The sequence below is a fragment of the Streptomyces malaysiense genome (genome assembly GCF_000980885.2).
In the GTDB taxonomy this organism is placed as follows: domain Bacteria; phylum Actinomycetota; class Actinomycetes; order Streptomycetales; family Streptomycetaceae; genus Streptomyces; species Streptomyces malaysiense.
In genome coordinates this window covers 111,886-168,624 of record NZ_LBDA02000001.1, presented here as the reverse complement: position 1 = coordinate 168,624, position 56,739 = coordinate 111,886, and the positions used below count along the sequence as shown (strand labels likewise).

The following is a 56,739-nucleotide window of genomic DNA, read 5'->3' as shown; positions in this document are numbered from 1 at the left end:
CGGCTCCGAGGAACAGCCCGACTGAGCCCCGCCACCACGACTCCCCCACACACACCTCCGTATCCCTGCGCCCCCTCCTGCGCCCCCTCCTACGACCCCGACATCGCGCCCCGCGTCGGCCGGTCCGCGCGCGCGTGGGCGAGCAGCGCCTCGGCGGCGGTGCGCAGCCGGACCGCCGCCGCGGCGCAGGCGGCCGCCTGCCGGTCCAGGGCCGGGCGGCTCCACTCGGGCGCCATCGGACAGCCGCCGAGCGCGGCCGCGGTGGCGCGCAGGCGCCGGGCGTAGCCGTCCATCAGATCGGCGTCGGCCCGCAACCGGCCGATGTGGGCGAGGAGTTCATCGGCCTGCGCCGCTTGCGGCCGGGCGGACTCGGTCACCATGGGGACTCCCAACTAGGCTGCGTGCGTGCGGGACTTCAGCGCGCCAGCTCCGCGCCGCCGCCGCGGTGTGCCATGAACTGCGGGCAGGCCAGCACGAACAGGGGCCGGGCCGCGTCGATGCCGAGTCGGCGCAGCTGCCCGGCGAGGGGCTCGGCGGCCGCGTTGTCGAGCCGTACCCGGACGCCCGCGCCCGGGTGCAGCCGCAGCCTGCCCTGGGCCCGGACCAGGGTGCGGACCGTGCCGGTGCCCCGGCGGCCGTACAGGGCCCGGTCGGCGTCGGGGCAGCGCAGGCCCGGCCCGAGCCGGCCCTCGACCACGAGCCCGAGGTCCTCGGAGCGGGCCCGGATCTCCCGGCCCGTCAGGTCGGCCTCGGCACGCATCCTGAGCACCGGCTGCCCCCAGACCTCCCGCGCGACCACGCGGGCCGCCTCGGTGGTGACGGCGAGCGACAGGACGTAGCGGCCGGTACGGCGCAGGTCGACACGGCGCAGCAGATCGATGACGGCGTCGTACGGACGCGGCCGCCACAGGTCGTCGACCAGGACGGACAGAGCGATCTCGGTGTACGGGCCGATGGTGGTGCACCGGTGCTCGTGCACGGAGAGCACGGCCAGGGCCCGGGGGCCCAGCCGGCTCGGTGCCAGCCAGTCCGCGTCGGGCAGCAGGCTCCGGGCCGCCGCCGGGTCGACGGGGAAGCAGAGGTGCGCGGCGGCGGAGTCGTAGTACCGCACCGGGACCTCGACCGGGCCCACGGTGGTGCGCACGGGGGCGGTGGCCAGGGTGAGGAAGGGGTGGCCGGCGGGCGGGTGGGCGTGGTTCTTGAGCCGGTAGGCCTGGGTGCGTACGACGGGCCCGCGGTAGGGGGCCAGTGCCTCGTCCAGATCCGCTCGGGCCACGGGGAGCAGGGTCCGCAGGTGCTCGATGTATTCGCGCAGGCGGTGGCAGAGCGGGAACTCGCGGGTGGGACCGGCGTATTCGACGTGGTAGCGGGTGGTGTCGTCCGGGTCCGCGCGGGGCGCCGGTTCGGTGCGGTGCCCGTCCGGGGCGGCCACCAGGTCGTACTGGTTGGTGACGGTGGCGATCCAGGTACGGGGGTCGGCGGGCTTGCGGTCGCCGGACGGGGCGCCCACGGCGATGGCGTGGGTGACGCGGTAGGTGCGGCAGAAGTCCTCGTCCTGGGCGAGGTTGAGGACCGCGTTGCCGCCCTCGCTGTGGCCGATCAGGGCGAGTTCGGCGCCGCGCGGGATGCCGTGCACGGCCAGGGCGTGCACCAGGGAGCGGGTGTACGGGGAGTCCGTGGCGCACAGGTCGCGCCAGGCGCCCACCAGGTCCTGCGGGGCGTCGTCGCGGGGACGGCCGGGGGCCGCGCCGGGGGCCTGGACGACGTAGCGGACGACGCCGTCGGGGCCGCGCACGTTCTGGACGAGGATCCGTCCGTCGGTGGACAGCGCCTCGATGTTCCGCAGGAAGCCGAGGAGGGAGCCCTCGGTGGCGATGATCCGGCGGCGCTGGTCGCCGAGGTCGACGGCCTCGGCGCCGCCCTCGGGGACGCCGCCGCGCTCGGACGGCCCGTCCAGCAGGGCGCGGACGGAGAGGAGTTCGGATATCAGCGGCGCGAGCCCGGACAGGGCGCGCTGGGCCGTGCGGTCCCGGAGCAGGGTGCGCAGGGCCCGTACGGCGTCCTCGTCGCGCTCGGCGGTGACGGCCCGGGTCAGCAGGCGCATGCCCGGGGTGCGGGCCAGTTCGGGGTGGTCGGCGAGTACGGCGGTGACGCGCAGGCGCAGGGAGGTGAGGGCCACCAGCGCGGCCAGGTTCTCCGCGCCGCGTGCCCGGCCCGCGCGGGCGAGGGCGCGGGCCATGCCGTCGCGGGGCCCGGGGTCCGCGGGACCGCCGAGGCCCGGTCGTGCGGTGAGGGCCCGCAGCAGGGCCCAGCAGCCGGCGAGGCCGGTGCGGGGGTGGCGGCGGGTCGCGGCGGTCAGGTCCGGGGCGGACAGGGTGGTGGCGGTGCGTCCGGACACCGCGCGGATGCCCTCGGCGATCTCCAGCACGTCCCGCGCGCAGCCGCGCAGCACGTCTGCTGGGTCCGGGCCGCCCGGCGCGGGCCGCCCGGGTGCGGTGCCGTCCGCTCGCATCCGGCGCTCCCTCGGTTAGACGACGTACGACGGCTGCGGCCGCGTCGGCGGGACGCGACCCGCGTCCATCGTGTGCCAGCCCCACCGGCCCCGCACCTTCGTCCGGGGGCGTGACGGGGCGGTGGGGTGCCGGGCGCGGGGGTCCGGTGGGAAGGACAGGCGGGTGGGGGCCGTTGGGACCGGTCGCACTTTCCCGGCGGGCGCGCGTCACCCGGGTGGCCCAGCGAGGCCCGGGGGTGAAGCTGCGGGGGCCCGGGGGACGGCGGCCGGGCGCGGAGAGACAGGGCGGTCGGCCGGGGCCCCGGCGTTCACCGGCTTCGCATCGCCGTCCTCGGCGCCTGCGACGCGACGGCCGGCGCTCCCTCCCGCACGCGGCGTCCGGCGCTCGGGCTCCCGGCCCCGGCCGTCACCGCGCACTCGGCCGCGCCAGCCCGAGGTCGTAGGCGAAGATCACCGCCTGGACCCGGTCGCGGGCGCCCGTCTTGGCCAGGACGCGGCCGACATGGGTCTTGACCGTGGACTCGGACAGGACGAGGCGGGCGGCGATCTCGCCGTTGGTCCAGCCCTTGCCGATGGCGACGAGGATCTCGCGTTCCCGCTCGGTGAGACGGTCGACACGGGGGTCGTCGGCGGGGGCGCGGCCGTAGCGGGCGAACTCGTCCAGGAGGCGGCGGGTGAGGGCGGGGGCGATCACCGCGTCGCCGCCGGCCACCGCGCGGATGCCCGCCAGCAGTTCGTCGGGGCGGGCGTCCTTCAGCAGGAAGCCGCTGGCCCCGGCGCGCAGGGCCGCGTGCACGTACTCGTCCAGGTCGAAGGTGGTCAGCACGAGGACGCGTGAGCGTGCGCCGGTGGCGACGATGCGCCGGGTGGCCTCGATGCCGTCCATACCCGGCATGCGGATGTCCATCAGGACGACGTCGGGGCGCAGTAGGGCGGCCCGGCGGACGGCCTCCGCGCCATGGGCGGCCTCGCCGACCACCTCGGTCCCGGGCACGGAGTCCAGCAGCATCCGGAAGCCGTACCGTTGCAGCGGCTGGTCGTCCACGATGAGCACGGTGGTCACGCCGCGCCCTCCCGCGGGCCGAGGTCGAGGGTGGCCGCGACGATCCAGCCGCCGCCCGGGGCGGGGCCCGCGCTGAGCCGTCCGCCGTACAGCGCGACGCGCTCCCGCATGCCCGGCAGGCCCTGGCCGTCGCCTCGTCGCCCCGCCCGGACGTACCTGCCCGTGTCGCGGACCTGGATGCCGAGCCGGCCCTCCCCGACATCGATCGCGAGGTCCACCCGGGTACCGGCTCCCGCGTGCTTCAGGGTGTTCGTCATGGCTTCCTGCACGATCCGGTAGACGGTCAACTGCACTCCTTCGTCCAGGGCTTCGACCTTCCCGGCGGTCCGGTACACGACGTCGAGCCCGGCGGCGCGCACGCCGTGGCACAGGGCGTCGAGGTCGGCGAGTCCGGGCTGCGGGCTGAGTTCGGGGCAGGCGGGCGAGGCGTCGGTGTCGCGCAGCACGCCGAGGACCCGCCGGAGTTCGCCGAGGGCCTGACGGCCGGTGTCGCCGATGAGCGCGAGGGCCTCGGCGCCGCGTCCGGCATCGGCGGCGGTGGCGCACACGCCCGCGTCGGCGAGGGTGATCACGACGGACAGGTGGTGGCCGACGATGTCGTGCATCTCCCGTGCCACCCGGGCGCGTTCGGAGGCCGCGGCCAGTCTGCTGCGCTGGTCGCGCTCCGTCTCCAGGCGGGCCGCCCGGTCCCGCAGCGCGGCGAGCTGGGCGCGGCGGATCCGGATCGCCAGGCCCAGCGCGAGGGCCGCGGTCGCCGTGCTGAGCAGGAAGAACAGCGCGTCCGCGACCGACACGACGGCCGACACCCGTACCGCGACCAGCGCGAGGGCGGCCGCCATCACCGCGCAGGCCCAGGGAATCCGGCGCGGCCGCCCGTGCAGGGCGAGGCTGTACAGGGCGAGGAAGAGGGCGACGTCCGCGTGCAGGGCGGCGCCGATGGCCCACTGGAGGACGAACACCGCGGCGACAACGACGAAGGCCGTCGCGGGACGACGTCTGCGCCACAGCAGCGGCAGTACCAGGCCCGCCTGCGCGGCGAGCACGGCCGCGAGCGGCAGCCGGGTGAACGCGAGCCGGAAGCGGCGCGGTCCGTCCGCGTCGACGACGCCGCCGTGCAGCAGATCCGGCAGGCAGAACATCAGGAAGACGGCGGCCACCACGGCGGTGTCCAGCGCCCAGGGCCGGTCCCGGTCGGCACCCCGCAGCCGCCGGCCGGCCCGGCCGAGCCGGGCGACCAGCGGCCCCATGGCGCCGAGTTCCTCCGTGACCGCGGGGGCCGCGGGGGCGGAAGGCAGGGTGGTCATGGCGGGGACCTCGGTCAGACGTCCCCCCGCCGCAGGCGGTAGGCCGCTCCCGCCAGCGCCAGCACGGTCCAGCCGAGGAAGACCAGCAGCCCGGCGCCCGGGGACAGCGTGGTGGCGTCGTGGGTGAGGGCGTACATCGCCTGGCCCGCGTTGCTCGGCAGGTAGGGGCCGATGTCGTCCTGCCAGGAGCTGGGCAGCAGGGAGGCGAGGCCGGGTACGAGCATGAAGGTGGCGACCAGGACGGAGATGCCGCCGGCCACCGAGCGCAGCAGCGCGCCCAGGGCCGCACCGATGACGCCGACGAGGCCGAGGTAGAGCCCGGCGCCGAACAGGCCGCGGACGACACCCGGGTGACCGATCGTCAGGGCGGCGGACGTGTCGGAGACGATCCGGCTGCCGGCGAGGAAGGCGGCGAACGCGCCGGCCGTGCCGACGACGAGGGCGACCAGTCCGTACACCGCGGCCTTGGACCACAGGACGGGCAGCCGGCGCGGCACCGCCGCCATGGTGGAGCGGATCATGCCGGTGGAGTACTCCCCCGCCGTGACCAGCACGCCCAGGACCCCGAGGGCGAGTTGGGCGAAGTTGACGCCGAAGAGGGAGAGGCTGAGGGCCGTGGAGCGGGCGAAGTCCTTGTCCATGCGGGGCGAGCCGATCATGGACTGGTAGCGGTAGGCGGCGATGACGCCGAAGACGACGAGGAACAGCAGTCCCAGGCCGAGGGTGATCCAGGTGGAGCGCAGGGACCAGAGTTTGGCCCATTCGGAGGCCAGGACGCGGCGCCCGGTCACCCGGTAGGCGGGGCGGCCGGGCGCGGCCTCGGTGTTCCCCGCGGCTGAGGTGGTCTCGGTCACGGTGCTCATGCGGCGCTCCCGGTGCGGTCGGTGCCGGCGCCGGTGCCGTCGGCTCGGGTCCGGTCGGTGCCGGTGGTGGTGCCGTGGTACTCGACGGCGTCCCTGGTCAGGTCCATGAAGGCCGCCTCCAGCGACACGGCCCTGGTGCTCAGTTCGAACAGCGGGATGCCGTGCTCGGCGGCCTTGAGCCCGACCTCCCGGGCACTCACCCCGCTGACCTGGAGTTCCTCCGCACCGACCCGGCCGGTGATCTCCACGCCCGGTCCGGCGAGCACCTCGCGCAGTCGTCCCGGGTCCCCGGTGGCGACCCGGACGGTGTCTCCGCCCGCGTCGCGCACCAGGTCCCGTACGGTCGTGTCGGCGAGCAGCCGCCCCCGGCCCACCACGATCAGATGGTCCGCGACCTGCGCGACCTCGCTCATCAGGTGGGAGGACACGAAGACCGTGCGGCCCTCCGCCGCCAGCGAGGTGAGCAGGTTGCGGATCCACAGGACGCCCTCGGGGTCGAGGCCGTTGACCGGCTCGTCCAGCATCACCGTGCGGGGGTCGCCGAGCAGGGCCGCGGCGATGCCGAGCCGCTGGCCCATGCCGAGCGAGAAGGAGCCGGCCCGCTTGCCGGCGACGCCGCCGAGCCCGGCGAGCCCGATGACCTCGTCGACGCGGCGGCGCGGGATGCCGTGGGTCAGCGCGAGCGCCCGCAGGTGCTGGTGGGCCGAGCGGCCGGGATGCACGGACCTGGCCTCCAGCAGGGCGCCGACCTCCTGGAGCGGGGCCCGGTGGCCGGCGTAGCGGCGGCCGTTGACGGTGACGGAGCCGCTCGTCGGGGCGTCGAGGCCGACGATCATGCGCATGGTGGTGGACTTCCCGGCGCCGTTCGGGCCCAGGAATCCGGTGACGGTGCCGGGTCTGACGACGAAGTCCAGTGCGTCGACCGCCGTCTTCTCGCCGTATCTCTTGGTCAGTCCTCGTGCCTCGATCATGCGGGCTCCCTCTGTCGCGGACCGCGGCGTCCGTCGTGCCCTCCCGGGCGGCGGCGTCCGTCACGTCTGACGTCTCATCCGCAACGCTAGGCGCCATAACCCACCGAACCCGTGGTACTGGGGGCTGAACGGGGCAGAAGCGCTGGTACCGGGGTACTACGCCCGGCCGGGTGTGCGATCACGACCCTGTGGTCACGCGCCCGCACCGGTGCCGAACGCGGTCCGGGGCGGGGCGCCGCGGGAGCGGGGCCGGGCGGGCGAGCGGGGGTGCGCGGGCGGGTCAGGCGGACAGGCCCGCGGCGAGGGTGGCGCCGAGTTCCCAGCAGGCCTCCGTGTCGGCCCGCCCGGGTTCACCCGTGACGGTGACCGGTTCGGCCGCACGGCGCCAGCCGAGGCCGGTGGTGATGGTGTCGAGGGCGCGCACCGCGCCGGTGACGTCGTTGCCCCCGTGGACGTAGTAACCGAAGGGGCGGCCCCGGGTCTCGTCCAGGCAGGGGTAGTAGATCTGGTCGAAGAAGTGCTTGAGGGCGCCGGAGACGTAGCCGAGGTTCGCGGGGGTGCCGAGGAGATACCCGTCGGCTTCGAGGACGTCGGCGGCGGTGGCCGCGAGGGCCGCGCGGCGCACCACCCGGACGCCCTCGATCCCGGGTGCCGTGGCACCGGAGACGACGGCCTCGAACAGGGCCTGGCAGTTGGGTGACGGGGTGTGGTGGACGATCAGCAAGGTGGGCACAAGCGCACCCTGCCGCCTGCGGCGCGCGGTACGCAAACGCGCCGTCGTGCCACGCCGTTGTGGACGCGGCGCGCGGGGTGCGAGGATGCCCGGCGCCGGTGCCGCACGGGCGCCGGGCGGGCGGTGTGCGGGCCGGTGCCGCGGGGGCCGGTGCCGCGCGACGGGAGGAGCCGTGGTGACCGAGGACGAGCGCCGGGTACCGGCGGCCGTGGTGTTCGACGCGCTGGGTCTCGACTACGAGCGGGCGTTCGCCTCCTCCGAGGCGCACCGGGCGTCCCTGCGCTGGCTGCTGGAGCGGCTCGCGCCGGGCAGCCGGGTGCTGGACGCGGGCTGCGGCACGGGGCGGCCGACCGCGCGGACCCTGACGGACGCGGGGCACCGGGTGCTCGGCGTCGACGTGTCCCCGGTGATGGTGGAGTTGGCGTCGCGGCAGGTCCCGGGGGCCGAGTTCCGCCGGGCGGACATCCGTGACCTCCCGCTGGAGGAGGGGGAGTTCGACGCGGCCTGCGCCTACTTCTCACTGCTCCAGATGGACCGGACCGAGCAGGAGGCCGTGGTGGCGCGGCTCGCGCGGGCGGTACGGCCCGGAGGGTTCGTGGTGCTGGCGACCGTGCCCGTCGACGTCGAGTGCGCCGAGGGACTCTTCATGGGGCAGCCGGTGCGGGTGACGAGCTTCGGCGCGGACGCGTTCGAGGACGTGGCGGCGCGGGCCGGACTCGCCGTACTGGCGCAGCAGCACGCGGAGTTCGCGCCGGCGCACCCCGAGGCCGTACCGGAACCGCACCTGTTCCTGCACTGCGCACGGCCCGCGCGGTAGCCTCCGGGCTCCCCCCGGCCTCCCCCAGCCTCTGGTCTTCCTCAAGCCGCTTGTCGTTCCGCGCCCTTGACGGCGAGGATGATCAACATGATGGAACTCGCGGGTCTGCACAGGAAGCACAACCACCTGGTGGTCATCCGGGACGCGGATGTGGTGGCCCCGGCGCTGCGCGAGGCGCTGGCGCAGGCGTCACCCGAGGAGCGCCCAGGGCTGGAACGCGCCGTCGCGCTGGTCGAGTCGACCGCACAGGCCACCGAGGCCAAGCTGCGCGCCGACTGGACCCGCGCCCGGCTGGCCGCCGTCGGCTTCACGGGTGACCTCTCCTCGGTCGCGGCGACGAAGGCCCTGCGCCAGGCGGAGCCGAAGCTGAGCCTGCTGGCGGCGGTTCAGCTCCAGAGGGAGGCACTGACCCAACCGGAGTGAGGCCGGGGAAGACCGGGGCCCGGGGGACCGGCGCCGGCGGTCCGTCCCGCCGGCTGCCCGTGTCCGGACTCGTCGGGGCGTCCCTCGGGAAGCCCGGAGCGGCGCCATAAGACACCCCTAGAGAAGTCATAAGATGTACTTATGAGGTCATAGACGGGACCCGCGTACCTACTTAGGTCTGCCTTAGCTTAGGCTTCCCGATCGAGTCGACTTTTTCACTCGAAGGGAACCTGATCATGCCGCGCCCCCTGCGGGTAGCCATCGTCGGAGCCGGCCCCGCCGGGATCTACGCCGCCGACGCCCTGCTCAAGTCCGAGGTGGCCGCCGACCCCGGCGTGTCCATCGACCTCTTCGAGCGCATGCCCGCCCCCTTCGGTCTGATCCGCTACGGCGTCGCGCCGGACCACCCGCGGATCAAGGGCATCGTCACCGCTCTGCACCAGGTGCTGGACAAGCCGCAGATCCGGCTGTTCGGCAACGTCGACTACCCGACGGACATCAGCCTGGACGACCTGCGCGCCTTCTACGACGCGGTGATCTTCTCCACCGGCGCCATGGCCGACCGCGCGCTGTCCATACCCGGCATCGACCTGGACGGCTCCTACGGCGCCGCCGACTTCGTCTCCTGGTACGACGGCCACCCGGACGTGCCGCGCACCTGGCCGCTCACGGCCGAGAAGGTCGCGGTGCTCGGTGTCGGCAACGTGGCCCTGGACGTGGCCCGCGTCCTCGCCAAGACCGCGGACGAACTGCTGCCGACCGAGATCCCGCAGAACGTGTACGACGGTCTGAAGGCCAACAAGGCCCTGGAGATCCACGTCTTCGGCCGCCGGGGCCCGGCCCAGGCGAAGTTCAGCCCGATGGAGCTGCGCGAGCTGGACCACTCCCCCAACATCGAGGTCATCGTCGACCCCGAGGACATCGACTACGACGCCGGCTCGATCGAGACCCGGCGCGGCAACAAGCAGGCCGACATGGTCGCCAAGACCCTGGAGAACTGGGCGATCCGGGATGTCGGCGACCGCCCGCACAAGTTGTTCCTGCACTTCTTCGAGTCCCCCGCGGAGATCCTCGGCGAGGACGGCAGGGTCGTCGGCCTGCGCACCGAGCGCACCGCCCTCGACGGCACCGGCAACGTCAAGGGCACCGGCGAGTTCAAGGACTGGGACGTCACCGCCGTCTACCGCGCGGTCGGCTACCTCTCCGAGAAGCTGCCCAAGCTGCCCTGGGACCTCGGCTCGGGCACCGTCCCGGACGAGGGCGGCCGGGTCGTCGAGGAGGGCGGCACGCACCTGCGGTCCACCTATGTCACCGGCTGGATCCGGCGCGGCCCCGTCGGCCTCATCGGCCACACCAAGGGGGACGCCAACGAGACGGTGGCCAACCTGCTCGCCGACCACGCGGAGGGCCGCCTGCACACCCCCTCCTCGCCCGAGCCGGAGGCCGTGGACGCCTTCCTCGCCGAGCGCGAGGTCCGCCACACCACGTGGGAGGGCTGGCACCGGCTGGACGCCGCCGAACGCGCCCTGGGCGAACCACAGGGCCGCGAGCGCGTGAAGATCGTCGAGCGCGAGGACATGCTGCGCGAGAGCGGCGCGTGAGCGCTCCCGCGCACCACCTCGGCCAGGACTGAGCCTCCTGTGCCGCGACCGGACCGCGCCCCGCACACCCCGAGTGTGCGGGGCGCGGGCGCACTCCGGCGCGCGGGACCCTGCGAGAGCGACCCGCGGAGCCCGGTCGGCGGCGATCCGCGCTTCTCCCGCGCGGGACACGCGCCGCACGCGGGCACGGGGCCGTCTACGTTTCCCCGGGGCGAACGGTGATACTTGGAGACGCACCCGCCCTCATCAGCAGATTGGCCTATGTCGAACTCCGCCACCGACCGCGCCCCCGTCCCGCAGTCCGTCTGGGCGGCGCGCGGCCGTCACACCGGTCCCGCACCCGAGGACGTCGTCCGCCGCACCCTGCGCCGGCACAGGGAGAGCGGGGACATCGACGACTTCGCCGAGCCTCCCGCGCCCGAGGACGCCGTGAGCGACACGCCCCCCACGGTGTTCGAGGCGCGCTGGCGGGTCGGCGGCACCGTGACCGTGCGGGCCCGGCTGACCCTCGTACCCCGGCGGAGCAGGCCGCAGGGACACGAGTGGCGGCTCGTCGCGGAGGCCGAGCGGCCGTGGGACGAGGGCTGGCCCTCGCCCGCGACGTTGTTCTGGCCCGAGGGCGGCTCCGGCGACGACGGCTCCTGGGACCACCACCCCACGGTCGCGGGCGTGCGCTTCCGGCAGGTCAACGCGCTGCCCTCGGACGACAAGGAGATGCGCCGCCGGCTGCGGGACGCCGCTCGTGAGGCCTGGTGCGTCAACCTGGTCGTGCACGAGGCCATGACCCCCGACGAGCAGGGCAAGCTGCCGCTCGCCCGGCTGCTGCCACCCGCCCTGCGGCACCGGGTCGTGGAGCACCGCGCCGCGCCGCACCAACTGCGCGGCGTCAACTGGGCGCTGAAGGACCTCGGCGTCGAGGTGCCGCGCGGCGGCGCCGTGATCCTGCCGCCGGACCCGGCCCCGCAGGACTACGACGGCGGCCCGCACCGGGTGCGCAGCGTCTTCCTGGACGGCTCCGAGCCCCCGGAACTGCTCGCCGCGCTGCGGCACTTCGTCGCCCTGTCCCGGCCGGCGCCGCAGGACGCGACCGAGGCGCTGGCGGACCTCAGGGACAACTGGACCCTGATGACCCACCAGGAGGAACTGGACCGGGAGCGGCGCCTGGTCACCATGTACGCCGAGGCGCTGGAGGCCATGACGAAGTCCCGGGACCTGTACAAGGAGGCCGCCGAGCAGGCCCTGGAGGCGCTGGCCGCCTACCGTGACGTACCGGCGCCCGCCCTGCCGCAGCAGCGGCCCGCCGCCAAGGCGCCCGCACCGCTCCAGCAGCTCACCCGGACGTTCGAACGGCTGCGCATCCCCGGTCTTCCCGGCCGGGCGAAGGCGGCCCCTGAGGACACCGCCGACGGCGCGGTTCCGCCGTCCCCCGACCTGCCGTCGTAAGGCCCACGTGCCGTACAAGGAGCTCCGGTGGACACCACCACCCTGCTGCTGATCATCGCCGCCGCCGTCGCCGCGGGCCTGGCCGCCTGCGCCGTCGCCCTGCTCATACGCCTGGTGCGCGCCCGGCGTACGCTGCTGCGGGCCGGACTTCCCGCTGGGCCGCGCTGGGTGTTCTGGGGCGCGGTGGCGTATCTGCTGCTCCCCACCGACCTGCTGCCCGATCCCATCTACCTGGACGACATCGGCGTCCTGCTCCTCGCGCTGCGCAGCCTGCGCGCCGCGCGGCCGGAGACGGCGCAGACGCCGAAGACGCCCCGGCTGCCCTGAACGCCCGCGCGTGCCCGATCATGGTGCGATGCGGACCGTGTTCACCGGGATCCCCGACGCCCCTGCCGCGCCGGAGGTCGCCGTCGTCGTCGATGTGATGCGCGCGTTCACCGTGGCCGCCTCGGCGCTGCGGCGCGGTGCCGAGCGGATCGTGTTCGCCGGGACACGGCGGGAGGCGCTGGCGCTCAAGGCCCGCAACCCCGGCTGGCTGGCCTTCCAGGACGGGGCGCCGGTGCCGGGCTTCGACCTCGCCAACTCGCCCGCGCGGCTGCGCTCGCTCGATGTGCGCGGCCGCACGATCGTGCAGAAGACCACCGCCGGTACCGCCGGGGCGCTGGCCGTGGCGGACGCGGGGCTCCTGCTGTGCGCGAGTTTTCCGGTGGCCGGGGCGACCGCCGAGGTGCTGCGCCGGGCCGGGGCGCGGACGGTGACCTTCGTCGTCACCGGGGACGACGGGCGGGCCGAGGAGGATCTGGCCTGCGCCGAGTACATCGCCGCCCTGGTGCGCGCCGCCGACACCGCTCCCGGGCCCTACCTGGAACGGGCCCGCCGCTCCGCAGCCGCGGCAGAGCTGGCCGAGGCGGTGCGGCGGGGGTGGACAGGGGTGCATCCGCAGGACGTGGAACTGTGTCTGGAGGCGGACGGCGTGCCGTTCGCGATGGTGGCCGGCCGGGCGGACGGCCACCTGGAGCTGCGTGCGTTCGATCAGCCGGTTCCCCGGCTCAACTCTCCTTACGACCGGTGGTGCTGACCCCGAGCAGGACGGCCAGCACCACCGCGAGCGCGGCGAGCGCGGCCATCGCCGCGGCCGTACCGGCGAGCCAGGGCGGGGCGAGTGTGGCCGCCCACAGCCGTGCCGGGTCCGGCAGCCCGAACCGCCCGCCGAGCACCTGTCCCGCGCCGAGCCCCGCCGTGACCGCGAGGGCGGCCGCCGCCGCGCCGAGCCGGGCGTGCGCCGCCCGCGCGGGCAGGGCGAGGCCCAGGAGCATGCACAGCGCGGAGGCGACGAGCGTGGCGCCCAGCAGCCCGTGGGACAGCCCCGCCCAGTAGCGGGGCGCGTGCGCGGCTCCGCAGAGGAACACCAGCAGGGCGGCGACGCGGACGCCGGTCCCGGCCGGACGGTCGTGCCGGGCGGCCTCCTTCAGCGGGGGCGCGAGGGGCTCGTGGCCGGCGGGTTCGAGCCGGAGGAGCCTGAGCCGTGCCCGTGGCGCCCGGCCCGGCGCGGTCCCGGGCGGCAGCGGGCGTTCGGGCGAGGGGCGGCCGGGCAGGGCCCCCGGCCGGCCGGCGACCGGTGCGTCCTCGTCCGCGGCGGCGGACGGGAGTTCACGCACCGGCTGCCGCTCCGTGTCCGCGGCCAGCCTGCCGATCAGCGCGGTCAGTTCCCCGACGGTCCGCCCGGTGGCCGCGGCCTGTACGGCGGTCCGCCGGCAGCGCGGCTCCAGGGGGGTGCGGTGCAGCAGGCGCAGCAGCAGGCTCACCTCGTCCACGGGGCGCTGCCCGGCGGCGGCGCAAAGTACGGCGTCGGCGCCGGCGGGGCCTCTCGGGGGCCGGGTGAGCAGGGCCGCCAGTCGGGTGACGTCCGCGACCGAGCGATCGAGTCCGGCCGAGCGCACCGCCTCGGCCAGGGTCCGCGTGTGCGCGGGGGAGCGCTCCAGCAGGGCGATGAGGCGGACGACGTCCTCCAGGGGGCGGGTGGTGACGGCCGTACGGACCAGGCCGAACAGCGGATCGTCGTACCGGCCGTCCTCTCCGGACGCGGACCCTGCCCCGGACCCTGGCACCGGCCCGGGCACAGCCTCGGGCGCACCCTCGGACGTGGCCCCGGCAGGCCGCCCCGTCCGGGGCTCGGACGGCGGCGCGGACCGCGCCAGGATCCGGACCGGCCGCACCCGGACACCGGCCGTGACCGGAGCGGGGCATATGAGGGAGTCGTCGGAACAGGTGGACGAAGAGCGGGTGGTCATCTCGGCTCCAGTGCAGGAGTGCGGCCGCACCTGACGCCCCCGACCGCGGCACGCGCAGTACGCAGTCCATTACTAGGAGCCGCTCCCGCGTGCCGCCACCCGGGTGGGGCACCGGTGTGATCCCCCGCCGTCCCGCCCGCACGCCGCCCGGGGTGCGCCCTCCGCTCCTCCTGGCCCATTCTTGCTGTGTGATCCATCCGGAGACGCACAGGACGAGGTAGGGCCGATGGCGGACGATCATGATGGCCGCGGGGCGCGCTGTCCGGTGACCGAGCCGGTCCTCGCACCGGACGCCGTCCGCACGCTGTCCGGGGTCACCGGCCGCCTCACCGCCGCCGCCCGGCACGCAGCGTCCCGCCCCGACGACGTGGCCCCGCCCCTCGCCCCGAGGCTCAGAGGGCTCAGAGGGCTCCGCCATGGGTAGCCGGCCGGTCCCTTCCCGGTGGCCGACCGCGGCCGGGCGAAAGTGGCGCGCCGCCTGCCGGCGGGCCGGCCGCGGCCGGCCGCGCCGTTCCCCGCACGCCCTCGGTGTGCTCCCTGCCCCGGCGCGCCTCGTCCGACGCCTCCGGGACCCGCACCCCGGGGTGACGCCCTCGCCTGATGGGGCCGGGCAGTGTAGACATGGGCACATGGTGCGACTGCCCGGCCGGCCAGTGTCCCGGCCGCCCCGACCTTTCGGGCACCCGCGCGCACCACTGGCCCCGCCGCCGGACGGCCCCGGCGCGAACGGCGACCGGCCGGGAATGCTGTGGGCGGCGGTGACCGGACGCAGCGTCGCCGGCCAGGTCTTCGTGCTCCAGGTCGTGATCGTGCTGCTGCTGGTGGTCTCGGCCGTGGTGGCCCAGGTGCTCCAGGTGCGCCACGACAGCGACACCGAGGCCCGCAACCGCTCCCTCGCGGTGGCACAGACGTTCGCCAACGCGCCCGGCACGGCCGCCGCGCTGCGCTCACCGGACCCGACGGCGATCCTCCAGCCGAAGGCCGAGGCCGCCCGCAAGGCGACCGGCGTGGACTTCATCGTCGTGATGAACACGCAGGGCATCCGCTACACGCACCCCCGTCCCGACCGCATAGGCAAGAAGTTCGTCGGCACCATCGGCCCGGCCGTGGCCGGCGGCACGGTCGTGGAGAAGATCAACGGCACGATCGGCCCACTGGTGCAGAGCGTGGTCCCGGTCAAGGACGCGAAGGGCACCGTGGTGGGGCTGGTGTCGGCCGGCATCACCACCGCGCACGTGGGCGGGGCCGCCGACCAGCAGCTGCCCCTGCTGCTCGCCGCGGCCGCCGCGGCGCTCACGCTGGCCACCGCGGGCACCGCGCTGGTCAGCAGACGACTGCTGCGCCAGACGCACGGCCTCGGGCCGTACGAGATGACCCGGATGTACGAGCACCACGACGCGGTGCTGCACGCGGTCCGGGAGGGAGTGCTGATCGTCGGCCACGACGGCCGGCTGCTGCTCGCCAACGACGAGGCGCAGCGGCTGCTCGACCTGCCCAGGAACGCCGAGCGCCGGCATGTCCTGGAGCTGGGTCTGGACGACGACACGGCACGGCTGCTGGCGTCGGGGCGGATGGCCACGGACGAGGTGCACCTGGTCAAGGACCGCCTGCTGGCGATCAACCAGCGGCCCACCGAGCTGCGCGGCGGCCCGGCCGGCAGCGTCACCACGCTGCGCGACTCCACCGAGCTGCGGGCGGTGTCCGGACGGGCCGAGGTGGCCCGGGAGCGGCTGAACATGCTGTACGACGCCGGGGTGGGCATCGGCACCAGCCTGGACGTGACCCGCACCGCCGGGGAACTCGCGGAGCTCGCGGTGCCCCGGTTCGCGGACTTCGCCACGGTGGACCTGTTCGAGCCGGTGCTGCACGGCGAGGAGCCGCGGCCGGGGAGCGACATGCGCCGGGTGGCCAGCGTGGGCATCCGCAAGGACTCCCCGCTGTATCCGGTGGACCACCGGATACGGTTCGTGTCCACCTCCCCGCAGGCCCACAGCCTGACGACCGGGCAGTCGGTGGTGGAGCCGCGGCTGCGGGACGCGCCGGGCTGGCGGGCGCAGGAGCCGGAGCGCACGGACAAGGTGGTGGAGTACGGCATCCACTCGCTGATCACCGTGCCGTTGCGGGCGGGCAGCCTGGTGCTGGGGGTGGCGAACTTCTGGCGTTCGGAGAAACCGCAGCCGTTCGACAACGAGGAGCTGGCGCTCGCCGAGGAGCTGGTGGCGCGGGCGGCGGTGTCCATCGACAACGCCCGCCGGTACACGCGCGAGCACAGCATGGCGGTGACGCTCCAGCGCAGCCTGCTGCCGCGGACGCTGCCCGAGCAGGGCGCGCTGGAGATCGCGTACCGGTATCTGCCGGCGCAGTCCGGGGTGGGCGGCGACTGGTTCGACGTGCTGCCGCTGTCCGGGGCCCGGGTGGCGCTGGTGGTGGGCGACGTGGTGGGGCACGGGCTGCACGCGGCGGCGACCATGGGGCGGCTGCGCACGGCCGTGCACAACTTCTCCGCGCTGGACCTGCCCCCCGATGAACTGCTCGGCCTGCTGGACGAACTGGTGGGCCGGATCGACCAGGACGAGAACCCGGACGAGGGTGCCGCGGTGACCGGCGCGACCTGCCTGTACACGGTGTACGACCCGGTGTCGCGGCGGTGCACCATGGCCCGTGCGGGGCATCCGCCGCCCGCGCTGGTGCATCCCGACGGGCGGGTGGAGTTCGCGGAGATGCCGGCCGGGCCGCCGCTGGGCCTGGGCGGGCTGCCGTTCGAGACGGTCGAGCTGGAGCTGGCCGAGGGCAGCAGGCTGGTGCTGTACACGGACGGGCTGGTCGAGGACCGGGAGCGGGACATCGACGTCGGCCTCGAACTGCTGGGCGACGCCCTGCGCCGGGCGCCGGACAGCTCCCCGGAGACGACCTGCCGTACCGTGCTGGAGCGGATGCCGGCCCGGCCGAGCGACGACGTGGCGCTGATCGTGGCCCGGACCCGGGTGCTGGGTCCGGCCCAGGTGGCCGAGTGGGAGGTGCCCGCCGATCCGGCGGCCGTCTCCGAGATGCGCACCGCGGTCACCGGGGCGCTGGACGGATGGGGCCTCCAGGACCTGGTGTTCACGACCGAGCTGATCCTCAGCGAGCTGGTCACCAACGCCATCCGCTACGGGCGGCCGCCGATCGGGGTACGGCTGCTGCGCGACCGCACCCTGATCTGCGAGGTCTCCGACCGCAGCACGACCTCCCCGCATCTGCGGTACGCGGCGAGCACCGACGAGGGCGGCCGGGGCCTGTTCCTGGTGGCCCAGCTCGCCGACCGCTGGGGCACCCGCTACACGCCGAACGGCAAGATCATCTGGGCGGAGCAGCCGCTGCCGTAGGGGCCGTGCCGCATCGGCGGCCAGGATCTCGCCGTGCGCCGGACGAAGTCCATGGTGTCCTCGCGGGAGGTGGGGGCGGGTCAGAAGGGCTTGGTCGGCAGGTACTTGCCGTCCAGGGTGATGACGGCACGCTCGCCGCCCTCGGGGTCGGCCACCTTCTTGACGTCGAGCCTGAAGTTGATCGCGGAGATGATGCCGTCGCCGAACTCCTCGTGGACCAGGGCCTTGAGAGTGGTGCCGTAGACCTGGAGCATCTCGTGGAAGCGGTAGATCGTCGGGTCGGTGGGGACGGCACCGGGGATCGAGCCGCGGGTGGGTACGGTGGTCAGCAGCAGCGCGGCGTCGTCGTCGAGGCCGAGCAGCTCGACGACGGCCTCGGCGGCGTCCTCGGGCAGGGCGTGCTGGCCGAGGACGGCGGCCGTGGTGAAGGCGACCGACAGGCCGCTGGCGTCGGCGATCTGCCGCCAGGAGAGGTCCCGACGCGTCTTGGCCTCGACGGCGGCGGCGGCCAGGAGCCGGCGGGCGGTGGGGTCGAACTGGGCGTGGATCACGGGGGTCGTTCCTCACTGTGTGGTCGGTGCGGGTGGCGGACCGCCCCGGCGGGGCCGGTCCGGGGGGCGGTGGTCAGGCGGCGAGCGGGGCGGGGACCGTGAGTTCCTCGACGCGGCCGGTGGCGATGTCGAAGACCCAGCCGCGCACCGTGATCCGGCGCCGCGCCAGGGCGCGGGCGACACAGGGGTGGGTGGCCAGGTTCGCCAGCTGGGCCAGCACGTTCTGCCGTACCAGGGCGGGCACGTCCGCGGCGTCATGGGTGCGGGCCACGGAGGTGTCGGCGAGCCGCAGCCAGTCGGCGACCGCGGGGGCGCCGCCGAGGTCGTGGCCGTGGGCGAGGGCGGTCATCGCGCCGCACGCGGAGTGCCCGCAGACGACGATGTCCCGCACGCCGAGCGTGCCGACGGCGTACTCGATGCTCGCCGCGACCCCGTCGGCGCCCGGGGTGCGGGCGGGGACCAGGTTGCCCGCGGTGCGGATGACGAACAGCTCGCCCGGCTCGCAGTCGGTGATCAGCTCGGGCACGACGCGCGCGTCGGAGCAGCCGATGAACAGCGTGTGCGGCGTGTGGCGCGCGGCCAGCCGGCCGAACAGCTCCCGTCTGGCGGGGTAGACGTCCTGCTGGAAGCGCGCGACGCCCTGGGCGAGGTGATGCATGGGGTCACTCCCTTTCGTGGTGGCCGGATCCGTGGGGCCCGGCGAGATCCACCATGCATGAGCTGGAGCTATAGCGTCCAAGACGCGCTGGACATCAAAGCCATTGATGCCATCTATAGTCACATCTATAGTCATGGTCATGGCCCTGGAACTGCGTCACCTGCGCTATCTGCTCGCCGTGGCCGAGCACGGCAACTTCACGCGCGCCGCGGAGGATCTGCATATCTCCCAGCCCACGCTCTCCCAGCAGATCAAGCAGCTCGAACGGACCCTGGGCACCCAGTTGCTCGACCGCACCGGACGCACCGTGCGCCTCACCGACGCGGGCGAGGCGTACGCCCATCACGCCCGGGGCGCGCTGCATCAGCTGGCCGCCGCCGAGCGCGCCGTCCACGATGTGCGGGACCTGACGCGCGGGCGGCTGCGGCTGGCGGTCACCCCCACGTTCACGGCCTATCTCGTCGGCCCGCTCACCGCCGAGCTGCACGGCCGGCATCCCGGCATCAGCCTGACCGTGCGGGAGACCACCCAGGACCGGATCGAAACGGGACTGCTGGCCGACGAGTTCGACCTCGGCATCGCCTTCCGCGGCACCCATCTGCCGGGCCTCACCGGGACCGCCCTGTTCACCGAGACACTCACCCTGGTCACCGGCAACCACCGCGCTACCGGGGGCCGTTCGGCCGCGCTGCCGGTACGGGATCTCGCCGACCGCCAACTCGCTCTGCTCAGCCCCGACTTCGCCACCCGCGGCCATATCGACGGGTACCTGGAGCGGCACGGCGTCAGCCCGCGCATCGCCGTCGAGGCCAACTCCATCCAGGCCCTGACCGAGGTCGTGCAGCGCACCTCCCTCGCCACCGTCCTGCCGGACGCGATCACCCACGACCACCCCCGGCTGACCCCCGTGCCGCTGGACCCCGCACTGCCGACCCGCACGGTGGCGCTCCTCGGCCGCGCCGACGCCTACCGCAGCGCGGCGGCCCTCGCCTTCACCCGGATCGTCCACGAACTGGTCCGCGCCCGGGGGTACGCCGACGCGCCCTGAGGCCCGCGCGGGAGCCGGCTGCCACGGACACGCGGTCAGCCGAGGGCGCGGTCGAGGTTGAAGGCGGCGCTGATCAGCGAGAGATGAGTGAACGCCTGCGGGAAGTTGCCCTGTTGCTCCCCGGTGCGGCCGATCTCCTCGGCGTAGAGGCCGAGATGGTTGGCGTAGGTGAGCATCTTCTCGAAGGCCAGCCGGGCCTCGTCCACCCGGCCGGCCCGCACCAGCGCCTCGACGTACCAGAACGAGCAGATGGAGAAGGTGCCTTCGTCGCCGCGCAGGCCGTCGGGGCTGACCAACGGGTCGTAGCGGTAGACCAGCGAGTCGGAGACGAGTTCCTCGGTGAGGGCGTCGAGGGTGGACAGCCACTTGGGGTCCGTGGGAGCGATGAACTTGGCGAGCGGCATCATCAGCACGGAGGCGTCCAGCACGTCACCGCCCTCGTGCTGCACGAAGGCCTGCCGCCGCTCCGACCAGCCGCGGTCCATGATCCGCCGGTAGATGGCGTCCCGGGTCCGCCGCCAGCGCAGCAGTTCGGCGGGCAGCCCGCGCCGGTTGGCGAGCCGGATGGCGCGTTCCACCGCGACCCAGCACATCAGCCGCGAGTACAGGAAGTTCTTGCGCCCGCCCCGGGTCTCCCACACGCCCTCGTCGGGCTGGTCCCAGTGCTCGCAGACCCACTCGACCAGGTGGGTCACGTCGTCCCACTGCCCGCTGGAGATGGGCTGGGCCCATTTGTCGAAGAGGTAGACGGAGTCGATCAGGGCACCGTAGATGTCGAGCTGGAGCTGGCCGGCGGCCGCGTTGCCGACGCGGACCGGTGCCGAGCCCTGATGGCCCTCCAGATGGGGCAGCTCGCGTTCGGACAGGTCGGTGCGGCCGTCGATGCCGTACATGATCTGGAGCGGGCCGGAGGCGGCGCCGTCGCCGGGGCTGATGTGCGTGGTCAGGAAGCGCATGAACGCCTCGGCCTCGCTGCTGAAGCCGAGCCGCAGCAGCGCGTACACGGCGAAGGCCGCGTCGCGCACCCACACGTACCGGTAGTCCCAGTTGCGCTCACCGCCGAGCTGCTCGGGCAGGCTGGTGGTGGGGGCGGCGACGATGGCGCCGCTGGGGGCGTAGGTGAGCAGTTTCAGGGTGAGCGCGGAGCGGTGCACCATCTCGCGCCAGCGGCCCCGGTAGCGGGACTGGTGGAGCCAGCGCCGCCAGTAGGCCACGGTCGCGTTGAACTCGTGCTCCGCCTCGGCGTGGGCGCAGCCGCGTGGGGCGATGGCGGTGTTGGCCTGGTCGAGGGCGAACACCGCCGTCTCGCCCTCGGCGAGCTTGAACTCGGCGCACGCGTCGCGGCCGTCGCACTCCACGGCCACGGTCGCGGTGAGCGCGAGCGACAGGTCGGGCGACTCGAACAGCAGCGTGCCGTCCATGTCGCGGACGGTGTGCGGGGCGGATCCGTAGTCGAAGCGAGGGGCGACCAGGGCGCGGAAGGGCACATGGCCGCGCACGCACACCACCCGCCGGATCAGCCGGTGCCGCACCGTCTCGCAGGGCTGTCCGGAATCGGCGGTGACCGGCATGAAGTCCTGCACCTCGCCGACGCCCTCCTCGGTGAAGAAGCGGGTGATCAGCACGTTGGTGTCGGGGAAGTAGAACTGCTTGGTGCGGGCCGGTACGGCGGCGGCCAGCTCGAAGCAGCCACCGCGCTCGGCGTCCAGGACGGCCGCGAAGACGCTGGGCGAGTCGAAGGACGGCGAGCAGTACCAGTCGATGGTGCCGTTGCTGCCGACCAGGGCGACACTGCGCAGGTCGCCGATCAGGCCGTGCTCGGCGATGGGCAGGTAGCGGGGGCTCGCGGAGGTGTCCGCGGCGAACGGCGTCTGGCTCATCAGCGGCCTCCCGGTGCGGGTGCGCGAACTCGTCCCGCGATGTCTCCAGCTTAGGAGCGAGTGCGGCGCGGTGGAGTGGGCAGGCGCTTCTCACCCGTTACCGGCGTACCCTCCGGATGCAGGGTGCGTCGCGGCGGGCAATGGTGAGAGTGTGCCCCGTTCGGCGGCACCGGCACGGATGCGGTCATCCGGACCGAGGAGGAGGCAACACATGTCGACATCCGCAACTGGAGGGTCCCGGTCGCCCGACGACCACTGCACCCCGGACTCCCTGCTCCACTCGGCTCCCCAGCAGGACGTCACCCCGGAGGACCTGGTGATGGCGGCCGGCAGGGACGTGACCCCGAAGACGCTCGACTGGGCGCGCCGCAAGCTGGAGACGGAGGGTCCGTCGGCGATCGAGAAGCTTCTGCCCTGACGGGGGCGACGGGGAGCCGGGGCGGGCGGCGCGGATGGGCGCCACCCGCCCCGGCTCGGTCCGCGGCCGGATCGGCCGGGTGCCGGCCGGGTCGTCCGCGTCACTCCGGCGGGGCCGGCTCGTCCGGTACGACGTGCACCGCGGCTTCCTCCGCGCCCGCCGCGCCCCCGTCGATGCCCACGTCCTCGGCGAGGATGCCCGCTCCCGGGTCCCGGGCCGACAGGCGGCCCGCCCGCGAGTCGCCCGCCTCGGGGTCGAGGGGTTCGCCCTCGCCGCCGGGCAGGTCGCCGATGCCGTCGCCGGCCGGCCCGTCGTCCGGGTCCGGGACCTCCTGGCGGAGCCGCTGCTGCAGGGACTCCCCCGCGCGCTGCTCGGCGGCGGTGGTGCCGTACCTGGTGACGCCGAGGGGCCGCTCGGGCGGCGAGTAGCCCTCGTCCAGCATCTCGTCGTAGGAGCGTTCACCGACCGCGTCCTCGGGATCCACGGGCGCGGCGTCCGCCTGCTCCTCGTTCGTCCCGGTGGGCTGGTGGGCGTCGTCCCCGAGGGGAGTCTGCGCGTCGCTCATCGTCGCCTCCTTCGGTGCTCGCGCGGCGGTCCCGGCCCGCGTTTCCCGAAGCCGGGACGTCAATCCCGCGAATTCCGGATCCGGCCGCCGAGGCGCCCGGCCGGTCACCGGCGCCGGAGCCGGCCCGCCCCGGCCCGTGGGCCGCCCGGCCTCATTCGGCGGACTGCTCCGCCAGGCCCGAGGTCCACTTCTCCTCGATGCGGCCGGCCTTCCACACCAGCAGCGCGAGCGCCCAGGTGGCGAAGAACAGGCCGACGATGACGAAGCCGACCGTGTTGAGGTCGAGCCCGGCGACCCAGTCCCAGAAGAAGCCGTGCAGGTCCAGCCTGTCGGCGAGGAGGCCGAGGAGTTCGACGGAGCCGATGATCAGGGCGACGGCGACGGACAGGCCGGTGATGGTGAGGTTGTAGTAGACCTTGCGGACCGGCTTGGAGAACGCCCAGCCGTAGGCGAAGTTCATGAACGAGCCGTCGATGGTGTCCAGCAGCGACATGCCGGCCGCGAACAGGACCGGCAGGGTCAGGATCGCGTACCAGGGCAGTCCGGAGGCGGCGCCGGAGCCGGCCAGGACCAGCAGGGCGATCTCGGTCGCCGTGTCGAAGCCGAGGCCGAAGAGGATGCCCAGGGGGTACATCTGCCAGGGCTTGGTGATCGAGTTGGTGACCCGGCCGAGCAGGCGGTTCATGAAGCCCCGGTTGTCGAGCTGCGCCTCCAGGGCGGCCTCGTCGTAGTGGCCGGTGCGCATCTTGCGGAAGACCTTCCAGATGCCGGCCAGGATGACGAGGTTGATCGCGGCGATCAGGTAGAGGAAGGCGCCGGAGACGGTCGTACCGATGAGGCCGGTGACCTCGTGCAGGTGCGAGTTGTCGTTCTCGACCGGTCCGGCCAGGCTCTTCATGCCCAGGGACAGCAGCAGGGCGAGGCCGAAGACGATGGTGGAGTGGCCGAGGGAGAACCAGAAGCCGACGGACAGCGGGCGCTGCCCCGAGCCCATGAGCTTGCGGGTGGTGTTGTCGATGGCCGCGATGTGGTCGGCGTCGAAGGCGTGCCGCATGCCCAGGGTGTAGGCGGTCACGCCGATGCCGATGCCGAAGGACTCGGTGCCGACGCTGAAGTGCTGCGGCGCGATGACGCCGACCAGGGTTCCCCAGCCGATGATGTGCAGGGCCAGCACGAAGGCGGCCATCGAGCCGACCCTGATCCACTCCTGGCGCGTCATGGAGCGGCGGACGCGTTGCCAGGCCGACGGCTTGGCGCCGGTCTGTGCGGGGAGGGACGGAGCGGAATCAGGGGCGGCCGTCATCGGGAGGGTCATTCCTAACGTCGTACGGGTAGGGCTGCGGGCAGCAGCCTGCGCCATCATCCCGTACTTGCAACTCATGTGCAGTAAAGGCGGCGGCAGGCCTTTCCCATGGTCAGGAAAAGACCATGAACAGGAAAAGACCGCTCCCCCGGCGGGGGGAGCGGTAAAGAAGCCGGGTCCGGTCGGGCGCTCAGGCCCTGGGGATCAGGCGGAGAACATGCCCCGGCCCAGCCAGTCCTTGGTGTCCCGGACGCCCGGCAGGGCGAAGAAGTAGCCGCCGCCGGTCGGGGAGATGTAGTCCACCAGGGGCTCGTCGATCAGCCGGGTCTGCACGGCCTCGAACTGGCGCTTGACGTCCTGCTGGTAGCAGCAGAAGACGAGGCCCATGTCGAGGTTTCCGACGTTGTCCGCGCCCCGGTCGTAGTTGTAGCCGCGGCGCAGGATGCGGGAGCTGTCCGACGCGGCGGTGCGAGGGTTGGCGAGGCGGATGTGGGCGTCCATCGGGATCGCGTTGCCGTGCGGGTCCTTGGCGTAGTTGGGGGCGTCGGTCTCCCTGGCGCCGTCCAGCGGTGCGCCGGTGTCCTTGCGGCGGCCGAACATCTTCTCCTGCTCGGTGAGCGAGACCCGGTCCCAGAACTCGACCAGCATCCGGATGATCCGGATGACCTGGTAGCTGCCGCCGGTGGCCCAGGCGGGCTCGCCCTGGCCGTCGCCGACCCAGATCAGCTTGTCGGTCTCACGGGCGGAGTGGACGTCCGGATTGGCGATGCCGTCCTTGAAGCCCAGCAGATTGCGCGCGGCGCCGGTGGGCCGGGGCGCGTTCTGGAAGCCGTCGATGCGCCACTTGACCTGCATCGCGCCGCGGGTGTGCCGGGCGATGTCGCGCAGGGCGTGCAGCACGGTGTCCCTGCTCTGCGCGCAGATCTGGAGCGAGAGGTCGCCGTGGCACTCGGCCGGGTCCAGGTTGTCGTTCGGGAAGGTCCGCATCGGGACGAGCCGGGCGGGCCTGGCCTTGGCGAGGCCGTAGCGGTCGTCGAAGAGGGAGGTGCCGACGCCGACCGTGAGGGTGAGGCCGTCCGAGGGGACCTCGGGGCCGAGGATGCCGTTGTCGGCGGGCGGCGCGCCGACGCCGAGGTCGGCGGGTGCGCCGCCGGAGGTGAGGAAGCGGGCCCGCTCGGTGATGGTCCTCAGCAGGTCGGCGAGGCCCCCGCGGTCGTCGGCTATCACGTCGAAGGAGACGAACGCGGCGGCGGCCGGCGGCGAGGTGACGATCCCGGCCTGGTGGGCGCCGTGGAAGGGCACCTTCGCGCGTCCGTCCGGACCGCTCGGCGCGGCCTGGGCCGTGCCACCGCTCTCGGCGAGCGCGAAGCCGCCGCCGGCCAGCACCGCTCCGGCGGCACCGGCGCCCAGCGCGCCGCGCACGAAGGAGCGGCGGGCGGGACCGACGGGGCAGGACGGCGTGTCGGCGGTGGACATGGGCGGGTTCCCTTCGGGGTGCGGGTGCGCGGTGGTCATCAGGCGGACTTCCGGATCTCCAGCAGATCCGGGATCGGGGCGAGGTCCTCCAGGAGCTGCCCGGTGGCCCCGTCGAGGCGCCGGCGGTCGGTGGCGGAGAGCTTCTCCACGGGGGTCCAGTGGCCGCCGTCGTGGTCCCCGTCCAGCAGCTTCTGCACCCGGTCGAGGTCGCTGTCGACGGCCGGCAGCAGCTTGGGGGCGCGGCCGGTGAGCAGCGGCTTGAGGACCGTGAGCAGTTCGCGGGTGCCGGCGAGGTTGGCGTCGGCGGTGGCGAGGTTGGTGCCGCTGCCCTCGTCGGTGTCGCCGGTCAGCTCGAACTGGAGGGTGTTCTCCAGGATCTCGTGGGCGCGCAGCGGCAGGTCACCGGGGTCGAAGTCCTGGTGCGGGAAGGCCTTGCGCAGCCCGGCGGCGTCCGCGCTGAGCTGCCGGGCGGGCCCGGTCAGCTCCTTGGCCGACTGGTCGTGCCACAGGCCGTACTCCAGGCGCAGGAAGCCGCTGAAGTCCTTGTCCCGCTCGCCGCCCGGCAGACCGTCGGCGCGGCCGTCGATCTTCTTGTCGAAGTCCTCGAAGGTGCCGTAGGCGGCGCCGAGGGAGGCGTAGGTGCGGTGGGCGGTGAGCCAGTCGGTGCGGGCCTTGCCGAGGTGGCCGCCCTCGATGTCGTGCTGGAGGGTGCGGGTCTGCCCGACGAGGGTGTCCAGGCCCTTGCCGACGTACGCCTTGTACGACTTCAGGGGCGCGGCGAGGTCCTGCTCGGAGACGGGGGCGACCGGCTCGGCCGCGCCACCGCCGCCGCGGACGGTGACCGCCGCGGAGGTGACGGCCTTGCCGCTCGCGGGGACGCAGCGCCAGGCGTAGGTGCCGCCTGCGACGGTGGCGACGAGGTCGCGGGTGGTGCCCGGGGCGAGCCCCTCGATCTCGCCGTAGACCGCGTTGGTGGACGGGTCGATCAGGTAGACCTCGGAGGCCTGGCGGCCGGTGTTGTGCATCCGGAAGGTCTGCCGGCCGGGCTTGGGCGCGGTGAACCCCTTGCCGCAGTCGGTCTCGGAGACGGCGACGGTCTCGTCCCCGGCGGGCTTGGGGCGGCCGAGGGCGACGAGGAGTCCGGCGACGACCGCGGGTACGGCCACCACCGCGGCCGGGAGCACCCAGACGGGGCGGCGCCGGGCCGCGGGCTTCGGCGCGGCGGCCGTCGCACCGGGAGCCGCGGCGGCCGACCCGGGCTCGGGCCGCGGCGCGGCCTTGGGCGCGGTGACGCGCACGCCGCGCACGAACAGGGTCATCACCACGACGAGGTAGCCGGCGTAGGCGACCACCTGGAGCCACGTCATGGTGGGCATCAGGTTGAAGACGCCCTGGACCAGGGTGCTGTACCAGGAGCCGGCGTCGATGCTGCCGGCGAGGTCGAAGGCGTAGGCCGTCCCGCCGGGCAGCACGCCGCCCTCCTGGAGGTCGCGCAGGCCGTAGCCGAGGACCCCGGCGGCGATGACGATCAGGACGACGCCGGTGGCGGTGAAGAACTTCGTCAGATTGATCTTCAGGACCTTGCGGTACAGGCCCCAGCACAGGCCGGCCGCGAGGACCAGGCCGATCGCGGCGCCGGTCAGCGGGCCCGCGGACTCACCGGCCGCCTGGGCGGTGGTCCACAGGAACAGGGCGGTCTCCAGCCCCTCGCGGCCGACGGCCAGGAAGGAGGTGAGGATCAGCATGCCGGAGCCCAGGGCGAGGGCCCCGGTGACCTTCTGCTTCAGCTCGCCCGCGAGGTTGCGGGCCGAGCGGCGCATCCAGAACACCATGGCGGTGACGAACGCGACGGCGATCACGCTGAGGAAGCCGCCGAAGGCCTCCTGGGCCGTCTCCGGCATGGACGCGGCGGTGAAGGTGAGGACCGCTCCGAAGCTCATCGCGACGGCGATCGCGGCCAGCACACCCGTCCACACCTGCGGCAGCCGCGAGCGCGCCTCCGCGCGCACCAGGGTGGCGACCAGGATGGAGACGATGAGTCCGGCTTCGAGTCCCTCCCTCAGTCCGATCAGGAAACTCGGAAACGCGTCGTCCCACATGCCCTGCGACCCTCCCGGAAAACTAAGCGAAGGCATGCCTTACCTTCGCGACCATGATGACCACACCTTCGTAGGCAACCGGTCACGAACCGGTAATCGCAGGGCAAAGTCCGGGAAGGATCCCCTGTCCGAGTCCGTCGGACGCCCCGCGAACGTCTACAAATGTGTAGTCACATGTTGTCGAGGCAAGTCGAAGGAAAAGGTGCCGGCCGTGGCCACTCCCCCACATCTGGCGTCGCAGCTCGCGGTCAACGTGCTCGACGCCCACTCGCTGCTGGCCGCCTTCGGCGTGTTCGGCGTCGCCGTGGTGCTCTTCGCGGAGACGGGCCTGCTGATCGGGTTCTTCCTGCCCGGGGACTCGCTGCTGTTCACGGCGGGTCTGCTGTGCACGGGCGCCGCCGACCGCGGGCTGCACCTCGCTCTCGGACCGCTCCTGGTCGCGGCGGCGTTCGGCGCGCTGGCGGGCTCCCAGTGCGGGTTCCTGATCGGCCGCAAGGCGGGCGGCGCGCTGCTGGCCCGCACCCGGTCGGCGAAACTGCGCGAGGGCGCGCACCGCGCGGAGGAGCTGCTGGACCGGTACGGCCACGCGAAGGCGATCGTGCTGGCCCGCTTCGTGCCGGTGGTGCGTACGGTGCTGAACCCGATGGCGGGCGCGCTCGGCGTGCCGGCCCGCACCTTCACCCTGTGGCAGGTGATCGGCGGCCTGCTCTGGAGCGTCGGTCTCACAATGGGCGGGTACGCGCTGGGGTCCTCGATCCCGAACGTCGACAGGTACCTGCTGCCGGTGATCGCGCTCATCGTGCTGGTCTCGCTGATCCCGCTCGCCACGGAAGTACTGCGCTCGCGCAGGGCGGCGAAGGAGAGCCCGTGACGGGCCCGGCGGCATCCGGGCGGGCGCTCGGGGCGGCGGGGGCGCGCTCGGCGCGGCCTCTGCCGGCGCCGTGAGCCGCCGCGGGACCGCGGCGGTCGCCGGCCTCGGCGCCTGCGCCTGGGCCGCGTTCGCGGCGCTGACCCTGATCGTGGTCACCCGGCACGGCACCCCGCTCGCCCCGGACCGCGCGCTGCTCGCCTGGTCCCTCGGGCACCGGCCGCCGGTGGCGGTCGCGGCGGCGCGCGGACTCACCGACACGGGTACGGGCGCGGTGCCGTACGCCCTGGTGATCACGGCCGGACTGATCGCGGGCCGTACGGCCAGGCAGCGCCGGGCCGCCACCCTGCTGAGCCTGCTCTGCCTCGTCCTCGGGCAGGCGGTGCGGTACGGCGTGATGGACCTGATCGGCCGGGCCCGGCCTCCGTACCGGGACTGGGAGGTGCTCGCCTCCGGCTGGTCGTACCCCTCCGGGCACACCACCACCTCGGCGCTGACGGCCGGACTGCTGATCACGGCGCTGTGGTCGCGCTCCCCGCGCGGCCGGGGCCCGCTGATGCTCCTGGCCGCCTGCTGGGGCGCGGGCGTCGGGCTGACCCGGATCTTCCTCGGGGTGCACTGGTTCACCGATGTGCTGGGCGGCTGGCTGTTCGCGGCGGGCTGGCTCGCCCTGCTGCTCACGGCGGCGGCCCGGTGGCTGCCCGCCGGCCTCAGGCCCGGCGCACCGGGCTCCGGCTCCGGCCGGCGCTCCTCGTCGACGTCACCGGACGCGCACCGGGTCGCACGGCGGCCGGACGGTCCCGGAACGCCGCGGAACCCGGGGGCGGGGCCGGGCGGGCGTCGGACCGCACCGGGCCGGTGGACGAGGCCGGCGTCCGGCCGGGCGGCCCGCTGATCACCGGGCGGCGGCGCGGCGCATGCCACGGCACCGGACTCGACACCCCGCCGCGGGACCCGGGCGTCACCCGGATCGGGCTCACCGGCGCCGCGACCGGTCCGGGCGTGGAGTCGGCGGCCCGCTCGGCACCGCGCCGGCCCTCGCCCGCGGCCGCCCGACCGGCGCGCACCAGCACCGACCCGGGCAGCCCTCGGTCAGGCGTCCAGGTCATGGCGCCCGTGTCATGGCGCCTGCGCTCCAGGGCGGGACGGATGAGGCACCGGCCGGGCCCGTGCCGTCGTCGGGACGAAGCGGCGAAGAGCCGTTCCCCCCGCCCCCGGCCGCGTTCACTGCCGTACGGATGACACCCCGTCGGGTTCAGGGCGCGACATACGGGCCGTCCGGGCGCTCCTCACGGCGCCGCACCATCTCACGGCTCAGCTCCTCGGCCTCGGCCTGAGGCAACCGCTCGTAACCCTCCTCGGTGATGAACGAGAGAACCGGGAAAATACGGCGGTTGAGATCGGGCCCGCCCGTGGCCGAGTCGTCATCGGCCGCGTCGTACAGAGCGTGCAACGCGGCGAGGGCGGCCTCCCGGCGGCTCAGGCCGGGCCGGTAGAGCTTCTTGAGCGCGCCGCGGGCGTACGGCGAGCCGGAGCCCTCGGCGTGGAACTCCCGCTTCTCGTACAGGCCACCGGCGGCGTCGTAGGCGAAGATGCGGCCGCCGTCACCCGTGGGCGCGCAGAGGTCGTACCCGGCGAGCAAGGGGACGACGGCGAGGCCCTGCATGGCCTGGGCGAGGTTCTGCCGGATCATGGTGGCCAGGCGCGTCGCCTTCGCGCCCAGCGTCATCGGGGTGCCCTCGATCTTCTCGAAGTGGGCCAGTTCGACCTGGTAGAGCCGCACCATGTCGAGGGCGAGTCCGACGGTGCCGGCGAAGGCGACGGCCGTGTGGTCGTCGGCGGGGTGGACCTTCTCCAGGTCCCGCTGGGCGATCAGGTTGCCCATGGTGGCCCGGCGGTCCCCGGCGAGCAGCACGCCGTCGCCGTAGGTGAGCGCGAGCACCGTGGTGCCGTGCGGGAAACGGCCCGGGGTCGCGCTCGTGCCGGGCGGCAGCGGGGACGTGGTGGGCAGCAGCCGGGGCCGGTGGGCGGCCAGGAACTCGGCGAAGGACGAGCTGCCCGGCGTGAAGAACGCCTCGTCCATGAGCCCGGCGGTGTCGTTCCCCGTCATCTGCTTCCCCTCCATGGACACGCGGTACCACCCGTCACCCGTCTCCTACCTGACGCGGCCGCACCGGAAACCCCTCCCCACGCCCCGGTGTGTAGTACAGCCGCCCGGTTCCGGCCGCGACCCACGGCCAGCCGCGGGCGTATCCGGGCGGATCCGCCCCCGCCGGCACGAGGGTGGCCGTCGGAACGCGCCGGGCCGTGCGCGCAATGGCGTCCGCTGTCGTGTCGGCGTTGGGGCCGGAGGTCGCGGCGGAGGAGCAGCCGGCGTAGAAGGCGACGGGCAGGGCGTCCTCACCGGTGACCAGGCAGGGGGCGCGCACGCCGAGGCGGTGCAGGGTCGCGGCGGTGCGCGACCAGGAACGGTGACCGGCGGTCGCGACGTCCGTCGTGCGTACCAGGACGGTCAGTTGGACCCCGAGGTGGACGGCGGCCACCAGCAGGAGCGCGCCGCGGGCCACCGGGCGCCGGCGCGGGGGCGGGGCGCTCGCCAGGCGGAGCAGGGCGGCGGCGACGGGGAAGGCGAGCAGGGCGTAGGCGGGCAGCAGGAAGCGGGGTGCCGCGTAGCCGATCAGGAACAGGTACGGGAAGGCGGCCGACGCCGCGCACGCCAGCGGCAGCGCGGTGACCGCCGTGCGTCCGGCGCGCACCGCGAACAGCAGGGCGAGCGCGGCCAGGAGGGGCAGCGCGCACCACCAGAAGGTGACGAGCGGGCCGGGCAGCGCGCCGGCGCAGGGCCGGCACAGGGTGCGCCCGCCGAGGCTGCGCAACTGGTCGACGACGGCGAGGTGCCAGCCGAGGCCGCCCTGGATCGCCGAGCCCTCGGACAGCCGGTGCAGCAGGCCGCCGTAGCGTACGTACGCCTCGACCACCCACTCGGCGACCCCGGCCGCGAGCCCCGCGAGCAGTACGGACAGCCGGTGCCAGTGCCGGTGCCGAAGACCGGTGGCGAGCAGCGGCAGTACGACCCACACCGCGTCCATGGGCCGCGTCCAGCCCATCAGCACGGCCCCCGCGGCCAGGCCCCCGAACGCGGCCCGGCCGGAACGGGGCGCGCCCGCGCGCAGGTAGGAGCCGACGGTCACCGACGCCCCGACCGCCACCCAGTAGTTGGGCATGGCCTGGAGGCCGTAGAAGAGGGTCACCCACAGGGAGGCGAAGAGAGCGGCGCCCAGGACGATGACGCGGGGCGGGAAGAGGCCGCGCCAGGCCCGCGACGCCACGTACAGGGCGAGGCCGGAGAGGACGGCGAGGTAGCAGCGCAGCAGGACCGTCGAGGACGACCACGCGGCGACCGGCGCGACCAGCAGGGAGATGCCGCGGGCCCTGGGCGCGCTGAAATAGGCGGCGGGAGCGCGGACACCGACCTGACTGACGTACACCGCCTCGTCCCAGCCGAGGCCCATGCCGGGCCGGACCAGGAGCAGTTGGGCGAGGGTGAAGGCGGCGGCGACGGCCGCGAGCGGGAGGGCGGCCCGGAGGGGGCGGGCGCCGCCGGACAAAGGCCGCGATCGGGCGTCCCGCGGCCCGGTGAGCACGGCGTCGGTGTTGCCGGTCATCATCCTCCCCCTCGCCCCGAACCGGGCGGAACCTGAAAGGACCACCTCATCACAGGACGGCCGAAGATCCCGGGCGAACCCGCCGCCCACCCGGGAGCCCGGGAAGGCGGTACGGTCCCCTCGGGCCCCGCCACTACGCGCTGTAAGGTTGGCGCATGGCTGGCACAGGGTCCCGGGGCAGGGCGGAACGGCGCAGCGCCGGGGAGCTGGAGAGCGAGGTGCTGGCCGCCCTCTGGGCCACCGACCGGCCGCTCACCCCGGCGGAGATCCAGGCCGAGATCGGCGGCGGTCTGGCGTACAACACTGTGCACACCATCCTCAAACGCCTGTACGACAAGGGGCTGGTGCTGCGCGACGCGGACGGGCGGCGCGGCGCGTACCGTCCGGCGAAGAACGCGGCCGAGGTGACCGCCGAGGCCATGCACCAGGCTCTGGACCGGGGCCCGGACCCGATCGCCGCGCTCCAGCAGTTCGTGACCGGCCTGAGCAGCGAGGAGGAGCGGGCGCTGCGCGAACTGCTCGCCGAGGGCGACGCGTGAGCGGACGGGTTCCGCGCGCGAGGACCGCCCACAGAGCCGCTTACCGGGCCGGGTACGAGGGCTCCGCACGAGGTTCGGCACACGAGGTTCCGCGCACGACGTCCACGACATGAGGTCTCGCGCATGAGATTCGACGTGTACAGCCCGCTGGCTCTGTCGCTGCTGCTCGCCGCGGCGGGCCCGCTGACCGGCCGGTACGTCGCGCCCGCGGTGGCCGCGCGGGTGCTGGCCGCGGCCGCCGTGGTGACCGCCGGGGCCACCACCTGGACGCTGGTGCTGCTCGGTGCCGCGCTGCTCGGGGACGTGCCGCCGCTGGTGCGCGGGGCCGGGGAGGGCGGGGCGGCGGCCGATCCGGTGCCCGCGGTGATCGGGCTGGCCGCGTGTCTGACGCTGGTGGTCATCGGCGTGCGGCTGCGCCGTGCCGTGCGGGCCGAGCGGCGCACCCGCCGGGCGCTGCGGCAGTTGTGCGCCGGGCAGCCGGTGGACACCGAGCTGGTCGTGGCCGCCTCGGCGGTGCCGCGGGCGTGCGCGATTCCCGGGCGGCCGGGCCGGATCCTGGTCACCTCGGCGATGCTGGGCGCGCTCGGACCCGCCGAGCGGCGGGTGCTCCTCGCGCACGAGCGGGCCCATCTCGCCCACCGGCACGACGTCCTGGTGACGGCGGCCGCCCTGGCGGCGGCGGCCGATCCGCTGCTGTGCCCGGTGCGTTCGACCGTCGCCTACCTGGTGGAGCGGTGGGCCGACGAGCGGGCGGCGGCCGCGGTGGGCGACCGCCGTACCACCGCCCACGCACTGGCGCGCGCCGCGCTCACGGCGCAACGCGGCGGCGCGGTGTGCGCGCTGCACTTCGCCGACCACGCCGTCACCCGTCGTATCGCCGCCCTCCAGGCCGCCCCGCAGCCCAGCCTGGGCTCCGCCGCGCTGGCGGTCCTCGCCCTGAGCACGCTGCCGCCGCTGCTGGCCGCCGACGCGACGCGCGACCTCTTCCGGCTGTTGACGGGCGCGCCGCTCTGACCGGTCCGGGCCCGCCCCGGCGGACCCGGACCTCAGGAGGTCTGGTTCGGGACCCGGTGCCGCGGCTGCCGCGGCACCGGCCGGCGGGCGGACGGCGGTACGGCGCGGACGGCCGGCTCGCTCGTGGTCACGGTGACGGCGTCACCGTGGTGCCGCAGGTCCAGCGGCGGCCCGTCGAGCAGCTCGTACGTCGTCTTGTCCGCGTCGATCTCCACCCGCAGCCGGCGGCCCCGGAACTGCACATGGAAGGCGAGCCGGGAGAGCCGTTCGGGCAACCGGGGGGCGAAACGCAGCCGTTCGCCGTCGCGGCGCATTCCGCCGAAGCCCGCGACCAGCGCCATCCAGGTGCCGGCGAGCGAGGCGATGTGCAGTCCGTCCCGGGTGTTGTGCTCCAGGTCGCGCAGGTCCATCAGGGCCGCCTCGGCCGTGTAGTCGTAGGCGAGGTCGAGATGGCCGGTGCGGGCGGCGACGACGGCCTGGCAGCAGGCGGACAGGGAGGAGTCGCGCACGGTCAGCGGCTCGTAGTAGGCGAAGTTCCGGGCGATCTGCTCCTCGTCGTACCGCTCGGCGAACCAGCCGTCGCAGGTGTACAGCGCCAGCACCAGGTCGGCCTGTTTGATGACCTGTTTGCGGTAGAGGTCGAAGTACGGGAAGTTCAGCAGCAGCGGGTACTGGTCGGAGCGGGTGCCCTCGAAGTCCCAGCGCTGGTAGCGGGTGAACCCGGAGTGCTGCTCGTGCACGCCGAGTTCGGCGTTGTACGGCACGTGCATCGCCGCGGCCGCGTCCCGCCAGGCCGCGCTCTCCTCCTCGTCCACCCCGAGCCGGGCGGCCTCGTCCGGATGGCGCTCGACGGCATCGGCGGCGGACAAAAGGTTCTGACGCGCCATCAGATTCGTGTAGGTGTTGTCGTCGGCGACCGCGCTGTACTCGTCGGGTCCGGTGACACCGTCGAGGTGGTAGACGCCGTGGGCGTCGTGGTGACCGAGGGAGCGCCACAACCGGGCTGTCTCCACCAGGAGTTCGACCCCGGCCTCGCGTTCGAAGCCGGTGTCGCCGGTGGCCTCGACGTAGCGGACGACGGCGTCGGCGATGCCGGCGTTCACATGGAAGGCCGCGGTGCCGGCCGGCCAGTACGCCGAGCCCTCCGGTCCCGCGATGGTCCGCCAGGGGAACGCGGCCCCGGCGAGCCCCAGTTGGGCCGCGCGCTCGCGGGCCTCGTCCAGGGTGCTGTACCGCCAGCGCAGCGCCTCGGCGACGGCCGCGGGCGCGGTGTGGGTGAGCAGCGGCAGCACGAACATCTCGGTGTCCCAGAAGGCGTGCCCGTCGTAGCCGGAGCCGGTCAGGCCCTTCGCGGGTATCGCGCGCCGCTCCGCGCGGGCCCCGGCCTGCAGGACGTGGAACAGGGCGAACCGTACGGCCTGCTGGATCTCCTCGTCGCCGCCGACCTCGACGTCGGCGCGCGCCCAGAAGTCGTCCAGGCCGGCCCGCTGGTCGGCGAGCAGTCCGCGCCAGCCGTCATGGGCGGCGGCCGCGAGCGCGGCGTCGACCTGGTCGGCCATCGCGGGCAGCGAGCGGGTCGCGGACCAGCCGTGGGCGACCAGCTTCTCCACCCGCAGGCTCTGGCCGGGCTCCAGGACCGAGGTGACGGTCAGCCGGGCCAGGTCGGTGCCGCTCTCGCTGGTCGTGGTGGTCTGCCCGGGGCCGCTGACGGCATGGTCGGCGGCGACCGCGACCCGCAGCCCGCTGCGCCGGGTCCGGTGCACCAGGCGCAGCCGGTTGCCCGTGGCGAAATGGTCCTCCTGCTCCAGGGGCGAGTGGAGCGCCATCGCGGCGCGCGGATCGCCGTCCGAGCCGGGCAGGCTCTCGTTGGCGACCAGTTCGGACTGGATCACCACCCGGCTGCGGGCGTCGACGGCCTCCACCTCGTACGCCACGGCGGCCACCGCGCGCTGGGTGAGCGAGACCAGCCGGGTCGAGCGCACCCGGACCGTGGAACCGGCCGGGGAGGTCCACTCGCAGGTCCGCTCCAGCACCCCCCGGCGCAGGTCCAGCACCCGCTCGTGGGCGGTGAGACGGCCGTAGCGCAGGTCGAACGGCTCGTCGTCCACGAGCAGCCGCAGGACCTTGCCGTTGGTGACGTTGATGACGGTCTGGCCGGACTCCGGATAGCCGTAGCCGGCCTCCGCGTACGGCAGCGGGTGCACCTCGTGCACGCCGTTGAGGTAGCTGCCGGGCAGTCCGTGGGGTTCGCCCTCGTCGAGGTTGCCGCGCCAGCCGACGTGGCCGTTGGACAGCGCGAACACGGACTCGCTCTGGGCGAGCACGTCGAGGTCGAGGGTGGTCTCGCGCACCGCCCACGGCTCGACCGCGTAAGACCCGTGGTTGATCACCGCTTGCCCCCCAGTTCGGCGAGGTCCTCGACGACGACACTCGCGCCGTGCGCGTACAGCGCGTCGCGCTGGCCCACCCGGTCGAGGCCGACGACGAACCCGAAGCCACCCGCGCGGCCCGCGTCCATGCCGGCCTGCGCGTCCTCGAAGACGGCCGCCCGGGACGGTTCGACGCGGAGGTCGTGGGCGGCGGCGAGGAAGGTGTCGGGGTGCGGCTTGCCCGGCAGCTCGCGCTCGGCGGCCACCACGCCGTCGATCCGTACGTCGAAGAAGTGCTCGGCGTCCACGGCCCGCAGCACGTCACGGCAGTTGGCGCTGGAGGAGACGATCGCGGTGCGCAGCCCCTCGGCGCGGACCGCCTCCAGGTAGCGCAGGGTGCCCTCGTACGCCTCGACGCCGCCGGTGCGGATCCGCTCCAGGAGCAGTTCGTTCTTCCGGTTGCCGAGGCCGTTCACCGTCAGGGCGTCCGGCGGATCATCCGGTGAGCCCTCCGGCAGACGGATGCCCCGCGAGTCCAGAAAGGCGCGCACCCCGTCGGCGCGGGGGCGGCCGTCGACGTACTCGTCGTAGTCGGCGACCGCGTCGAACAGCCGTTCCTGTGCGCCCTCGTGGGAACGCAGGAAGGCGTCGAACGTCTCCTTCCAGGCGGCCGCGTGCAGCACGGCGGTCTTGGTGACGACCCCGTCGAGGTCGAAGAGGCAGGCCTGGATGCCGTCGGGCAGACCGAGCTGAGTCATACCGAGGACTGTTCCCCATGAGCGGCGCTCCAGCGAGTGTCCCGCGCCACATTTTTCCCGGTTTCGGGGTGGCACACTCGTGGGTGTGCCGTTGCCCCCCGACCGCGTGTCCCCCGCCTTCGACGATCTCCTGGCGCGCGCCCGCGCGCTCCCCCGGGACGGGCGGCGCGCCCTGCTCGGCATCGCGGGCGGCCCCGGCGCGGGCAAGTCCACGCTGGCCGCGTGTCTGGTGCGCGCCCTGAACGCCGGCGGACCCGGGTGGGCCGCCCATGTCCCCATGGACGGCTTCCACCTGGCCGACGCCGAACTCGACCGGCTGGGACGGCGGGACCGCAAGGGCGCACCGGACACCTTCGACGCGGCCGGGTACGCGGCGCTGCTGCGGCGGCTGCGCGAGGAGACGGCGGAGGTGGTGTACGCGCCCGGGTTCGAGCGGGTCCTGGAGCAGCCGCTCGCCGGTGCGATCCCGGTGGGGCCGGCCGCCCGGCTCGTGGTGACCGAGGGCAACTACCTCCTCCTCCGGGAGGGTTCGTGGGCACGGGTGCGGCCGTGCCTGGACGAGGTCTGGTACTGCGAGCTCCCGGAGGACGAGCGGATCCGCCGACTGGTGGCCCGGCACGAGGAGTTCGGCAAGGAGCCCGCGGCGGCGCGCGCCTGGGCGCTGGGCACGGACCAGCGCAATGCCGAACTGGTGGCGACGACACGGGGGCGGGCGGATCTGCTGGTCCCGGCGGGGGCGCTGCCCTCACCTTCGTGACCTCGGCCGGCCACACCGGCCTGCCGCACCGGCCTGCCTCTGACCGGCAGGACCGGGCGCCTCCAGGCCGGCGGGACCGGGCAGCCCCAGGTCAGCAGGACCGGACGGCCTCAGGTCAGCAGGACCCGACGGCCCCGGCGGCAGGGTCGGGCGGCCCACGGTCCGCGGGGCCGATTCCCCTGGTCGCGCCGAGTGCTGGTCCGGTTCGCTCGATTGCTGGTCAACCCGCTGGTCACGGCCCTGGGTGAGCTATGTTGAGTGCTCGTGGGAGACAAAGGAGACGGACCGGTGCCCTCGCCGCAGCAGGCCCGCGCACATGCATCAGCGATCACTTCGGGCAAGACCGTGCCGGAGGCCGAGGCCGCCCCGACATCCCAGCTCAGGGAGCTGTTCGACGGCCCTCGCCTGTCACCGGGGCAGCGGCGGATCGCGCAGTACCTGATCGAACACATCACCGAGGCCGCGTTCCTGTCGATCACCGAACTCGCCGACCGGGTCGGGGTCAGCCAGCCTTCCGTCACCCGCTTCGCCGGTGCTGTCGGCTTCAGCGGCTACCCCGCCCTGCGCGAGCGGCTCCAGTCCATCGCGCTGAAGGCCCTGGCCGGCGGCCCCGCCGAGCCGAACCGCGCCAATGAGCTCCAGGCGGCCGTGGACGCCGAGATCGCGAACCTGGAGTACCTGCGCCGCGACTTCGCCGATCCGGACCGGGTGATCCACATCGGCCGCGAGCTGTCCCGTTCCACCCCGCTGACCGTGCTCGGCCTGCGCATCGCGGAGTCGCTGGCGGAGTACTTCGGGTACGCGGCCCGCCGTATCCACCCCGACGTCCGGCTGGTCACCCGGGGCGGCAGCGTGGCCTACGACGCGCTGCTGCAGTCCCGCGAGGCAGGCGGCAGCTGGGTGCTGGCGTTCGCCATGCCCCGGCACTCGCACGAGACGCTCCAGGCGGTCCGGGTCGCCCACCGCGCCGGCCTCAAGGTCGCCCTGATCACCGACCTCGCGCTCGGGCCGCTGGCCGACGAGGCCGACGTCACCTTCGCCACCGGCACCGGCTCCCGGCTGGTCTTCGACTCCTACGCCGCGCCCAACGTGATGGCCGCGGCACTGCTCCAGGCGATGACCGACGCCGACCCGGAGCGGACGCAGGCCCGGCTGGAGAAGTACGAGCAGGTGTCCGACCAGCACCAGTTCTTCGTGCGGGACTGAACGCCCCCCTCACGAGAGCCGCCCCCCCTCACGGGCAGCTGTCCCCTCCGCCGACGAGAGCGGTCACCCTTCGCCCACGACAGCCGTCCCCTCCGCGTGACCGCGCCCCGCCGGTCCTGCGGTGCGGCCCACACACCCGTGAAGATCTTGCGGTCGTCGAACGCCCGTAGACGGATCTTTCGGCGCATATCACGCATGAATGTTTTCATACGTCTTGCAAACTGCTCGGTATATATAAATACTCTGCTGGCGGATCGCCCGCGCGGACATCCAGGACCGCCGCCACCTACCCAGACGGCGCCCGGGATGTCCGGTGGTGCGGCGCCCCTGTGCCGCATCAGGGGCGGCCCCGGTCATCCCCTAGGCCGGGGCCGCCCGCATCTCGTCGGACCACCCTCACGACGCCGCAGACCGGAAGTGACCATGCCCGTGACCATGCCCGTGACCATGCCCCTGACCAGCATGCGCATCAGCCCCGACTGGCCCTGCCAGGTCAAGACACCGGGCTCGTACGACTGGGAGCGCTCGGCCGCCAAATGGCTGCGCGAGCTGATCCCGGCGCGCTACGCCAGCTATCCGGCCCTGATCCGGCACCCCGTACTGCTCGCCCGGCACGCGCAGATCCAGGTCGAGCAGGAGATCCGGGTGGCCCGCACCGCGCTCCAGACGGCGCGGGCCGAGCTGCCGACGCTCGGACTGCCCGAGGCGGTCATCGAGCACACGATCAAGATGTACGCCGCCGAGGTGCTGCAGCTCCAGCACATCGCCCGCAGCGTCCGCGCGGTCAGCACGGCCCTGTCTCGCCGCTGAGCCCCGCCCCGGCCCCGCACCCGCGTGCCGCCCGGACCGCCCCGGTCCACGTCGCACCGGCCGGACCCCGAGAGGGGCGGGCGGAGAGCCGTGGCACTTCCCCCCTGCGGACAAGCGATCGAACGCGCCCGAATGTGCGATGCTCATCGCGTGACCAGCGAGTCCGCGCCCTCGATGGACGACCCCGGGACCGGCGCCGAGAGCGCCGCGCCGGCAGAGGTCGAGGCCCGGCAGCGTGCCGGGCTGGAGCGGCCGGCCGATCTCGCCGTGCCGCCGGCGGTCCTCGAACGGGCCAAGGGCGCCCTGATGGCGGTCACCGGATGCACCCCGGACGCCGCCGACCAGGAACTGCGCAGGCGCGCCGAGGACAGCGGACGCACCCTTCTCGAACAGTGCCGGTTCACCCTGGACTCCCTGCGGCCGCGCCGTGATCCACCGGCGCCCGAGCGGCCCCGGTCCGCACCCGCGCCCCGCGCGACGCCCGCGCCCGGTGCCGCCGACGCCTCGGGGACGGTGGAGGTGCTCGGCGGGATGGGGCGCGACCTGCTCCGCGTGCGGTCCGCCCACGAACTGGCCGACCGCCTTCTGCACCACCTGGCGCCGCAGGTACGGGCCGATGCGGTACTCCTCTACGAGTGGCAGGACGAGGGCGGTCTCGAACTGGCCGGGCATGCCGGGATCGACGAGCCGTTCGCCGCCCGGTGGCGGCATGTTCCCCCGTTGACCGGACTGCCCGCGATCGAGGCGCTGACGGCGGGCGAGCCGCTGTGGCTGCAGGACCTGCCCGCCGACCGGGCCCGCCACACGCTGGTCGGGGGCCCGCCGGAACGGTGGCCGAGCCGGGTGTGGCTGCCGGTACCCGCCGGTGGAACCGCCCGGTTCGTTCTCGGGGTACTGCGCCGGTGCGGCGGGCCGTTCGAGCCGCACGAGCGCCAGCTGCTCCTCGCCGCAGCCCGGTTGTGCGCGGGGCGGCTGCGCGTCTTCGACGCCGCGCGGCAGGCGCCCGGGGATCCGCGCGTCGCGGAGATCGTGCAGGCGGTGTTCGACGCGCTGCCCGGTGCCGCGGTCCTGCTGACGCCGCTGCGCACCGCCGCCGGCGAGGTGGCGGACTACCGCATCGACGCCGCCACCCCGCAGGCGGTCGACGTGTCCGGCCGCACGGGCCCGGACCTGGTCGGCCGGCTCATCCTGGAGAGCTACCCGTCCGTGGCGGGCGAGCCGCTGTGGCGGGGCTATCTGGAGACCCTGGAGTCCGGGGTGCCGTTCGAGAGCGAGCCGTTCGCCTACCGGGAGACGGCCGACGGGGTGACCCTGACCGGCACTTTCTCGGTGCGGGCCGCTCCACTGGGCGCGGGGCTGCTGGTGTCCTGGCTGCGGCACGACCCCCTCGCCCGGCAGGAGCAGCGGCTGGCCGACGTGCAGCGGCTCGGCAACCTCGGCTGGGCGAACTGGAATCTGCTCACCCGGGAGATCTCCTGGTCCGGGCAGGCGTACGCGGTCCTGGGGTGCGACCCCGACCAGGGGCCGCTGGAACTGGAGAAGCTCCCGCGGCTGGCAGTGCCGCGGGACGCGGACGCGCTGACCGCCGCGATCGCCGGACTGATCCACCGGGGGCGGCCGTACGACATGCCGTTCCGGGTCGAGACACCCGAGGGCGTACGCCATCTGCGGATGGTCGCCGAGGCCGTCAGCGAGCCGGACGGCACCCCGGCCGAGGTGCACGGCTTCGTGCAGGACCTCACCGCGCAGCGCAGCGCGGAACTCGCCCTGGTCAGGAGCGAGCGCACCATGTCGCTGCAACGCGGCGTCCTGCAGGCCGAACGCGCCCTCGCCGCCCGGCTGCAGCACGCCCTGCTGCCCCTGCCCAGCAAGCCGGTGCGGCTGGCCGGGCTGCGCGTCGAGGTCGCCTATCTGCCGGCGCAGGCCGGTATCCACGTCGGTGGTGACTGGTTCAGCGCCATCGAACTTCCGGACTACGACGCGCTGTTCGTGGTCGGCGACGTGGCCGGACACGGCATCGACGCGGTGGCCACCATGGCCCAGCTCCGCTTCACCGCCAAGGGGATGGTCAGCACCGGCACCTCGCTCACCGTCGCCCTGGCACGGCTGAACCATCTGCTGCTGCACTCCCGGGACAGCCGTATGACGGCCACCATGGTCATGGCCCGCTACGACCCGCAGCGCCGGCTCCTCGCCTGGGCCCAGGCCGGGCATCCGCCACCCCTGCTGGTGCGCGGCCGGGATGTGCGCTATCTCGACCGCCCCGGCGGCCTGTTGCTCGGTGCCGCGGCCGACCCGCACTACGAATCCGCGGAGTTGCGCCTGGAACCCGGCGACCGGCTGCTGCTCTACACCGACGGCCTGGTCGAACGGCCCGGCGAGAGCCTGGACGCGGGCCTCGACCGCCTCGCGCGAGCGGTACGCGCCCATGGGGACGGGGAATCCGGCTCCCTGTCAGCACTGCTCACGGCCATGCTGGTGGACGAATGGCGGGACGACGTGTGCGTGGTGGACATCCGGGTGCCGGTGACGGCCGTCACCGGGCCACGCTCGGCATCGCCCGACTCCACGACCTGACCCTGCCCCTGACCGGTTGGCTCACACCGCCGTACGGAACTACCTTGAGGCGCCGCGCGACAAGCGGCTCGCGGCCTGGTCCCATGGCTGCGGTTCGGCCACGTCGTCCCTGTCGCAGGCGTCCTCGTCGAACCAGCCGGTTCCCGCGAGCCAGGTCTCCAGCCATGCCGCGATGCCGGCGGAGTCGAGAAACCAGCACCGGGCCCACGACCCGCCGCTGTACGGGTTCGGTTCGAAGAGCAGGACCTGGCCGTCCTCGCCGCGGCAGTCGACACCGGCGTACATGGCGCAGCCCCAGGTCAGGATCGGTACGACGCCTTCGGGCCACTGCGGGTGATCCGCCGAGACGGACTCCTCGCGCCGGGCGAGGTATTCGCCGACGACGCTGGAGCCCGGACCGAGCAGCGGCAGCAGACGGTAGTCGGGGCCGAAGCCGCCGTCAGCGACCTCGCGGTACAGGCGCGCGAGCAGGGGATGCAGCGCGAAGCCCAGCCGCGCCTCGGCCTCCGCGATCCGCGCGGCCCCGACCGGTGCGGGAAGGTCCTCGTTGTCCGCAGCGGCCCGGACGGCGACGCGTTGCACGAGGTCATCGACATCGATCATGACCGCGATGCTGTCAGAACCCGCCGGCAAGTCGGTCCACTGGGTGCCCGGCCTCGATGCCGGCCGTGTCGGACAGTCGCAACAGGGGGCCCGCCGCTCCCCCGCCCCACTCCAGGGGGTCGAGTACGAAGCCGACGTGATCGCCGCCGTCGACGCGGTGCAGGATGCCGCCGACGAACCAGGCCGCCGCGTCCGCGAGGACGACCGCGCCGTCAGGTCCTGGCACCCAGTCGAGGCCGACGAACTTGTCGGTGTCGTCCCCGGTCTCGCCGCCGAAGCGTTCCGCGAGGGCGCGCTGGTCGCGGGTGAGCAGGTGGACGACGAGGCAGTGCGCGGCGCGGGCGACTCGATAGGTGTGGTTGACCTTGGACAGCCACACGGCGAACCGGGGTGGCCGGATGGAGCACTGCGAGGCGAAGCCGACCAGACAGCCCGCCCGCTCACCGCGGGCCGCGGCCGTGACCACGCACATGTCGGGGTCGAGCCGCCCCAGGAAACCGTCCTCCGCCCGCGCCATACCGCTCCGCTCCGTCCGCCGCCGCACCCGTCGCCCGCGAGTGCCGTGCCCGCGTGCCGATCGTTTCGCGCACTCGTCGTCCCGTGGTCCGGCGTTCCCCGCGCGCCGCCACCGAATCGCCCCAATGGCTCAACTCGCCCTCGCCATTGGACCGAACACCCGGATGCCCAAGTGATGTCCGAAAACACACCTATTGAGCGTCTGAGCGGGCGCGTGCTAGAAAGCGCCGTCATGACGACTCCTCGGTCACGTCGTGGTTTCCTGGCCGTCTGCTCCGGCACCGCCGCCGCCCTGGGACTGGGCACCCCCTCCCCCGCCTCCGCCGTGCCGGACGAGTTCACCGCCCTGCGGTCCAAGTGGCGCACCCTGATCCTCGGCGAGGGCTTCGACCCCGCCGCCGAGCCCTTCGCCTCCCGCCTGGCCGGCCTGGGCGGAACGGCGCGACGGTACCTCGCCTCGATGTCGCCGACGGCCGGGGCCCTGTGGCCGGACCTCCCGTACGCCGAACCGGATCCGGGCACGGACCCGGGATCGTACGTCTGCTCGGGCAACATGAGCACCAGTTACACCCGGCTGAGCACTCTCGCGCAGGCGTACGGCCAGCCGGGCACCGGTCTCACCGGTGACGCGAACCTGCGCGACGCCGTCGTCACCGGCCTCGGCCACCTCCACGACGACGTGTACCACGCCGGCCGGGCCCGTTACGGCAACTGGTGGAGCTGGCAGATCGGCGCCCCGCAGGCACTCCTGGACACGTGCGTGCTGCTCCACGACGCGTTGCCGGCCGACCGACTCGCCGGGTACCTGGCGGCGGTGGACCAGTTCGTTCCCGACTCGGCGGTGTCGGACTACAGCGGTACGAGCACCGGCGCCAACCGGGTCGATCTGTGCCGGGTGCTGGCGCTGCGCGGGGTGGTCGGGGCGGACGCGGCGAAGGTGGCACTGGCCCGGGACGCCCTGTCCCCCGTCTTCCCCTACGTCTCCTCGGGTGACGGCCTGTACGCCGACGGCTCGTTCGTCCAGCACACCTGGGTGCCGTACACGGGCTCGTACGGTTCGGTGTTCCTGGGCGGTCTCGGCATGCTGTTCGCGCTGCTGGCCGGGTCGAACTGGGAGGTGACGGACGAGAACCGGACGGCCGTGTTCGACTCGGTCGAGAGGGCCTGGGCGCCGTTCCTGTACAACGGCCTGGTCATGGACGGCGTCGCGGGCCGCGCGGTCAGCCGGGGCCTGTCCGCCGATGACCCGGCGGGCGTACAGCAGGACGACCACCTGCGCGGGCACCCCGTCCTCGCCGCCATCGTGCTGCTCGGCCAGGGCGCGGGCGCGGCGCGGAACGCGCGCTGGCGCGCTCTGGTGAAGGGCTGGATGCGGCGCGACCGGTACCGTCCGCCGCTCGCGGACCCGGTGCTCAGCCTGCCGAACCTGGCCCGGCTCCAGGAGGTCGAGGACGATACGACGGTGCGGGCGGTCCCGGAGCCGACCGGGCACCGGCTGTTCCCGGCCATGGCACGGGCCACGCACCGCCGGCCCGGCTGGGCGGCCTCGCTGAGCATGGCGAGCGAGCGGATCGCTTACTACGAGTGCGGCAACGGCGAGAACCCGCGCGGCTGGCACACCGGTTCCGGGATGCTGTACTGGTGGGGCGGCACCTTCGCCGACGACCAGTACAGCGACGCCTTCTGGCCCACCGTCGACCCCTGCCGGCTCCCCGGTACGACCGTCTCGCGCAAGGCCCTGGCCGACGGTGCGGGCGGCGACTGGGGCGCGGCCAGACCGGACGTGAACTGGGTGGGCGGCGCGACGGACGGCCGCCGGGCCGCGGTCGGGCAGTACCTCAAGGGCCTCCGGTCGACACTGGTCGCGAGGAAGTCGTGGTTCTTCCTGGACGACACGGTGGTCTGCCTCGGCGCCGGCATCTCCTGCACCGACGGCACGACCGTGGAGACGACGATCGAGAACCGCAACCTCGGCGCGGCCGGCGGCGCGACGTTCACGGTGGACGGCGGCGCGGAACCGGCGGGGTACCCCTGGTCGCAGACGCTCGAAGGCACCGGCTGGGCGCACATCGGCGGGCACGGCGGCTATGTCTTTCCCGGGGGCGCGACGGTACGGGCGCTGCGCGAGGCGCGCGAGGGCAGTTGGAGCTCGATCAACACGGCCGGCTCGACCGCCGTGTTGACCAGGAAGTACCTGACGATGTACGTCGATCACGGCACCGATCCGGTGGACGCCTCGTACTCCTATCTGCTCATGCCGGGCGCGAGCGCCGCGCGAACGCGCGCACGGTCGGCGGACCGGCACTGGCTGACCGTATCGGCCAACGCGGACGGTCAGCAGGGCGTTTCGGTCCGTTCGCTCGGCTTCACCGGGGTGAACTTCTGGTCCGGCGGAACGGTCGGATCGCTCACGGCGAGCGATCCGTGTTCCGTGATGATCAGCGAGCGGGGGGACGGTACCGCGGTGATCGCCGTGAGCGATCCGACACTGACGCGCACGGGTCTGACCCTGACCTGGCGGCGTCCGGTCACCTCGGTCGTCTCGGCCCCGGCCACGCTCGCTTCGGCCGAGACCGGCGAGTCCCTCACCCTGACCTTCGGCGACCTCGCCGGCACGGCCGGAGTCAGCCAGCTGATCGGCGTCACATCGCGCTGACCGCCCCCCGCACGAACCGGCTCAGGGACGCCGTGAACGCGCCCACGAAGGCGTCCCTGTCCCGCTCCGGCAGGGCCTCCAGCGACAGGTAGGGGTTGAGGTCCTCCAGTTCGACCAGCAGGAGGCCGTCGTCGGGGGCCCGGCAGGCGTCGACCCGCTGGATGCCGTGGCCGAGTTCGTTCCAGTCGATGAAGCGCCGGGCGAACTCCAGGTCGGCGGCGGTCGCCGCGTACGGCTTCAGCTCCCAGCGGCGGCGCGGGTCGGGGGCGTAGAGGGCGTACTGGAAGTCGTCGTCCACGAAGTAGAAGGAGACCTCGTAGGCGAAGTCGATGTGCGGCTGGATGAGGACGTCGTCCCCCGCGTGGGTGTCGAGGCGGGTGGCGGGGACGATGCGCAGGCCGAGGGAGTCCGCGCCGAGCCTGGGCTTGACCACGTAGCGGTGCGCGGGCGGCAGCCGGTGCAGGTCGGCAAGGCGGTCGACGGTCGGGATGACCGGGTACCCGGCGGCGGTCAGGTCGAGGAGGTACTGCTTGCCGGCCATGTCGGCCTTGCCGGTGAGCGGGTTGTACACACGGCTGCCGTGTTCCAGCGCCCGCGCGCGGAAGGCGTCGTAGGCCCGCTGGTAGCCGAGGACGGGGCCGCTGTTGCGGACGACGACGGCGTCGTGGCCGTCCATGAGTGCCGCCGTGTCCAGCGGATGGCACAGGGCGAGGTCGAAATGGGCGCGCAGCCGGGAGGTGAGGAAGATGTCCTCGTCGCAGTAGCGGCGCCCGCGGGCCTGGTACGCCAGGTCGGTGACGTAGAGGACACGGGGGCGAGCGGCGGGCATGCGGTTCTCCTTGGGCGGCGCTGGGGTCGACGGGCGGGGCGGATCGGGCGCAGAAAGGTTACGCCTGGCAGTTGACGCGCTTTCGATCACCCGGGGTTCCACCTCGCCGCGCTCCGGTACCCCGACCCCCGGTGCACGGCGGGGGGGGGGGCGCGGCGCCGTCGGTGTGACCCGGGCGGAGGGGGCGAGGGCAGCGTGGGGAGCGAGGGCGGTATGGGGAGCGAGGGCAGCAGGGGGACGAGGGCCGGCCCGAAGGCCCCGCGCCATCGACAGACCGGCGCACCCCGACCCCCGGGAGCAGGCCATTTCGTCCAGTGCGCCGAAGGGCCGGCCACCCCCACAATGGCCGCCTCGGCCGGGCCGGAGTGGTCCGGCGGCCCCGGACCACCGGGAATCCGCACGGCTCGGGAGGTAGGACGTGACGGGTGGAGCCGATGTGCCGCTGCCGCTGAGCGGTGTTCTCGTCGCCGACTTCGGGCGGGTGCTCGCGGCGCCGTACGCGACGATGCTCCTCGCCGACCTGGGCGCCGATGTGATCAAGGTCGAGCATCCGGCGGGCGGTGACGACACCCGTGCGTGGGGGCCGCCGCACGCGCACGGCGAGGCCACCTATTTCCTGTCCGTCAACCGCAACAAGCGCTCGGTCGCTCTCGATCTGCGTGCGGAGGCCGACCGGCGCCGTGCCGTCGAACTGGCGCGCCGCGCGGATGTGCTGTTCGAGAACTTCCGGCCGGGGACGCTGCGGAAGTACGGGCTCGGCTACGACGAGGTGTGCGCCGGCAACCCGGGCATCGTGTACTGCTCGATCACCGGTTTCGGGTCCGGACCGGGGGCCGCGCTGCCCGGGTACGACCTGCTGATCCAGGCCGTGGGCGGGCTGATGAGTGTCACCGGGTCCGCGCCCGGGGAGCCGGTGAAGACCGGGGTGGCGGTGGTGGACGTGCTGACCGGGCTGCACGCCGCGGTCGGGGTGCTGGCCGCGCTGCGGCACCGGGAGGCGACCGGCGAGGGGCAGCTCATCGAGGTCGATCTGCTGACGACCCTGCTGTCGGGCCTGGTCAACCAGTCCGCCGGATACACCCTGGCCGGCCGGGTGCCGGGCATCATGGGCAACCGGCATCCGTCGATCGCCCCGTACGAGGTGTACCGGGCCAAGGACCGGCCGCTGGTGATCGCCGTCGGCAACGACCGCCAGTTCGCGGCTCTGTGCCAGGGCGTCGGCGCCCCGGAGCTGGCCGACGACGCGCGTTTCGCCGGCAACGCCGAGCGGGTGGCCCATGTCGACGAACTGGCCGCAAAACTGTCGGAGTTGCTGGCGGCTCGGACCGCCGCCGAGTGGTTCGAGCACCTCACACCGCTCGGCGTCCCGTGCGGTCCGGTCAACGACATCGGCGGGGCCTTCGCCCTCGCCGAACGGCTGGGCCTCGCCCCCCGCGCCTCCGTGGACGGGGACGACGGGGCGACCCTGGACCTGGTCGCCAACCCGATCTCGCTGTCCCGTACCCCGCCCCGCTACGACCACCGGCCGCCCCGCCTCGGCGAGCACACCGACGAGATCGCCGACTGGCTCGACTCCTGACCGGGCGGCGCGTTCGGCGATGCGGCGCAGCGGGATGCCGGCGTCTCGACGGCGCGGCACGAGGTGACGGCGGGGACGCCGGGTCCGTCCGCCGGTTCGGCGACGCGGAGGCTCGCACGGGGCTCCCTCCTGGACGGTGGTCCGAGCCTGATTTCGGGTCACTCGCTCCACGCCCACGGCTGTGGCGACCGTTTCCCGTCAATATGATCACTCCGATGTCCGAGCGCACCTTTCGCACAGCACTCAGTTCCCTCGGATCTCCACAGTTGCTGCACTGAGTGTCACATTGTCGATCCGGGTGCTACGTTCCCGTCCATGAGCTCCAGCAGCGCGGCGCCGGCCGCCAAACCGCCGATGCGGGACGCCCTGGTCGCGGCGGCCTTCCGGCTCTTCTCGGAACACGGCTACGAGCAGACCACGGTGGACGACATCGTGGCCCTGGCCGGAGTCGGCCGGCGTTCCTTCTTCCGTTACTTCCCCGCCAAGGAGGACGTGGTCTTCCCGGACCACGAGCGCTGTCTCGCCGACATGACGGCCTTCCTCGCGGCGGGCGGCGAGGAGTGCGAGCCGGTGCGGCGGGTGTGCGACTCGGCCCGGATGGTGCTGCACATGTACGCGGAGAGCCCGGCGTTCTCCGTGCAGCGCTATCGCCTCACCCGGAAGGTGCCGGGCCTGCGGGCGTCGGAACTCTCGGTGGTGTGGCGCTACGAGCGCGCGATGGCCGGATATCTGCGCGGCCGGTTCGCCGGGCACCCCGACGGCACGCTGCGGGCCGATGTGATCGCGGCCGCGGTGGTCGCCGCGCACAACAACGCGCTGCGCTCCTGGCTGCGTTCGGACGGGACCGGCGACGCGGTCGCCGCGCTGGACCGCGCGCTGGGCTATGTGCAGAGGGAGTTCGGGCGTCCGCAGGAGACGGCGTCCGCGCCGGACGGCCGTACCCCCGTGCGGCCCGGGTCCGCGCCGGACGCCGAGGACTCCCCGCGCCCCGACGACGTACTGGTCCTCGTCACGCGCCGGGACGCCCCGCTGTGGCGGGTGGTGCAGCAGCTGGAGACGGCGCCGCGTCACGTCTGAGCGGCCGGCGCCGCGGTCGCGCGGGTAACCCCGGAATTCACTTAAGGGTACCGAGTGCCTTTACGAGTGACACTGAGTGCCATACGCTGTCGGTCAGGCGCGGTGGCCAGGCCGCCGGGCGCACGCGTGCACGGGACGCGCACGCGGGATTCCGGCCGAGTGCAGGGAGTTGACCAGGATGTACCAACACTCAGTGAGCGCCCCGCATCCGGTGGCCGGCTCCGCGACGGGTGTGCTCGATCCCGCCGCCACGGACTCCAGGGACGCCATCCACTTCCAGCGCTGCACCTGGTGCGGTACCGCGATGTACCACCGGCTGCTGTGCCCGGTGTGCCAGGGCAGTGAACTGTGCACCGAGCGCAGCGAGGGGACCGGCACCGTCCGCCATTCCACGGTGGTGCACCGCAACACCCCGGCGGCGCGCAATGTCTCGCTGATCGAGATGGCCGAGGGCTTCGTCGTACGGGGCCGGGTCATGGGGCCGCCGGTCGGCATCCACAGCGGCGACCGGGTGCGGCTGTCGACGACCAAGGACCCGGTGCGCGGCGAGCCGGTCTTCCAGCTGGTGGACGAGCCGTACCGGGCCTGGACCTGACCCTCCCGACCGCCGCACCCTCGAACACCCCACTTCGGTTAGCCCGGTTGCGGCACATGTGATCCACCGCTTCCCTTTCACAGGCAACCCACAGACTCCGCGTTCCGTCCTCCGGGAGCGAGGGGCCCCGGGACGGCCGGGGCGCCCGAGGTCGGGGGTCGAGGAGGAACAGTGGTCCGTGCCCGGCGCATATGGGTCACCGCCGCCGCGTTATGCGCGGTGGCGGGGGTGTCTCCAGGAACGGCGGTCGCCCAGGGACGGCCAACGTCAGCGACAGCGACAGCGATACCGGCGTCACCGGACGGCCGCGGCGCGTTGCCACCGGGCTGGCGGCTGGCCGGCGAGAACGCGGCGCCCCGGCTGGAGTGGCGCTCCGACCGGCCGGTACCGATGGGGGACGCGCGGGTCGAGTTCCGCTCGGACGGGCGCCTGCTGGGGGTGCCGAAGCCGGACGCCGACGGCCGCACGTTCCGTCTCCCGCTCGACGGATCGCAGGCGAGCGGACCGCGCGGACTCGTCGGACTCGGCCGGCCCGAGGCGCTGCAGGTCTGGTCCGGTGGCCACCGGCTGGACGGCCGCCCGAGCGGCGCGACAGCGGCACCGCCCGCCTCGCCCGTGGCCCCCGCACCACCCGCCGAACAGGCTCCTCCGCCCCGGCTCCCCGCGAACGGCGTCGATCCGGGCAAGCCGGGCGCCTATCGCACCCGGACCGGCGAATACGCCCTCACGTCGGTACGGCTGCCGGGTTTCGCGAAGCCGGTGGAGATGCGCGCGGTGGTCGTCGCCCCCGTCGGCGCCCTGGGCAAGCGGCCGCTCGCGCTCTTCCTGCACGGCCGTCACTACACCTGCTACCGGGGCGGCGAGATCAGCATCGACTGGCCCTGCAAGTCCGGCTACCTTCCGGTGCCGAGCTACCGCGGCTATCTGCGCGACCAGCGACTCCTCGCCTCGCAGGGCTACTTGACGGTGTCGGTCTCGGCGAACGGCGTCAACGGCCAGGACGACGAGTCGGCCGAGGACGGCGGCGCCCAGGCCCGCTCCTCCCTGATCCGGCTCCACCTGGGCCACTGGGCCGACTGGGCGCGAAACCCCGGGTCCGCGCCGGCGATCGTCCGTTCCGCGCCCCGCGCCGATCTGAACCGGGTGCTGCTCGTCGGGCATTCCCGGGGCGGCGAGGGTGTCGACCGGGCGGCCCTGGACAGCCTCTACCCGCCGCCCGCCGACCAGGACGGCTATCACGGCGCGGTGCGCTGGAACGTGCGTGGCATGGTGCTGATCGGCCCCACCCTGTTCGGCCAGAACCCGGTGCCCGACGTGCCGTCGGTGTCGGTCCTGCCGGGCTGCGACGGTGACGTCTCCGATCTGGAAGGCGAGTTGTACGTCGACGGGACGCGCACGGTCAGCACGGGCCGCGCCCTGCACAGTGCCGTGTACGTCGTCGGCGCCGATCACAACTTCTTCAACTCCGAGTGGACACCAGGAACTTCGGCGGCGCCCGCCGAGGACGACTTCTACGACGACCCGGACCGTCCGGACCCGGTGTGCGGCAACCACGCCGCGACCCGGCTCTCCGCCGACCGGCAGCACCGGGCCGGTTCGGTGTACGTCGCGGCGGCCGCGCGGCTGTTCGTGGCCGGCGACGACCGGGTGCGGCCGCTGCTGGACGGCTCCGGGAAGCGGGCGCCGTCGGCGGATCCGGCGCGGGTCCTCAGCCATGCGGTGGGGGCGCGCCGCGGCGGCGGCTTCCTGCCGGACGGCGGGGTCTCGGTGAGCGGCGGCAGGCTGTGTGCCGTCGTGGATCCCAGCCCGGCGAAGCGCTGTCTCGGCGACGACGCGAGCGGCTACTCGCCGCACTTCGCGCAGTGGCAGACCGACCGGGAGTCCGGCCGGCACGCGATCGCGCTGCGCTGGACGCACACCGGCGCCCGGACCCGGGTGACCGCGCGGCGGCCGCTGTCCCTGTCCGGAGCCGAGGATCTGGCGCTCCGGCTGTTCGTGCCGCCCGACTCCCGCGGCACACAGTTCGACGTGACCCTCACCGACACCGGCGGCCACCGTGCGACGCTGGGCCGGATCCATGCCGACGGACTGCCCGGCAGCCAGCGGACCGCCGCCTACTGGGCCCGCGAGTTCCGGGTCCCACTGACGGCCGCCGGCCGCGCCCGCGTGGACCTGGCTTCCGTCAAGTCCATGGAACTGAAGGCGCATTCGGCGTCCGGACGGGCCTGGCTCGTCGACGCGTGGGGCTGGCGTCCGGGCACGCCCGCGGTGCGCCCGGCGGCGCTGCCGCGCGTGGACCTCGGCCGGCTGACGGTGGCCGAGGGCGACTCTGGCGCGCGCACCTACCGCGTCCCGGCCCGCGTGTCCGGCCACGGCAGCGGCCAGGTCCGCGTCTACGTGCTGGACCCGGCCACCGGCCGTGCCACCGACCGGCTGGTCACGGTGCACCCGGGCGGCCAGGACATCGACGTGCCGATCGAGGTCAGGGGCAACACCCGCTACGGCCCGGACATCACGTACGACGTGCTGGTCAAGGCGGTACACGGCGCCGTCGTCGGCTCCTACGGGGGCGGCGTGACCGTGCACGACGACGATCCGGCGCCCGCCATGACCGTCACCCCGCTCGCGAACCGCGTCACGGAGGGCCAGTCCCTCACGTGGCGCGTGACGCTGTCGGAACCGGTCGACATGGACATGAGCGCCCTGTTCGGCGTCGCCCCGCCCGCCGGCGGTGCGGAGCTGTCCACCAAGGACGTCCCGGCCGCGTGGCTGCGCGACATCTGCGGTGCGTCCCCGGACCCGGAGCGCCCGCTGTCCAAGGTGAACGGCCTCTACCTCTGGGTCGACGTCCCCGCGCACCGGACGAGTGCGGACATCACGGTGCCCACGGTCGAGGACAGGACCGCCGAGCCCACGGAGTCGGTCCGGTTCCAGCAGCTCGACGACATGACGGGCGAACCCCGCCGGAACGGGCTGGTGCTGGCGGGTTCGGTGCTGAACGCGCCCTGATCCAGGAGCGGTTCCGCTCCGGGTGGCTCCCGGCCGTCAGCCGTCGAGGGTCACCCGGATGCCGACCGCGCCGCCCGAGCCACGCCGCAGTCGGCTGCCCAGGAGGATGAGGCGGCCGAGGATGCCGTACTTGCGGGCGATCAGGTCGCGGTAGCGGGCGGTGGTGGCCGGGTCGGTGATCTCGGCGGTGGCGGGGAGCTGGTCGCCGGTGGGGTTGCCGCGCAGGTCGCAGGGGCCGGCGAGGATGTCGGCGCGGTTGCGGATGCGTTTGACCTTGAAGCTGTCGGCGGCCGTCCAGACACCGAGGCGCGGGCCGTCCTGGACCACCCACACCGGGGTGGCCACGGGCGTTCCGTTCCTGCGGTAGCTGGTCACCAGCAGGTACTTTCCGGCGGCGAGCCGGGCCTGACGCGAGTCTTCGTCCATGACGGTGAGTCTAGGCGTCCGCTCACCTCAGGGCGGCGGCCATGCGGTGTACGGCCTCGGTGAGGATCTCCGGCGAGGTCGCGAGGTTGAGGCGCGCGTGGCCCGCGCCTCCGGTGCCGAACGGGAGACCCGCGGAGAGGGCGACCCGGCCGCGGTCCAGGAAGACCCCGGCGGGGTCGTCGCCGAGGCCGAGGGCGCGGCAGTCGAGCCAGGCGAGGTAGGTCGCCTCGCCGGGGTGGAGGCGGACCGCGGGCAGGTGCTCGGCGAGCAGGCCGGCCAGCAGGCGCCGGTTGGACTGGATCCCGGTGCGCAGGGCGTCGAGCCAGCCGGTGGCCTCACGCAGGGCGGCGGTGTGCGCGATGACCGCGACGTGGCCGGCGCCGTGGCCGACCTCCTCGGGCATCCGGGCGAGATCGGCGGCGGCCCCGGGGCCGGCCAGGGCGAGGGCGGCCTTGAGGCCCGGGAGGTTCCAGCCCTTGGAGGCCGACATGAGGGAGAGGCCCCGAGCGGCGGCGGGCAGACTGAGGTACGGCACGAAGGAGGTGCCGGGGGCGGTGAGCGGGGCGTGGATCTCGTCCGCGACGACCCGCACGCCATGGCGCTCGGCCAGCTCGGCGACGGCCGTCAGCTCGGCGGCGGTGTGCACGGTGCCGGTGGGGTTGTGCGGGCTGCACAGCAGGTAGGCCGCGCGCCCGCCGCCCGCGGTGGCCCGTCGGAAGGCGTCCTCCAGCGCCCCCAGGTCGAGGCGCAGGTCCGCGCCGAGCGGGGCTTCCACCACCCGGCGGTCCATATGGGTGATGAACATGAAGAACGGCGGGTAGACCGGCGGGTTGACGATCACCGGATCGCCCGCTCCGGTCACCAGTCTGATCATTTCGACCGCTCCGAGCATGACGTCCGGAACGATCGCCGTACGGTCCGCCGCGATCCCGTCCCACCGCCAGCTCCGGGCCGCGAAGGCGGCGAGGGCCTCGGCGTAGGCGGTGCCGGCCGGGTACCCGGTGTCGCCCAGGGCGAGGGCGTCGGTGACGGCGCGGACCACGGGCGGGGCGAGGGGCACGTCCATCTCGGCCACCCACAGCGGGAGGACGTCCTCGGGGTAGGTGCGCCACTTCATGCTCGTACGACGGCGCAGCCGCTCCAGGCCGAGGGCGCGCAGCGGATCCGGTTCGGCGGCGGTGTCGTGCGGGAGGCTGGTCATGAGGCACAAGATAGGGGGCTGTGCCGTGAGCCGGAACGGGGCGGACGGGGCGGTGGCGCGCGGCCGGGAGGCCGCCTGTGACGGGCCCGGCCCCGGCAGGGAGTTCCCGGCCGGCGGCGAGGCGTACTCCGCGGTGGAGCGGACCGTCGGTCCGCCGCCGGCGGCACGGCCGGGTCCGGTCCGCCGCGCCGGTCCGGCACCTTCGGCGCGCCGGGCCGGCGGGGGCCCGCGCGCGGCGGACCGCCCGCCGCGCGTCCGTGCCGACGGCGGCCCACTCCGGCGCGGACCGCCACCGGGGGCGCGTCCGGCCGCCCCCCACTCCCCGCTCCCCGCTCCCGCTGCCGCTGCCGCCGGCGGGACCGGTCAGGCGCCCGCACCTCGGCGACCGGGTGCCCCGCGGCTCCGGCGGCGGAATCGGCGGGACCGGCGGCGCGGGGCAACTCGGGGGATTAGATTGCGCCTTGAAGGCTGAACCACTCCTCCAGGCCCCCAGGAGCTGACGCACGTGACCGACAACCCCGCAGCCACCAACGACGTGGCGGTGTCGCTGCGCGCCCGTATCAACACCAGCCAGCCGCACACCGCGCGGATCTGGAACTATTGGCTCGGCGGCAAGGACAACTACGAGGTCGACCGGACGGCCGGCGATCAGATCCGCCAACTACACCCGGGCATCGGGGAGTACGCCCGCGCGGACCGGCTGTTCCTGGGCCGGGCCGTGCGGCACCTGGTCGAGAAGGCGGGCATCCGCCAGTTCCTGGACGTCGGCACCGGGCTGCCCACCGCCGACAACACGCACGAGGTCGCCCAGCGCATCGCGCCCGCGTCGCGGATCGTGTACGTCGACAACGACCCGCTGGTGCTGGCACACGCGCGGGCCCTGCTGACGAGCACGCCGGAGGGCCGTACCGACTACCTGGACGAGGATCTGCGCAATGTGGACGCGATCCTCGAACACGCGGCGAAGACGCTGGACTTCAGCGAGCCGGTCGCGCTGATACTGCTCGGTGTGGTCATCTTCATCGGTGAGGACGACGAGGCGTACGGACTTGTGCGCAGGTTCATGGACCGGCTTCCGGCGGGCAGCCATCTGGTGCTGTCGCACACGGTCACGCATCCCTCGATGCCGGACGTGGACGAGGCGGTGAAGTTCTGGAACGAGCACGGCACCCCGAAGCTGACCCAGCGCACGCCTGCGGACGTGGCCCGGTTCTTCGACGGTCTTCGGCTGCTGGAGCCGGGTGTGGTCTCCTGCTCGCGCTGGCGCCCGGAGCACGACAACGGGGCCGAGCCGGAGGAGGTCGCCATGTTCGGCGGGGTGGCCCGCAAGGGCTGAGGAGGGTCTGGGGACCCGCGACTCCCGATCGGGGTCGCGGGTTCGCGTCGCGGGGTCAGACGGCCCGGTACGGCCGTGGAGCCGCGGCGGCCCACTCCATCACGAGGCGCTGGTACTCCTTGCGCTGCTCGGTGGTAAGCGTCCCGCCCGATCGGCGCCACAGGGCCCGGATCTCCTCGTTGACCTCCGCGGCCGATCGCTCGGAGGCGGCTTCAAGAGTGGTGGACATGCTGTGAAGCATATGCCGATCGGGGTGAAGACGCTGTGAGTAAGTAGCCCCGACATGGACATTTCGGACCGTGTTGCTCATCACGTCGATGTGTCAAGCGGTGTAAGGGAGTTCACACCCGACCCTCACCCGGCGGCGGCTCCGGGACCGCCGGACGAGGGTGGGCGACGGCACGGTTTCCCGGCCGGAGCGACCGGCGGAACCGGGCGAACGGGCGCTCAGGTGCCGGGCTTGCGGCCGTACACGAAGACGTCGTCGCCCGTCCGCAGCAGCGACCAGTACTTCTTGGCGTCCTTCGGGGTCATGTTGACGCAGCCGTGCGACCCCGGCGGGTTCCACATGCTCAGGCCGACCGAGTGGAACGCCTCGCCGCCGTTGAAGAACTGGCTGTACGGCATCGGCACGTCGTAGAGCGTCGAGACGTGGTGGAGGTCACGCCAGTAGACCTTCGTCAGGCCGGTGCGGGTGACGAAGCCCTTGCGGCCGGTGCGCACCGGCACCGGACCGTAGACGAGCTTCTTGCCGTCCTGGATCCAGCTGAGCTGGTGCGTGAGGTCCACACAGGCGATCCGGCCCTTGTTCACCGGGCACTTGCCGCTCTTGTTCGGATTCCTCCCCACGGCCTTCTGCTTGTCGATGAGGTCCATCACACCCCAGGTGACCGGCCCCGCGTAGCCGATGGTGGGCGTGATGCCGTTCTTCGCCTGGAAGGAGCGGATCGCCTTGCAGTCGGCGG

At 73.9% G+C, this 56,739-nt stretch carries 49 protein-coding genes (1 of these 49 only partly in view); 23 read left to right on the top strand and 26 right to left on the bottom strand.

Going from position 1 to position 56,739, the window contains the following annotated elements; genetic code table 11:
- Positions 1-89: 89 nt before the first annotated feature.
- The 7 genes from VT52_RS00785 to VT52_RS00755 all read right to left on the bottom strand — a co-directional run bounded on the left by VT52_RS00785 (position 90) and on the right by VT52_RS00755 (position 7,446).
- The gene (locus VT52_RS00785) at positions 90-380 is read right to left on the bottom strand and encodes a hypothetical protein (protein WP_046423975.1); all 291 of its coding nucleotides are present in this window, start codon (positions 378-380) and stop codon (positions 90-92) included.
- Positions 381-415: 35 nt separating this feature from the next.
- Complete coding sequence (locus VT52_RS00780; RefSeq protein ID WP_143070821.1) at positions 416-2,512, bottom strand: acetoacetate decarboxylase family protein; 2,097 nt, start codon at positions 2,510-2,512, stop codon at positions 416-418.
- A 406-nt stretch (positions 2,513-2,918) separates the two neighbouring features.
- Complete coding sequence (locus tag VT52_RS00775) at positions 2,919-3,575, bottom strand: response regulator (RefSeq protein ID WP_071387337.1); 657 nt, start codon at positions 3,573-3,575, stop codon at positions 2,919-2,921.
- On the bottom strand, positions 3,572-4,879 hold the full coding sequence (locus VT52_RS00770) for a sensor histidine kinase (protein ID WP_046429291.1): 1,308 nt from the start codon (positions 4,877-4,879) through the stop codon (positions 3,572-3,574). Before VT52_RS00770 ends, VT52_RS00775 begins: the two co-directional genes overlap by 4 nt.
- Before the next feature lie 14 nt (positions 4,880-4,893).
- Positions 4,894-5,742: a hypothetical protein gene (locus VT52_RS00765; protein ID WP_071387336.1), complete on the bottom strand. Its 849-nt coding sequence runs from the start codon at positions 5,740-5,742 to the stop codon at positions 4,894-4,896.
- Complete coding sequence (locus tag VT52_RS00760; protein WP_046427209.1) at positions 5,739-6,713, bottom strand: ATP-binding cassette domain-containing protein; 975 nt, start codon at positions 6,711-6,713, stop codon at positions 5,739-5,741. Before VT52_RS00760 ends, VT52_RS00765 begins: the two co-directional genes overlap by 4 nt.
- 280 nt (positions 6,714-6,993) lie before the next feature.
- Complete coding sequence (locus VT52_RS00755; RefSeq protein WP_046427210.1) at positions 6,994-7,446, bottom strand: flavodoxin family protein; 453 nt, start codon at positions 7,444-7,446, stop codon at positions 6,994-6,996.
- 175 nt (positions 7,447-7,621) lie between these two features.
- Between VT52_RS00755 and VT52_RS00750 the strand changes: the two genes are divergently transcribed.
- From VT52_RS00750 to VT52_RS00725, 6 genes are all read left to right on the top strand, one after another.
- Positions 7,622-8,263: a class I SAM-dependent methyltransferase gene (locus tag VT52_RS00750; RefSeq protein WP_240509616.1), complete on the top strand. Its 642-nt coding sequence runs from the start codon at positions 7,622-7,624 to the stop codon at positions 8,261-8,263.
- 87 nt (positions 8,264-8,350) lie between these two features.
- The gene (locus VT52_RS00745) at positions 8,351-8,686 is read left to right on the top strand and encodes a hypothetical protein (protein ID WP_046427256.1); all 336 of its coding nucleotides are present in this window, start codon (positions 8,351-8,353) and stop codon (positions 8,684-8,686) included.
- 236 nt (positions 8,687-8,922) lie between these two features.
- Positions 8,923-10,287: an FAD-dependent oxidoreductase gene (locus tag VT52_RS00740; protein WP_046427213.1), complete on the top strand. Its 1,365-nt coding sequence runs from the start codon at positions 8,923-8,925 to the stop codon at positions 10,285-10,287.
- Positions 10,288-10,548: 261 nt separating this feature from the next.
- Complete coding sequence (locus VT52_RS00735; protein WP_046427214.1) at positions 10,549-11,730, top strand: hypothetical protein; 1,182 nt, start codon at positions 10,549-10,551, stop codon at positions 11,728-11,730.
- Positions 11,731-11,757: 27 nt separating this feature from the next.
- Positions 11,758-12,057, top strand: a complete 300-nt coding sequence (locus VT52_RS00730; protein WP_046427216.1) for a DUF1232 domain-containing protein — start codon at positions 11,758-11,760, stop codon at positions 12,055-12,057.
- Positions 12,058-12,085: 28 nt separating this feature from the next.
- The gene (locus VT52_RS00725; RefSeq protein WP_206306403.1) at positions 12,086-12,808 is read left to right on the top strand and encodes a 2-phosphosulfolactate phosphatase; all 723 of its coding nucleotides are present in this window, start codon (positions 12,086-12,088) and stop codon (positions 12,806-12,808) included.
- Here VT52_RS00725 and VT52_RS00720 read toward each other — a convergent pair.
- Entirely contained in the window at positions 12,780-13,850 is a 1,071-nt protein-coding gene (locus tag VT52_RS00720) for a hypothetical protein (protein WP_240509615.1), read from the bottom strand. The genes VT52_RS00725 and VT52_RS00720 overlap by 29 nt on opposite strands.
- A 914-nt stretch (positions 13,851-14,764) precedes the next feature.
- Between VT52_RS00720 and VT52_RS00710 the strand changes: the two genes are divergently transcribed.
- Positions 14,765-17,386, top strand: coding sequence for a SpoIIE family protein phosphatase (locus VT52_RS00710; RefSeq protein ID WP_046427220.1), 2,622 nt, complete (start codon positions 14,765-14,767; stop codon positions 17,384-17,386).
- An 80-nt stretch (positions 17,387-17,466) separates the two neighbouring features.
- On the opposite strand, the gene cynS is transcribed toward VT52_RS00710, so the two are convergent.
- Positions 17,467-17,937, bottom strand: coding sequence for a cyanase (gene cynS / locus VT52_RS00705; RefSeq protein ID WP_046427222.1), 471 nt, complete (start codon positions 17,935-17,937; stop codon positions 17,467-17,469).
- Between the two features lie 73 nt (positions 17,938-18,010).
- The gene (locus VT52_RS00700; protein ID WP_046427224.1) at positions 18,011-18,595 is read right to left on the bottom strand and encodes a carbonic anhydrase; all 585 of its coding nucleotides are present in this window, start codon (positions 18,593-18,595) and stop codon (positions 18,011-18,013) included.
- Positions 18,596-18,734: 139 nt separating this feature from the next.
- Between VT52_RS00700 and cynR the strand changes: the two genes are divergently transcribed.
- Positions 18,735-19,643 carry a transcriptional regulator CynR gene (cynR, locus tag VT52_RS00695; RefSeq protein WP_046427260.1) on the top strand — a complete coding sequence of 303 codons (909 nt, stop codon included), beginning with the start codon at positions 18,735-18,737 and terminating at the stop codon, positions 19,641-19,643.
- Between the two features lie 35 nt (positions 19,644-19,678).
- Here the strand turns inward: cynR and VT52_RS00690 are convergent, their stop codons facing one another.
- Complete coding sequence (locus tag VT52_RS00690; RefSeq protein ID WP_046427225.1) at positions 19,679-21,523, bottom strand: glycoside hydrolase family 15 protein; 1,845 nt, start codon at positions 21,521-21,523, stop codon at positions 19,679-19,681.
- Between the two features lie 211 nt (positions 21,524-21,734).
- On the opposite strand from VT52_RS00690, the gene VT52_RS00685 reads away from it, so the two are divergent.
- Positions 21,735-21,941, top strand: coding sequence for a hypothetical protein (locus VT52_RS00685; protein WP_037652629.1), 207 nt, complete (start codon positions 21,735-21,737; stop codon positions 21,939-21,941).
- A gap of 100 nt (positions 21,942-22,041) precedes the next feature.
- On the opposite strand, the gene VT52_RS00680 is transcribed toward VT52_RS00685, so the two are convergent.
- The 4 genes from VT52_RS00680 to efeU form a co-directional block, all read right to left on the bottom strand.
- Positions 22,042-22,506, bottom strand: a complete 465-nt coding sequence (locus tag VT52_RS00680; RefSeq protein ID WP_046427229.1) for a DUF5709 domain-containing protein — start codon at positions 22,504-22,506, stop codon at positions 22,042-22,044.
- Between the two features lie 151 nt (positions 22,507-22,657).
- On the bottom strand, positions 22,658-23,809 hold the full coding sequence (gene nicT, locus VT52_RS00675) for a Nickel transporter NicT (protein ID WP_206306404.1): 1,152 nt from the start codon (positions 23,807-23,809) through the stop codon (positions 22,658-22,660).
- Between the two features lie 204 nt (positions 23,810-24,013).
- On the bottom strand, positions 24,014-25,285 hold the full coding sequence (efeB, locus tag VT52_RS00670; protein WP_046427264.1) for an iron uptake transporter deferrochelatase/peroxidase subunit: 1,272 nt from the start codon (positions 25,283-25,285) through the stop codon (positions 24,014-24,016).
- Positions 25,286-25,323: 38 nt separating this feature from the next.
- A complete protein-coding gene (gene efeU / locus VT52_RS00665) occupies positions 25,324-27,384 on the bottom strand; it encodes an iron uptake transporter permease EfeU (protein WP_046427231.1) in 2,061 nt (686 codons plus the stop codon).
- Between the two features lie 211 nt (positions 27,385-27,595).
- On the opposite strand from efeU, the gene VT52_RS00660 reads away from it, so the two are divergent.
- Entirely contained in the window at positions 27,596-28,255 is a 660-nt protein-coding gene (locus tag VT52_RS00660) for a DedA family protein (protein ID WP_046427266.1), read from the top strand.
- 70 nt (positions 28,256-28,325) lie between these two features.
- On the top strand, positions 28,326-29,147 hold the full coding sequence (locus VT52_RS00655) for a phosphatase PAP2 family protein (RefSeq protein ID WP_063888380.1): 822 nt from the start codon (positions 28,326-28,328) through the stop codon (positions 29,145-29,147).
- Between the two features lie 360 nt (positions 29,148-29,507).
- Here the strand turns inward: VT52_RS00655 and prcB are convergent, their stop codons facing one another.
- Together prcB and VT52_RS00640 are read right to left on the bottom strand one after the other, a co-directional pair.
- The gene (gene prcB, locus VT52_RS00645; RefSeq protein ID WP_046427272.1) at positions 29,508-30,362 is read right to left on the bottom strand and encodes a proteasome subunit beta; all 855 of its coding nucleotides are present in this window, start codon (positions 30,360-30,362) and stop codon (positions 29,508-29,510) included.
- Between the two features lie 34 nt (positions 30,363-30,396).
- Complete coding sequence (locus VT52_RS00640) at positions 30,397-31,917, bottom strand: hypothetical protein (protein ID WP_046427233.1); 1,521 nt, start codon at positions 31,915-31,917, stop codon at positions 30,397-30,399.
- Positions 31,918-32,072: 155 nt separating this feature from the next.
- Between VT52_RS00640 and VT52_RS00635 the strand changes: the two genes are divergently transcribed.
- Entirely contained in the window at positions 32,073-32,456 is a 384-nt protein-coding gene (locus VT52_RS00635) for a BlaI/MecI/CopY family transcriptional regulator (RefSeq protein ID WP_079174762.1), read from the top strand.
- A 123-nt stretch (positions 32,457-32,579) separates the two neighbouring features.
- Positions 32,580-33,470, top strand: coding sequence for a M56 family metallopeptidase (locus VT52_RS00630; RefSeq protein ID WP_046427236.1), 891 nt, complete (start codon positions 32,580-32,582; stop codon positions 33,468-33,470).
- Between the two features lie 32 nt (positions 33,471-33,502).
- Here the strand turns inward: VT52_RS00630 and VT52_RS00625 are convergent, their stop codons facing one another.
- Both VT52_RS00625 and VT52_RS00620 read right to left on the bottom strand, forming a co-directional pair.
- Positions 33,503-35,860, bottom strand: a complete 2,358-nt coding sequence (locus VT52_RS00625) for a glycoside hydrolase family 65 protein (protein ID WP_046427238.1) — start codon at positions 35,858-35,860, stop codon at positions 33,503-33,505.
- Positions 35,857-36,597: a beta-phosphoglucomutase family hydrolase gene (locus VT52_RS00620; RefSeq protein WP_046427239.1), complete on the bottom strand. Its 741-nt coding sequence runs from the start codon at positions 36,595-36,597 to the stop codon at positions 35,857-35,859. The genes VT52_RS00625 and VT52_RS00620 overlap by 4 nt, the downstream gene beginning before the upstream one ends.
- 106 nt (positions 36,598-36,703) lie before the next feature.
- Between VT52_RS00620 and VT52_RS00615 the strand changes: the two genes are divergently transcribed.
- The 4 genes from VT52_RS00615 (at position 36,704) to VT52_RS00600 (ending at position 41,947) form a co-directional block, all read left to right on the top strand.
- Positions 36,704-37,354: a nucleoside/nucleotide kinase family protein gene (locus VT52_RS00615; RefSeq protein ID WP_046427274.1), complete on the top strand. Its 651-nt coding sequence runs from the start codon at positions 36,704-36,706 to the stop codon at positions 37,352-37,354.
- Positions 37,355-37,642: 288 nt separating this feature from the next.
- Positions 37,643-38,560, top strand: coding sequence for a MurR/RpiR family transcriptional regulator (locus tag VT52_RS00610; protein WP_046427240.1), 918 nt, complete (start codon positions 37,643-37,645; stop codon positions 38,558-38,560).
- A gap of 441 nt (positions 38,561-39,001) precedes the next feature.
- On the top strand, positions 39,002-39,370 hold the full coding sequence (locus VT52_RS00605; protein ID WP_046427276.1) for a hypothetical protein: 369 nt from the start codon (positions 39,002-39,004) through the stop codon (positions 39,368-39,370).
- Between the two features lie 174 nt (positions 39,371-39,544).
- A complete protein-coding gene (locus tag VT52_RS00600; RefSeq protein ID WP_046427278.1) occupies positions 39,545-41,947 on the top strand; it encodes a SpoIIE family protein phosphatase in 2,403 nt (800 codons plus the stop codon).
- A gap of 39 nt (positions 41,948-41,986) precedes the next feature.
- On the opposite strand, the gene VT52_RS00595 is transcribed toward VT52_RS00600, so the two are convergent.
- Both VT52_RS00595 and VT52_RS00590 read right to left on the bottom strand, forming a co-directional pair.
- Positions 41,987-42,550, bottom strand: a complete 564-nt coding sequence (locus VT52_RS00595; RefSeq protein WP_046427242.1) for an SMI1/KNR4 family protein — start codon at positions 42,548-42,550, stop codon at positions 41,987-41,989.
- Between the two features lie 13 nt (positions 42,551-42,563).
- Positions 42,564-43,067, bottom strand: coding sequence for a flavin reductase family protein (locus VT52_RS00590; protein ID WP_046427243.1), 504 nt, complete (start codon positions 43,065-43,067; stop codon positions 42,564-42,566).
- Between the two features lie 231 nt (positions 43,068-43,298).
- On the opposite strand from VT52_RS00590, the gene VT52_RS00585 reads away from it, so the two are divergent.
- Positions 43,299-45,722, top strand: a complete 2,424-nt coding sequence (locus tag VT52_RS00585) for a polysaccharide lyase 8 family protein (protein WP_046427244.1) — start codon at positions 43,299-43,301, stop codon at positions 45,720-45,722.
- On the opposite strand, the gene VT52_RS00580 is transcribed toward VT52_RS00585, so the two are convergent.
- On the bottom strand, positions 45,709-46,551 hold the full coding sequence (locus VT52_RS00580) for an ATP-grasp domain-containing protein (protein ID WP_046427245.1): 843 nt from the start codon (positions 46,549-46,551) through the stop codon (positions 45,709-45,711). The two genes, VT52_RS00585 and VT52_RS00580, sit on opposite strands and share 14 nt — an antisense overlap.
- A gap of 418 nt (positions 46,552-46,969) precedes the next feature.
- On the opposite strand from VT52_RS00580, the gene VT52_RS00575 reads away from it, so the two are divergent.
- The 4 genes from VT52_RS00575 to VT52_RS00560 all read left to right on the top strand — a co-directional run bounded on the left by VT52_RS00575 (position 46,970) and on the right by VT52_RS00560 (position 52,811).
- Positions 46,970-48,130 carry a CaiB/BaiF CoA transferase family protein gene (locus tag VT52_RS00575; protein WP_046427246.1) on the top strand — a complete coding sequence of 387 codons (1,161 nt, stop codon included), beginning with the start codon at positions 46,970-46,972 and terminating at the stop codon, positions 48,128-48,130.
- Between the two features lie 315 nt (positions 48,131-48,445).
- Complete coding sequence (locus tag VT52_RS00570) at positions 48,446-49,207, top strand: TetR family transcriptional regulator (RefSeq protein ID WP_046427248.1); 762 nt, start codon at positions 48,446-48,448, stop codon at positions 49,205-49,207.
- A 178-nt stretch (positions 49,208-49,385) separates the two neighbouring features.
- Complete coding sequence (locus VT52_RS00565; protein ID WP_046427250.1) at positions 49,386-49,802, top strand: Zn-ribbon domain-containing OB-fold protein; 417 nt, start codon at positions 49,386-49,388, stop codon at positions 49,800-49,802.
- Between the two features lie 171 nt (positions 49,803-49,973).
- Positions 49,974-52,811: a hypothetical protein gene (locus tag VT52_RS00560; protein WP_046427251.1), complete on the top strand. Its 2,838-nt coding sequence runs from the start codon at positions 49,974-49,976 to the stop codon at positions 52,809-52,811.
- Between the two features lie 36 nt (positions 52,812-52,847).
- Here VT52_RS00560 and VT52_RS00555 read toward each other — a convergent pair whose 3' ends face one another.
- Positions 52,848-53,237 carry a PPOX class F420-dependent oxidoreductase gene (locus VT52_RS00555; RefSeq protein ID WP_046427252.1) on the bottom strand — a complete coding sequence of 130 codons (390 nt, stop codon included), beginning with the start codon at positions 53,235-53,237 and terminating at the stop codon, positions 52,848-52,850.
- Positions 53,238-53,259: 22 nt separating this feature from the next.
- Positions 53,260-54,438, bottom strand: coding sequence for a MalY/PatB family protein (locus VT52_RS00550; protein ID WP_046427254.1), 1,179 nt, complete (start codon positions 54,436-54,438; stop codon positions 53,260-53,262).
- Positions 54,439-54,943: 505 nt separating this feature from the next.
- Here VT52_RS00550 and VT52_RS00545 point away from each other — a divergent pair.
- Positions 54,944-55,774, top strand: a complete 831-nt coding sequence (locus VT52_RS00545) for an SAM-dependent methyltransferase (protein WP_046426789.1) — start codon at positions 54,944-54,946, stop codon at positions 55,772-55,774.
- 55 nt (positions 55,775-55,829) lie between these two features.
- Here the strand turns inward: VT52_RS00545 and VT52_RS00540 are convergent, their stop codons facing one another.
- Together VT52_RS00540 and VT52_RS00535 are read right to left on the bottom strand one after the other, a co-directional pair.
- A complete protein-coding gene (locus VT52_RS00540; RefSeq protein ID WP_046426786.1) occupies positions 55,830-56,015 on the bottom strand; it encodes a hypothetical protein in 186 nt (61 codons plus the stop codon).
- A 206-nt stretch (positions 56,016-56,221) separates the two neighbouring features.
- Positions 56,222-56,739 carry the 3' portion of a L,D-transpeptidase family protein gene (locus tag VT52_RS00535; protein ID WP_046426784.1) on the bottom strand. It continues 181 nt past the right edge of the window, so the window shows 518 of its 699 coding nt (coding positions 182-699); its start codon lies beyond the right edge, outside the window; its stop codon occupies positions 56,222-56,224.

Bases quoted from the DNA above. Each gene is read 5' to 3' on its own strand.
- VT52_RS00745 (WP_046427256.1), top strand. From the start codon at position 8,351: ATGATGGAACTCGCGGGTCTGCACAGGAAGCACAACCACCTGGTGGTC.
- VT52_RS00570 (WP_046427248.1), top strand. From the start codon at position 48,446: ATGAGCTCCAGCAGCGCGGCGCCGGCCGCCAAACCGCCGATGCGGGAC.
- VT52_RS00640 (WP_046427233.1), bottom strand. From the start codon at position 31,917: ATGACCGGCAACACCGACGCCGTGCTCACCGGGCCGCGGGACGCCCGA.
- VT52_RS00680 (WP_046427229.1), bottom strand. From the start codon at position 22,506: ATGAGCGACGCGCAGACTCCCCTCGGGGACGACGCCCACCAGCCCACC.
- VT52_RS00620 (WP_046427239.1), bottom strand. From the start codon at position 36,597: ATGACTCAGCTCGGTCTGCCCGACGGCATCCAGGCCTGCCTCTTCGAC.
- VT52_RS00770 (WP_046429291.1), bottom strand. From the start codon at position 4,879: ATGACCACCCTGCCTTCCGCCCCCGCGGCCCCCGCGGTCACGGAGGAA.
- VT52_RS00550 (WP_046427254.1), bottom strand. From the start codon at position 54,438: ATGACCAGCCTCCCGCACGACACCGCCGCCGAACCGGATCCGCTGCGC.
- VT52_RS00600 (WP_046427278.1), top strand. From the start codon at position 39,545: ATGGACGACCCCGGGACCGGCGCCGAGAGCGCCGCGCCGGCAGAGGTC.
- nicT (WP_206306404.1), bottom strand. From the start codon at position 23,809: ATGACGGCCGCCCCTGATTCCGCTCCGTCCCTCCCCGCACAGACCGGC.
- VT52_RS00595 (WP_046427242.1), bottom strand. From the start codon at position 42,550: ATGATCGATGTCGATGACCTCGTGCAACGCGTCGCCGTCCGGGCCGCT.
- VT52_RS00690 (WP_046427225.1), bottom strand. From the start codon at position 21,523: ATGAGCCAGACGCCGTTCGCCGCGGACACCTCCGCGAGCCCCCGCTAC.
- VT52_RS00540 (WP_046426786.1), bottom strand. From the start codon at position 56,015: ATGCTTCACAGCATGTCCACCACTCTTGAAGCCGCCTCCGAGCGATCG.
- VT52_RS00765 (WP_071387336.1), bottom strand. From the start codon at position 5,742: ATGAGCACCGTGACCGAGACCACCTCAGCCGCGGGGAACACCGAGGCC.
- VT52_RS00735 (WP_046427214.1), top strand. From the start codon at position 10,549: ATGTCGAACTCCGCCACCGACCGCGCCCCCGTCCCGCAGTCCGTCTGG.
- VT52_RS00635 (WP_079174762.1), top strand. From the start codon at position 32,073: ATGGCTGGCACAGGGTCCCGGGGCAGGGCGGAACGGCGCAGCGCCGGG.
- VT52_RS00700 (WP_046427224.1), bottom strand. From the start codon at position 18,595: ATGCATCACCTCGCCCAGGGCGTCGCGCGCTTCCAGCAGGACGTCTAC.
- VT52_RS00555 (WP_046427252.1), bottom strand. From the start codon at position 53,237: ATGGACGAAGACTCGCGTCAGGCCCGGCTCGCCGCCGGAAAGTACCTG.
- VT52_RS00590 (WP_046427243.1), bottom strand. From the start codon at position 43,067: ATGGCGCGGGCGGAGGACGGTTTCCTGGGGCGGCTCGACCCCGACATG.
- VT52_RS00740 (WP_046427213.1), top strand. From the start codon at position 8,923: ATGCCGCGCCCCCTGCGGGTAGCCATCGTCGGAGCCGGCCCCGCCGGG.
- efeU (WP_046427231.1), bottom strand. From the start codon at position 27,384: ATGTGGGACGACGCGTTTCCGAGTTTCCTGATCGGACTGAGGGAGGGA.
- prcB (WP_046427272.1), bottom strand. From the start codon at position 30,362: ATGACGGGGAACGACACCGCCGGGCTCATGGACGAGGCGTTCTTCACG.
- VT52_RS00580 (WP_046427245.1), bottom strand. From the start codon at position 46,551: ATGCCCGCCGCTCGCCCCCGTGTCCTCTACGTCACCGACCTGGCGTAC.
- VT52_RS00760 (WP_046427209.1), bottom strand. From the start codon at position 6,713: ATGATCGAGGCACGAGGACTGACCAAGAGATACGGCGAGAAGACGGCG.
- VT52_RS00785 (WP_046423975.1), bottom strand. From the start codon at position 380: ATGGTGACCGAGTCCGCCCGGCCGCAAGCGGCGCAGGCCGATGAACTC.
- VT52_RS00630 (WP_046427236.1), top strand. From the start codon at position 32,580: ATGAGATTCGACGTGTACAGCCCGCTGGCTCTGTCGCTGCTGCTCGCC.
- VT52_RS00685 (WP_037652629.1), top strand. From the start codon at position 21,735: ATGTCGACATCCGCAACTGGAGGGTCCCGGTCGCCCGACGACCACTGC.
- VT52_RS00565 (WP_046427250.1), top strand. From the start codon at position 49,386: ATGTACCAACACTCAGTGAGCGCCCCGCATCCGGTGGCCGGCTCCGCG.
- VT52_RS00725 (WP_206306403.1), top strand. From the start codon at position 12,086: ATGCGGACCGTGTTCACCGGGATCCCCGACGCCCCTGCCGCGCCGGAG.
- efeB (WP_046427264.1), bottom strand. From the start codon at position 25,285: ATGTCCACCGCCGACACGCCGTCCTGCCCCGTCGGTCCCGCCCGCCGC.
- VT52_RS00585 (WP_046427244.1), top strand. From the start codon at position 43,299: ATGACGACTCCTCGGTCACGTCGTGGTTTCCTGGCCGTCTGCTCCGGC.
- cynR (WP_046427260.1), top strand. From the start codon at position 18,735: ATGGCCCTGGAACTGCGTCACCTGCGCTATCTGCTCGCCGTGGCCGAG.
- VT52_RS00710 (WP_046427220.1), top strand. From the start codon at position 14,765: ATGCTGTGGGCGGCGGTGACCGGACGCAGCGTCGCCGGCCAGGTCTTC.
- VT52_RS00780 (WP_143070821.1), bottom strand. From the start codon at position 2,512: ATGCGAGCGGACGGCACCGCACCCGGGCGGCCCGCGCCGGGCGGCCCG.